At 62.1% G+C, this 55,668-nt stretch carries 53 protein-coding genes (2 of these 53 running past the window's edge); 19 read left to right on the top strand and 34 right to left on the bottom strand.

Annotated elements, in window-relative coordinates; all coding sequences use genetic code 11:
• On the top strand, positions 1-1,899 hold the 3' portion of the coding sequence (locus BUB78_RS01920) for a ComEC/Rec2 family competence protein (RefSeq protein ID WP_073194341.1). The gene continues 135 nt to the left of window position 1, outside the view; only the last 1,899 of its 2,034 coding nucleotides appear in the window; the start codon falls outside the window, past its left edge; its stop codon occupies positions 1,897-1,899.
• On the opposite strand, the gene lexA is transcribed toward BUB78_RS01920, so the two are convergent.
• From lexA to BUB78_RS01890, 6 genes are all read right to left on the bottom strand, one after another.
• Positions 1,893-2,594 carry a transcriptional repressor LexA gene (gene lexA, locus BUB78_RS01915; protein WP_073194338.1) on the bottom strand — a complete coding sequence of 234 codons (702 nt, stop codon included), beginning with the start codon at positions 2,592-2,594 and terminating at the stop codon, positions 1,893-1,895. The genes BUB78_RS01920 and lexA overlap by 7 nt on opposite strands.
• Positions 2,595-2,672: 78 nt before the next feature.
• Entirely contained in the window at positions 2,673-3,845 is a 1,173-nt protein-coding gene (locus tag BUB78_RS01910; protein ID WP_073194336.1) for a molybdopterin molybdotransferase MoeA, read from the bottom strand.
• Positions 3,842-4,333: a cyclic pyranopterin monophosphate synthase MoaC gene (gene moaC, locus BUB78_RS01905; protein ID WP_245813326.1), complete on the bottom strand. Its 492-nt coding sequence runs from the start codon at positions 4,331-4,333 to the stop codon at positions 3,842-3,844. The genes BUB78_RS01910 and moaC overlap by 4 nt, the downstream gene beginning before the upstream one ends.
• Complete coding sequence (trpC, locus tag BUB78_RS01900; RefSeq protein ID WP_073194332.1) at positions 4,333-5,148, bottom strand: indole-3-glycerol phosphate synthase TrpC; 816 nt, start codon at positions 5,146-5,148, stop codon at positions 4,333-4,335. The genes moaC and trpC overlap by 1 nt, the downstream gene beginning before the upstream one ends.
• Entirely contained in the window at positions 5,145-6,167 is a 1,023-nt protein-coding gene (gene trpD / locus BUB78_RS01895; protein ID WP_073194329.1) for an anthranilate phosphoribosyltransferase, read from the bottom strand. Before trpD ends, trpC begins: the two co-directional genes overlap by 4 nt.
• Entirely contained in the window at positions 6,164-6,745 is a 582-nt protein-coding gene (locus BUB78_RS01890; protein WP_073194327.1) for an anthranilate synthase component II, read from the bottom strand. The genes trpD and BUB78_RS01890 overlap by 4 nt, the downstream gene beginning before the upstream one ends.
• Before the next feature lie 150 nt (positions 6,746-6,895).
• Between BUB78_RS01890 and BUB78_RS01885 the strand changes: the two genes are divergently transcribed.
• Positions 6,896-8,428 carry a divergent polysaccharide deacetylase family protein gene (locus BUB78_RS01885; RefSeq protein WP_073194325.1) on the top strand — a complete coding sequence of 511 codons (1,533 nt, stop codon included), beginning with the start codon at positions 6,896-6,898 and terminating at the stop codon, positions 8,426-8,428.
• A gap of 64 nt (positions 8,429-8,492) precedes the next feature.
• Here the strand turns inward: BUB78_RS01885 and BUB78_RS01880 are convergent, their stop codons facing one another.
• The 4 genes from BUB78_RS01880 to BUB78_RS01865 are packed head-to-tail and all read right to left on the bottom strand — an operon-like array spanning position 8,493 to position 11,921.
• Positions 8,493-9,326, bottom strand: a complete 834-nt coding sequence (locus tag BUB78_RS01880; protein ID WP_073194323.1) for a metal ABC transporter permease — start codon at positions 9,324-9,326, stop codon at positions 8,493-8,495.
• The gene (locus BUB78_RS01875; protein WP_073194322.1) at positions 9,323-10,180 is read right to left on the bottom strand and encodes a metal ABC transporter permease; all 858 of its coding nucleotides are present in this window, start codon (positions 10,178-10,180) and stop codon (positions 9,323-9,325) included. Before BUB78_RS01875 ends, BUB78_RS01880 begins: the two co-directional genes overlap by 4 nt.
• Complete coding sequence (locus tag BUB78_RS01870) at positions 10,177-11,031, bottom strand: manganese/iron ABC transporter ATP-binding protein (RefSeq protein ID WP_073194321.1); 855 nt, start codon at positions 11,029-11,031, stop codon at positions 10,177-10,179. Before BUB78_RS01870 ends, BUB78_RS01875 begins: the two co-directional genes overlap by 4 nt.
• On the bottom strand, positions 11,028-11,921 hold the full coding sequence (locus BUB78_RS01865) for a metal ABC transporter substrate-binding protein (protein ID WP_073194320.1): 894 nt from the start codon (positions 11,919-11,921) through the stop codon (positions 11,028-11,030). Before BUB78_RS01865 ends, BUB78_RS01870 begins: the two co-directional genes overlap by 4 nt.
• A gap of 121 nt (positions 11,922-12,042) precedes the next feature.
• Between BUB78_RS01865 and BUB78_RS01860 the strand changes: the two genes are divergently transcribed.
• Positions 12,043-12,477: a Fur family transcriptional regulator gene (locus tag BUB78_RS01860; RefSeq protein WP_073194640.1), complete on the top strand. Its 435-nt coding sequence runs from the start codon at positions 12,043-12,045 to the stop codon at positions 12,475-12,477.
• Positions 12,478-12,526: 49 nt separating this feature from the next.
• On the opposite strand, the gene BUB78_RS01855 is transcribed toward BUB78_RS01860, so the two are convergent.
• Positions 12,527-13,477, bottom strand: a complete 951-nt coding sequence (locus tag BUB78_RS01855; protein ID WP_073194319.1) for a GlxA family transcriptional regulator — start codon at positions 13,475-13,477, stop codon at positions 12,527-12,529.
• 135 nt (positions 13,478-13,612) lie between these two features.
• On the opposite strand from BUB78_RS01855, the gene BUB78_RS01850 reads away from it, so the two are divergent.
• From BUB78_RS01850 to BUB78_RS01835, 4 genes are read left to right on the top strand one after another with little or no spacing between them, the layout of a single operon-like run.
• Positions 13,613-14,317: a GntR family transcriptional regulator gene (locus BUB78_RS01850; protein WP_073194318.1), complete on the top strand. Its 705-nt coding sequence runs from the start codon at positions 13,613-13,615 to the stop codon at positions 14,315-14,317.
• 8 nt (positions 14,318-14,325) lie between these two features.
• Entirely contained in the window at positions 14,326-15,243 is a 918-nt protein-coding gene (locus BUB78_RS01845; RefSeq protein WP_073194316.1) for a dihydrodipicolinate synthase family protein, read from the top strand.
• A gap of 3 nt (positions 15,244-15,246) precedes the next feature.
• Positions 15,247-16,743 carry an aldehyde dehydrogenase gene (locus tag BUB78_RS01840; protein WP_073194314.1) on the top strand — a complete coding sequence of 499 codons (1,497 nt, stop codon included), beginning with the start codon at positions 15,247-15,249 and terminating at the stop codon, positions 16,741-16,743.
• The gene (locus BUB78_RS01835) at positions 16,740-18,080 is read left to right on the top strand and encodes an NAD(P)/FAD-dependent oxidoreductase (protein WP_073194312.1); all 1,341 of its coding nucleotides are present in this window, start codon (positions 16,740-16,742) and stop codon (positions 18,078-18,080) included. Before BUB78_RS01840 ends, BUB78_RS01835 begins: the two co-directional genes overlap by 4 nt.
• A gap of 6 nt (positions 18,081-18,086) precedes the next feature.
• On the opposite strand, the gene BUB78_RS01830 is transcribed toward BUB78_RS01835, so the two are convergent.
• The 3 genes from BUB78_RS01830 to BUB78_RS01820 are packed head-to-tail and all read right to left on the bottom strand — an operon-like array spanning position 18,087 to position 21,121.
• Complete coding sequence (locus BUB78_RS01830; protein ID WP_073194310.1) at positions 18,087-18,821, bottom strand: SDR family NAD(P)-dependent oxidoreductase; 735 nt, start codon at positions 18,819-18,821, stop codon at positions 18,087-18,089.
• A complete protein-coding gene (locus BUB78_RS01825; RefSeq protein WP_073194308.1) occupies positions 18,818-19,549 on the bottom strand; it encodes an SDR family NAD(P)-dependent oxidoreductase in 732 nt (243 codons plus the stop codon). The genes BUB78_RS01830 and BUB78_RS01825 overlap by 4 nt, the downstream gene beginning before the upstream one ends.
• Before the next feature lie 15 nt (positions 19,550-19,564).
• Positions 19,565-21,121 (bottom strand): trimethylamine methyltransferase family protein, encoded by a 1,557-nt coding sequence (locus BUB78_RS01820; protein WP_073194306.1) that lies wholly within the window; start codon positions 21,119-21,121, stop codon positions 19,565-19,567.
• Between the two features lie 141 nt (positions 21,122-21,262).
• On the opposite strand from BUB78_RS01820, the gene BUB78_RS01815 reads away from it, so the two are divergent.
• On the top strand, positions 21,263-21,622 hold the full coding sequence (locus tag BUB78_RS01815) for a cupin domain-containing protein (protein WP_073194304.1): 360 nt from the start codon (positions 21,263-21,265) through the stop codon (positions 21,620-21,622).
• 15 nt (positions 21,623-21,637) lie between these two features.
• Here BUB78_RS01815 and BUB78_RS01810 read toward each other — a convergent pair whose 3' ends face one another.
• On the bottom strand, positions 21,638-23,200 hold the full coding sequence (locus tag BUB78_RS01810; protein WP_073194302.1) for a trimethylamine methyltransferase family protein: 1,563 nt from the start codon (positions 23,198-23,200) through the stop codon (positions 21,638-21,640).
• Between the two features lie 390 nt (positions 23,201-23,590).
• On the opposite strand from BUB78_RS01810, the gene cysS reads away from it, so the two are divergent.
• The 3 genes from cysS to BUB78_RS01790 all read left to right on the top strand — a co-directional run bounded on the left by cysS (position 23,591) and on the right by BUB78_RS01790 (position 27,633).
• Entirely contained in the window at positions 23,591-25,039 is a 1,449-nt protein-coding gene (gene cysS / locus BUB78_RS01800; protein ID WP_084732723.1) for a cysteine--tRNA ligase, read from the top strand.
• Positions 25,040-25,259: 220 nt separating this feature from the next.
• Positions 25,260-26,870, top strand: coding sequence for a citramalate synthase (cimA, locus tag BUB78_RS01795; protein WP_073194637.1), 1,611 nt, complete (start codon positions 25,260-25,262; stop codon positions 26,868-26,870).
• The gene (locus tag BUB78_RS01790; RefSeq protein ID WP_084732722.1) at positions 26,860-27,633 is read left to right on the top strand and encodes a squalene/phytoene synthase family protein; all 774 of its coding nucleotides are present in this window, start codon (positions 26,860-26,862) and stop codon (positions 27,631-27,633) included. The genes cimA and BUB78_RS01790 overlap by 11 nt, the downstream gene beginning before the upstream one ends.
• Positions 27,634-27,650: 17 nt before the next feature.
• Here the strand turns inward: BUB78_RS01790 and BUB78_RS01785 are convergent, their stop codons facing one another.
• The 4 genes from BUB78_RS01785 to BUB78_RS01770 all read right to left on the bottom strand — a co-directional run bounded on the left by BUB78_RS01785 (position 27,651) and on the right by BUB78_RS01770 (position 30,808).
• Positions 27,651-28,226: a TetR/AcrR family transcriptional regulator gene (locus BUB78_RS01785; protein WP_073194296.1), complete on the bottom strand. Its 576-nt coding sequence runs from the start codon at positions 28,224-28,226 to the stop codon at positions 27,651-27,653.
• Positions 28,227-28,514: 288 nt separating this feature from the next.
• A complete protein-coding gene (locus BUB78_RS01780; protein ID WP_073194294.1) occupies positions 28,515-29,462 on the bottom strand; it encodes a sterol desaturase family protein in 948 nt (315 codons plus the stop codon).
• Positions 29,459-29,851: a hypothetical protein gene (locus BUB78_RS01775; RefSeq protein ID WP_073194292.1), complete on the bottom strand. Its 393-nt coding sequence runs from the start codon at positions 29,849-29,851 to the stop codon at positions 29,459-29,461. Before BUB78_RS01775 ends, BUB78_RS01780 begins: the two co-directional genes overlap by 4 nt.
• 57 nt (positions 29,852-29,908) lie before the next feature.
• Positions 29,909-30,808 (bottom strand): DMT family transporter, encoded by a 900-nt coding sequence (locus BUB78_RS01770; protein ID WP_073194290.1) that lies wholly within the window; start codon positions 30,806-30,808, stop codon positions 29,909-29,911.
• A gap of 167 nt (positions 30,809-30,975) precedes the next feature.
• Here BUB78_RS01770 and BUB78_RS01765 point away from each other — a divergent pair, with 167 nt between their 5' ends.
• From BUB78_RS01765 to gndA, 4 genes are all read left to right on the top strand, one after another.
• The gene (locus tag BUB78_RS01765; RefSeq protein WP_073194635.1) at positions 30,976-32,229 is read left to right on the top strand and encodes an MFS transporter; all 1,254 of its coding nucleotides are present in this window, start codon (positions 30,976-30,978) and stop codon (positions 32,227-32,229) included.
• A 231-nt stretch (positions 32,230-32,460) separates the two neighbouring features.
• On the top strand, positions 32,461-33,636 hold the full coding sequence (locus tag BUB78_RS01760; RefSeq protein WP_073194288.1) for an aspartate aminotransferase family protein: 1,176 nt from the start codon (positions 32,461-32,463) through the stop codon (positions 33,634-33,636).
• A 79-nt stretch (positions 33,637-33,715) separates the two neighbouring features.
• The gene (gene argF, locus BUB78_RS01755; RefSeq protein WP_073194633.1) at positions 33,716-34,642 is read left to right on the top strand and encodes an ornithine carbamoyltransferase; all 927 of its coding nucleotides are present in this window, start codon (positions 33,716-33,718) and stop codon (positions 34,640-34,642) included.
• Between the two features lie 117 nt (positions 34,643-34,759).
• Positions 34,760-36,205 (top strand): NADP-dependent phosphogluconate dehydrogenase, encoded by a 1,446-nt coding sequence (gene gndA / locus BUB78_RS01750; protein WP_073194286.1) that lies wholly within the window; start codon positions 34,760-34,762, stop codon positions 36,203-36,205.
• On the opposite strand, the gene BUB78_RS01745 is transcribed toward gndA, so the two are convergent.
• The 3 genes from BUB78_RS01745 to BUB78_RS01735 are packed head-to-tail and all read right to left on the bottom strand — an operon-like array spanning position 36,192 to position 38,832.
• Complete coding sequence (locus BUB78_RS01745; protein WP_084732721.1) at positions 36,192-36,740, bottom strand: hypothetical protein; 549 nt, start codon at positions 36,738-36,740, stop codon at positions 36,192-36,194. The two genes, gndA and BUB78_RS01745, sit on opposite strands and share 14 nt — an antisense overlap.
• A gap of 4 nt (positions 36,741-36,744) precedes the next feature.
• The gene (locus BUB78_RS01740; protein WP_073194284.1) at positions 36,745-37,494 is read right to left on the bottom strand and encodes a DsbA family protein; all 750 of its coding nucleotides are present in this window, start codon (positions 37,492-37,494) and stop codon (positions 36,745-36,747) included.
• 12 nt (positions 37,495-37,506) lie between these two features.
• Complete coding sequence (locus BUB78_RS01735; protein WP_084732720.1) at positions 37,507-38,832, bottom strand: M48 family metalloprotease; 1,326 nt, start codon at positions 38,830-38,832, stop codon at positions 37,507-37,509.
• Positions 38,833-38,895: 63 nt separating this feature from the next.
• On the opposite strand from BUB78_RS01735, the gene BUB78_RS01730 reads away from it, so the two are divergent.
• Complete coding sequence (locus BUB78_RS01730; protein WP_073194281.1) at positions 38,896-40,047, top strand: pyridoxal phosphate-dependent aminotransferase; 1,152 nt, start codon at positions 38,896-38,898, stop codon at positions 40,045-40,047.
• A gap of 35 nt (positions 40,048-40,082) precedes the next feature.
• Here BUB78_RS01730 and gluQRS read toward each other — a convergent pair whose 3' ends face one another.
• Genes gluQRS through trmFO form a run of 3 tightly spaced genes read right to left on the bottom strand, consistent with a single transcriptional unit; the run spans position 40,083 to position 42,928 of the window.
• On the bottom strand, positions 40,083-40,940 hold the full coding sequence (gluQRS, locus tag BUB78_RS01725) for a tRNA glutamyl-Q(34) synthetase GluQRS (protein ID WP_073194280.1): 858 nt from the start codon (positions 40,938-40,940) through the stop codon (positions 40,083-40,085).
• Complete coding sequence (locus tag BUB78_RS01720; RefSeq protein WP_073194278.1) at positions 40,937-41,551, bottom strand: class I SAM-dependent DNA methyltransferase; 615 nt, start codon at positions 41,549-41,551, stop codon at positions 40,937-40,939. The genes gluQRS and BUB78_RS01720 overlap by 4 nt, the downstream gene beginning before the upstream one ends.
• A gap of 21 nt (positions 41,552-41,572) precedes the next feature.
• Positions 41,573-42,928 (bottom strand): methylenetetrahydrofolate--tRNA-(uracil(54)-C(5))-methyltransferase (FADH(2)-oxidizing) TrmFO, encoded by a 1,356-nt coding sequence (gene trmFO, locus BUB78_RS01715; protein ID WP_073194276.1) that lies wholly within the window; start codon positions 42,926-42,928, stop codon positions 41,573-41,575.
• A 222-nt stretch (positions 42,929-43,150) separates the two neighbouring features.
• Between trmFO and BUB78_RS01710 the strand changes: the two genes are divergently transcribed.
• The 3 genes from BUB78_RS01710 (at position 43,151) to rpsI (ending at position 44,800) form a co-directional block, all read left to right on the top strand.
• Entirely contained in the window at positions 43,151-43,570 is a 420-nt protein-coding gene (locus tag BUB78_RS01710) for a PaaI family thioesterase (protein WP_073194274.1), read from the top strand.
• A gap of 277 nt (positions 43,571-43,847) precedes the next feature.
• Positions 43,848-44,312, top strand: coding sequence for a 50S ribosomal protein L13 (rplM, locus tag BUB78_RS01705; protein ID WP_073194272.1), 465 nt, complete (start codon positions 43,848-43,850; stop codon positions 44,310-44,312).
• Entirely contained in the window at positions 44,312-44,800 is a 489-nt protein-coding gene (gene rpsI, locus BUB78_RS01700) for a 30S ribosomal protein S9 (RefSeq protein ID WP_073194270.1), read from the top strand. The genes rplM and rpsI overlap by 1 nt, the downstream gene beginning before the upstream one ends.
• A gap of 98 nt (positions 44,801-44,898) precedes the next feature.
• Here the strand turns inward: rpsI and BUB78_RS01695 are convergent, their stop codons facing one another.
• The 9 genes from BUB78_RS01695 to BUB78_RS01655 form a co-directional block, all read right to left on the bottom strand.
• Entirely contained in the window at positions 44,899-45,510 is a 612-nt protein-coding gene (locus BUB78_RS01695; protein ID WP_073194269.1) for a TetR/AcrR family transcriptional regulator, read from the bottom strand.
• Positions 45,503-46,372, bottom strand: coding sequence for a polyphosphate kinase 2 (gene ppk2 / locus BUB78_RS01690; RefSeq protein WP_073194267.1), 870 nt, complete (start codon positions 46,370-46,372; stop codon positions 45,503-45,505). The genes BUB78_RS01695 and ppk2 overlap by 8 nt, the downstream gene beginning before the upstream one ends.
• Positions 46,373-46,410: 38 nt before the next feature.
• Positions 46,411-47,385: an alpha/beta fold hydrolase gene (locus BUB78_RS01685; protein ID WP_073194266.1), complete on the bottom strand. Its 975-nt coding sequence runs from the start codon at positions 47,383-47,385 to the stop codon at positions 46,411-46,413.
• Positions 47,369-48,292: a homoserine O-acetyltransferase MetA gene (metA, locus tag BUB78_RS01680; protein WP_073194264.1), complete on the bottom strand. Its 924-nt coding sequence runs from the start codon at positions 48,290-48,292 to the stop codon at positions 47,369-47,371. Before metA ends, BUB78_RS01685 begins: the two co-directional genes overlap by 17 nt.
• Before the next feature lie 28 nt (positions 48,293-48,320).
• Positions 48,321-49,193 (bottom strand): ATPase, encoded by an 873-nt coding sequence (locus BUB78_RS01675; protein WP_073194263.1) that lies wholly within the window; start codon positions 49,191-49,193, stop codon positions 48,321-48,323.
• A 123-nt stretch (positions 49,194-49,316) separates the two neighbouring features.
• Positions 49,317-50,411, bottom strand: a complete 1,095-nt coding sequence (locus BUB78_RS01670) for an OmpP1/FadL family transporter (RefSeq protein ID WP_073194262.1) — start codon at positions 50,409-50,411, stop codon at positions 49,317-49,319.
• A gap of 135 nt (positions 50,412-50,546) precedes the next feature.
• Positions 50,547-51,380 (bottom strand): DMT family transporter, encoded by an 834-nt coding sequence (locus tag BUB78_RS01665; RefSeq protein ID WP_139279225.1) that lies wholly within the window; start codon positions 51,378-51,380, stop codon positions 50,547-50,549.
• 341 nt (positions 51,381-51,721) lie between these two features.
• Entirely contained in the window at positions 51,722-55,459 is a 3,738-nt protein-coding gene (locus BUB78_RS01660) for a translocation/assembly module TamB domain-containing protein (protein WP_073194260.1), read from the bottom strand.
• On the bottom strand, positions 55,459-55,668 hold the end of the coding sequence (locus BUB78_RS01655; RefSeq protein ID WP_073194626.1) for an autotransporter assembly complex protein TamA. Its footprint extends 1,599 nt past the window's final position; the window shows 210 of its 1,809 coding nt (coding positions 1,600-1,809); the start codon falls outside the window, past its right edge; the stop codon is at positions 55,459-55,461. The genes BUB78_RS01660 and BUB78_RS01655 overlap by 1 nt, the downstream gene beginning before the upstream one ends.

Below are 55,668 nucleotides of genomic sequence, written 5' to 3'. Positions count from 1 at the left end.
CTCTTCGGGCTTACCGGTGTTGCCGTTTGCCTTGCGATCCTCGGCTGGCGCGGCACGGCCTGGAGTGGCCCGCTTGCCATTGCCGCCGCGCTCGTGCTGGCGGGCTTCTGCCTTGCCGGGCTGCGCGCGCATCTTGTGGCCGGGCCAGTGCTTGGCTGGCGGTACTACGGACCAGTCGAGGGGCGGGTCGTGGCGATTGACCGCTCTGCCTCGGATGCGCTGCGCCTCACGCTGGATCAGGTCGTGCTGTCAAGAACCGCGCCGGATCGCGTGCCAAACCGTGTGCGCGTGTCGCTCCATGGGGATCAGGAGCATTTAAGCGTCAAACCGGGGCAGAGGGTGATGACGACGGCACATCTTTCTCCGCCGGGCGGCCCGGTCGAACCCGGCGGTTTCGATTTTCAGCGCCACGCCTGGTTCAAACAGATCGGCGCGGTTGGCTATACCCGCGCGCCGGTCCTTGCCATTGCCCCCGCGACGGGCGCGCAATGGTTGTTTCGCGCGCGCATGGCTCTTTCGACCCATGTGCAGGCGCGCCTTGCAGGGCAGGTAGGAGCCTTTGCCGCCGCCATCATGACCGGCGACCGCTCTGGCCTTGATCAAGACACGCTGGTGGCGATGCGGGTGTCGAACCTGGCGCATCTTCTGGCGATTTCAGGGCTCCATATGGGGTTGCTGGCGGGCTTTGTCTTTGCGGCGTTCCGGCTTGGGTTCGCCGCGATACCAGCCCTGGGTCTGCGCTTGCCAGGCAAGAAGATATCCGCGGTCATGGCGCTTGTGGCGGCGGCGGCCTACCTCGGGCTGTCCGGCGGAAATGTCGCCACCGAGCGCGCCTTTGTCATGGTCGCGGTCATGCTGATCGCGGTGATGCTCGATCGGCGCGCGCTGAGTTTGCGGGCGGTAGCGGTGGCGGCAATCATCGTGCTCTGCCTGCGCCCCGAGGCCTTGATGGGGCCGGGATTTCAGATGTCGTTTGCCGCCACCGTCGCGCTTGTCGCGGTGTTCGGATGGCTGCGCGATGCGCAGATCTCGCTTGGCCCAAGATGGCTGCGGCCCATTCTGACGGTGGTGATTTCCTCGGCCGTGGCGGGGGCGGCAACCGCGCCGGTCGGGGTCGCGCATTTCAACCAGTTCGCGCAATACGGATTGATCGCCAACCTTGCCAGCGTGCCCTTGATGGGAATTCTGGTGATGCCTGCTGCGGTGCTGGCGGCCTGCTTGCTGCCGCTTGGGCTAGATTGGATTGCGCTTTGGGTAATGGGGCTTGGCCTGCGCTGGATCCTGGCGGTCTCGGAGTGGGTGGCGTCGCTTAACGGCGCGCGCGTTCCGGTCCCGGCGCCGGGGCCAGAGGTCTTGCCGGTGCTGGCGGTCGGCGCGCTCCTGATTGTGCTATGGCAGGGGCGATTGCGGTTTGCCGGCCTTCTCCCGATGGGCCTGGCGACCTGGCTCTGGATCGGGGCCGAACGCCCGGTGATGCTGATTTCAGATAGCGGGTCGCTGGTGGGGGTGATGACCGATCAGGGCCGCGCTTTGAACAAGGGGCGCGGGGGCGGGTTCGTGGCGCAAAACTGGCTTGAGAACGATGGCGACCCCGCCGAACAGCAGGCTGCATTTGCCCGCTGGGCGGGGGCTTTGCCGGATCAACTGGCGGTCAAACTGATTCAGGGTAAGGCGGCGGCGCGGCGTCCGCTTGACTGCGGCGGCGCAAAGATCCTGGTGATGACCGCCGATCCCGAGAGCGCCGCACCTGCGGGTCTTGGCTGTGATATCATCAGCCCCGCGACCCTGCGTTCAACCGGTTCTCTGGCGCTTTACGAAAGCGAAAAAGGCCTTCGCATCGTCGGGGCCCGCGACATCACCGGCGTAAGGCTCTGGAATAACCCGCCACGGCGTCAATAGCTGCGGATCAGCCCGACAAGGCGGCCCTGCACCTTGACCCGGTCATCGGGCAGAACACGGGTTTCATAGGCCGGGTTTGCCGCCTCAAGTGCGATCGCGTTGCCCTTTCGGAAAAACCGCTTGAGCGTCGCTTCCTGATCTTCGATCAGCGCCACGACGATATCGCCATTATCGGCCACCGATGTCTCGCGGATGATCACCACATCGCCGTCATTGATCCCGGCGTCGATCATCGAATCGCCTTTGACTTCAAGCGCATAATGCTCTCCTGCACCGGAAATCATCGCGCCGGGCACGGCCACGCTATGGCTGGCATGGGCAATGGCCTCGATCGGAACACCGGCGGCGATCTGGCCCATCACCGGTATCTCGATCGCATGGACCGCTTCGACCGGTTGGGAATTGGCAGGTTGCGGGGCGCTTGGGCGGTCACCGTCGATCACGCGGGGGGTGAAACCATGGGTCGCCTCACCGCCGAGACTTTCCGGCAGCTTGACGATTTCAAGCGCGCGGGCCCGGTGCGCAAGGCGGCGGATAAATCCGCGCTCTTCCAGAGCGGTAATAAGGCGGTGAATGCCGGATTTCGACCTGAGATCAAGCGCTTCCTTCATTTCATCAAAGCTGGGCGGCACGCCGTCGCGCTGTACCCGTTTGTGGATGAATTGCAAAAGATCGAGCTGTTTCTTGGTCAGCATAGGACGCCCCTCGGGTTGCCACGTTTCCTTTTGTTCTATGCATGTTCCCGTTTTGTGTCAAGCGCCTTGGCGTCGGCCTCAGAAATCGAGGTACTCGACTGTCTCACCCGTCGTGCGGGCGGGATCGTTCACGGGGCGCACCAAAAGCGCGTCGGCCTCGGCCAGAACGCTAAGTAACGAACTGTCCTGTCGGCCTTCGGCGACAAGGCCCTCTGGGGTGAGGCGCGCGCGCATGTAATGCTCGCGCGGCCCGTTTGGCGGCAGAGGGGCGGCGAGGCGCGCTGTGAGGCGCGAAGTGCGGCGCGCCCCAAGCCCGAGCATCGCGCGGATCATCGGCGCCAGAAACACCTGCCCGCAGACCATGGCCGAGACCGGATTGCCCGGCAAGCCGACCATCGCGGCGGCGCCCATACGCCCCGCCATAAGCGGTTTGCCGGGGCGCATCGCCACCTTGTAGAACGCGCGATCCATGCCCATCTGGCCCGCCACCTGACCGACCAGATCATGATCGCCCACCGACGCCCCGCCAATCGTCACGACAAGATCGGCCCCCGCCGCAAGCCCGAAGGCCGTTTCAAGCGAGGGAATCCTGTCGCGCGCAATCGGCAAAATCCGCGCTTTCGCGCCATGGCTCTCAAGCAGCGCCTTGAGCCCAAAGGTATTCGAGGCGATGATCTGATCCGGGCCGGGGCTGTCGCCCGGCATCACAAGCTCATCCCCGGTCGAGATAAGTGCCACCACCGGCCGCCGTGTCACCGACACCGTGGCACAGTTCATCGAGGCCAGAAGCGCGATATCGGCCGGTCGCAGGATACGCGGCGCGCTCATCACCTCGCCAATCCTGAAATCACAGCCCTTGGGGCGGATGTGGGGTTTGGGATCCAGATCCTCGTTCAGGGTGATCCCATCGCCCTTGCGGGTCACATCCTCCTGGATGATCACGCGGCTGGCGCCCTTGGGCAGGGGGGCGCCGGTAAAGATGCGCACCGCCTGACCGGCGCCAACCGCGCCGTCAAAGCCATGTCCCGCCGCCGCCTCGGCAATCACTTCAAAGCGCGCGCCGTGCCGCACCTCGTCATTGCGCAGGGCATAGCCATCCATCGCCGAGGCAGCAAAGGGCGGCTGATCGCGCCGCGCGGCCACATCGCTCGCCAGAACCCGGCCCAAGGCCTCGGCCAGCGGCACCTCTTCAGATGGCAAAGCGGTCACAAGCGCGAAAAGGGCCTCAAGGGCCTCGTCAACCGTGATCATTGCGCCTCGTACCGCCCTGATTTTCCACCATCTTTCAGCATAACACGGATGCCGCCGATTTCCATCGCCTTATCCACCGCCTTGGCCATGTCATAGACGGTCAGGGCGGCGATGCTGACGGCGCTCAGCGCCTCCATCTCGACTCCGGTCTGGCCGGTGGTTTTCACCGTGCCTTCGATCCGCACGCCGGGAAGGTCAGGATCAAGTGTCAGGTCAACCGCGACCTTGGTGATCGGCAAAGGATGACAAAGCGGGATAAGATCGGGCGTCTTCTTGGCGCCCATGATCCCGGCAAGCCGCGCCACGGCCAGAACATCGCCTTTCTTGGCACGACCTTCGGCAATGATATCAAAGGTTTCGCGGGCCATTTTAATGTAGCCTTCGGCGACGGCCACGCGCGATGTCACGGCTTTGTCCGAGACATCCACCATATGGGCATCGCCCTTGCCGTCAAAATGCGTCAGGCCCGACGTCATGGCATCCGACATCACATGCCACCGGCGGTTAGCGGATTGGCAAGGATCGTCCGGGTCGCCGCCGCCACGTCATCGGCGCGCATCAGGGTCTCGCCAATCAGGAAGCTGCGCGCGCCATAGCGCGCCATATCGGCCAGGTCTTCGGGCGTCGCCAGACCGCTTTCACAAACGATCATACGGTCGGCTGGCACCAGCTTGGAGAGTTTACGTGTCGTATCAAGAGTGGTCTCGAAGGTATTGAGATCACGGTTATTTATGCCAATCATCTGGGATTTGAGCGCGCTTGCCCGCTCAAGCTCGGCGGCGTCATGCACCTCGATCAAGGCGTCCATGCCCCAGTCCATCGCCGCCTCTTCAAGCTCGGCGGCCTGTGCGTCGCTGACGCTGGCCATGATGATCAAGATGCAATCGGCCCCCCAGGCGCGGGCTTCGGCGACCTGATAGGTGTCATACATGAAATCCTTGCGCAGCACCGGCAAATCACAGGCCGCGCGCGCCGCTTTCAAGAACTCCGGCGCGCCCTGAAAGCTGGGCGTGTCGGTCAGTACCGAAAGACAGGTGGCACCGCCCGTCGCATAGGCCTCGGCCAGGGCGGGCGGATCGAAATCGGCGCGAATAAGGCCCTTGGACGGGCTCGCCTTCTTGATTTCCGCAATCAGCCCGTAGCCCTGCTTGCTGGCCTGCAAAAGCGCCTTGGCAAAGGGGCGCACTTCGGGGGCCTCATGGGCCATAGCGCTGACCTCGTCAAACGAACGCTTCGCCTTGGCGGCGGCGATTTCGTCAAGCTTGTAGGCTTTGATCTTTTCAAGAATCGTTGGGGTGCTCATTTGGCCTCCGATGTCAGGTTTGCCAGCGCGGTGATTTTGGCGAGCGCGGCGCCGCTGTCGATGCTTTCTGCGGCCTGCGCCACGCCAGTCCTTAGGTCCGGCGCATGGTCCGCCACCACAAGCGCGGCGGCGGCGTTCAGCAGGACGGCGTCGCGGTAAGCGCCCGGTGCGCCATCCAGAAGCGCGCGCAGGGCGGTTGCGTTTTCGGCGGGGGTGCCGCCGATGATGTCCTCGAAGGGATGCACCGGAAGGCCGAAATCCTCGGGGTGAAGCTCGGCCTCGCGGATGCTGCCATCGGCCTCAAGCGCGGCGACCCAGCTTATGCCGGTGATCGTCAACTCATCGGTGCCGTCGCTGCCATGCACCAGCCAGGCGCGGGTCGAGCCCAATTGCCCAAGCGTCTCGGCCATCGGACGGATAAGATCGCGTGAAAACGCGCCGGTCAGCTGGCGTTTGACGCCCGCCGGATTGGTCAGCGGCCCGAGAATGTTAAAGATCGTGCGCGTGCCAAGCTCGGCGCGAACCGGGCCGACATGGGCCATCGCCGGGTGGTGCATCGGCGCCATCATGAAGGCGATGCCGACCTCGCGCAACGCGCGCTCGACCACCGGCACGCCGACCATCACGTCGATGCCCATCTGGCCAAGCGCATCCGCGGCGCCGGACTTCGACGAGAGGTTGCGATTGCCGTGCTTGGCCACGGTCACACCGGCGCCGGCCACCACAAAGGCGGTCGCGGTCGAGATATTGAGCGTGCCCTTGCCATCGCCGCCGGTGCCGACGATATCCATCGCGCCCTCGGGGGCGGTGACGGCATTGCATTTGGCGCGCATCACGGCGGCGGCGGCGGCATATTCATCCACCGTCTCGCCGCGCGTGCGCAGCGCCATGAGCAACCCGCCGATCTGGCTTGGCGTGGCTTCGCCCTCGAACAGGATCTGAAATGCGGTCTGCGCCTCGTCGCGGGTCAGGGCGCGGTCGGCGGCGGTTCCGATCAGAGGTTTCAGGCGGTCGCTCATGCGGGCACCTTCATCATGTCGATGAAATTCTTGATCAGCGCATGACCGTGCTGCGAGGCAATTGATTCCGGGTGAAACTGAACGCCCTGAATCGGCAGGTCGCGGTGCTGAAGCCCCATGATCGTGCCATCCTCAAGCTCTGCGGTGACCTCAAGGCAATCGGGCAGGCTGGCGCGCTCCACCACCAGCGAGTGATAGCGCGTCGCCTCGAAGGGCGAGGGAAGGCCCGCGAAGACGCCTTTGCCGCTGTGATGGATATGGCCCATCTTGCCGTGCACGATCTCGGAATGGCGCACCACCTTGCCGCCAAAGGCCTGGCCAATGGTCTGATGGCCAAGGCAGACACCAAACAGCGGAATCCCCGCCTCGGCGGCGGCCAGCGTGAGCGCGAGGCAAATTCCCGCCTGATCGGGATCACAGGGGCCGGGCGAGAGCAGAATCCCCGACGGGCGCATCGCCATCGCCTCTTGCACATTGAGGGCATCGTTGCGTTTTACAACGGTCTGCGCCCCCAATTCGCCCACGTAATGGACCAGATTATAGGTGAAACTGTCGTAGTTATCGATCAATAGCAGCATTGTGCCGTTCCTCGTGCGAAGGGGGCTGGAGGCCGGGGCCTCGGTCGCGGTATACTTGTTCAGGCTTGCGCGGCACCGTCAAGAGGCGGTAGGCCGGGAAAAAGGCAAATACGGGGGGCAATCGCAGTGGCACGCGGAATTTTGGCAGGTATGATCGCAGGAACCATGGTTTCAACCCTGGTGTTGGGCACGGCGTCGGTCTTGATCGATGTGCCGGGCGCAAGCGCGCCCGAGGCGGCAAGCGTCGATGTGCCGGCCGGGTCGGAATTCGATCTGAACCGGGACGACACCAAGGCAGATATTCCCGAGCCTGAGGCAAGCCCCGAGGCGGGCAATGCACCGCAGGTTGCGGCGCCCGTTCCCGATGATCTGTCCTCGCTCAGCGGGGTGGATACCACGCCCGCAAGCCCGCCGGTCACCGGCGGAGCCGAGGGTCTGGGGCAGGCGCCGACCACAGGCGACAGTGGCGCAGGCGTCAGCGTCGACACCGACAGCCCGGTCTTGCCGACGCCGCTGGCCGCCGCCCCCGAGGCGCCGTTTGACGAACAGAACCTGTCGATTTCCACCGACCCGGCCCAGCCCGCGCCGCCCGATCCCGGCGAAGACAGCGCAGGCCTTGGCGCCGCGATCGAGGATGTACCGGGGGATGCCGCGCCAGAGGTGGCCACGCCCGATCCGGCAGAGCAAATGCCAAAGACACAGACACAGACACAGACAGCGTCCGAAACCGCCGATGCAGCGGCCCCCGAAGAGCCCGCGCAAGATGTGACACCCATGGCAGAGGCCACGCCCGAACCGATTGTGGATGCGGCCCCGCAGGCGGCTGATCAGGTCCCTGAAGAGCCTGCCAAGACCCTGTCGGCAGCCGGCACGATCACCAATCGGGCCGAAGGCGTTACCACCAACCGTTTGCCGACCATCGCGGATGCGCCAGAGGCTGACGCGTCCGCAGAGGATGCAGAGGCCGAAGAGCCCGCCACCGCCGAGGCAGAGCCGTCGCAAGCTGCGCCCGGCGCGCTTGTGGCCAATGCGGTTGCCTTTGAAAACCCCGAGGCCAAGCCGCTTATGGCGATTGTCCTCCTGGATGACGGCACCAGCCCGATCGGTCTTGAGGCGCTGCAAAGTTTTCCCTATCCGCTGAGTTTTGCGGTCGATGCCAATTGGTCCGGCGCGGCGGAGGCGGCGGCGCGCTACAAGGCGGCCGGCTTCGAGGTTCTGGCGCTGGCTGACCTGCCCGAGGGGGCAAGTGCCGTTGATGCCGAGGTGGCCATGCAGGCCTATCTTGAGGCCGTTCCACAGGCGGTTGCTGTGATGGAGGGCACGGGCACGGGCCTGCAATCGGATCGCGCCGCCACCGAACAGCTCGCGCCGATCCTGCTTGAGAGCGGGCATGGGCTTGTGATGCATCCCAAGGGGCTGAACACGGCGCAAAAGCTTATGGCGCGCGAAGGCGTGCCCTCGGCCAGCGTGTTTCGTGACTTCGATGCCAATGGGCAAAACGCCAACGTGATCCGCCGCTTTCTGGATCAGGCCGCCTTCAAGGCCGGGCAGCAGGACGAGGGCGTGATCATGCTTGGCCGTCTGCGCGCCGACACGATCAGCGCGCTGTTGCTCTGGGGCTTGCAGGACCGCGCCACAAGCGTCGCTCTTGCGCCGGTCTCGGCCGTTTTACTGGCCAGATAGGGCGCTTGCCCTGGTTGACAGGCGGCCAACCGCCCAGCCATCCCTCACGGCGATGCGAGGGCGTTCAACCTGCGGCCCCGGAGCCTGCGGTCTGGATGTTGCGCCGCGCGAGGGCGCCCAGAAACATTGCCGTCAGCAGCAGCACGATTGTCGGGGCAGGGGCGCTGTCGAGCCAGAAGCTGGCATAAATGCCCACCAGCCCAGCCACCAGGGCGACGACGACAGAGACCATCAGCATGGTCGAGAAGCTCCGCGACAAAAGGAAGGCCACGGCGCCGGGGGCGATCAGAAAGGCCACTGCAAGGATAATCCCGACCGACGACAACATGGCGACAACGGTGGCCGAGAGGATCGCCAAAAGCCCGTAATGCAGCAACCCGACATTCAGCCCGATCATCTGCGCCTGAACAGGGTCAAACGCATGCGCAAGGACATCGCGCCATTTCAGCGCCAAAATCAGGGCGACGCCGCCGGCGATCAGCCCTGCCGTCCAAAGATCGCCCTCACCGACGCCAAGCATATTGCCAAACAGGATGTGATCGAGATGCACTTCGGCGTCGATCTGGGTGTACAGAACCACCCCGAGGCCGAACATGCCCGAAAACACCACCCCCATCACGGTATCCTGCTTGACGCGCGAGTGATCCTTGATGAACCCGGTGGCAAGCGCGCAGAACAGCCCGGCGAGGAACGCCCCGATAATCAACGGGATCCCGGCGATATAGGCCAGTACCACACCCGGCAGCACCGCATGGCTTGTGGCATCCCCCATAAGCGACCAGCCCTTGAGCACCAGAAAGCTTGACAGCATCGCCGCTGCCGGTGCGATCAGCAGCGTGATCAGCATGGCATTCTGCATAAACGGGAATTGCAGCGGCAAAAGCAGGGTCTCGATCATGCGACTTCCTCCAGCGCGGCTTTGGTCCGGCGGCGGGCGGCCAAAGTGCCATGTGTGGGGGCAAAGACGAAGGCAAGCAGGAACAGCGCGGTTTGCAGGCAGACGATGACCCCGCCGGTCGCCCCGTCGAGAAAATAGCTGATATAGGCACCAAGCGCCGAGGTCGTGGCGCCAATTGCAACAGAGAGCGCGATCAGCCGGGGAAAGCGGTCGGTCAGAAGATAGGCCGTGGCGCCCGGTGTGACGACAAGCGCAATCACCAGAAACGCGCCCACTGTCTGCATCGCGGCGACGGTTGAGGCCGCCAGAAGCGTAAAGAACATAATCCGCAACCTGTTCGGATTAAGCCCGATGCTGCGGGCATGCGCCTCATCAAAGAACACCGCCAGCAGGTCGCGCCACTTGGCCAGCAAGACCACCAGCGACACGCCGCCAATGATCGCCAGTTGCAGGGTGTCCTCCGGCGTGATCGCAAGAATATTGCCCATGATGATGGTCTGGATCGACACCGCCATCGGGTTGAGCGAAATCATGAACAGTCCCAACCCGAAGAACGAGGTAAAGATCAGCCCGATCACCGCGTCCTCCTTCAGGCCGGACCGTTCTCGCAGGAACAGCATGGCCATCGCCGCAAGGCCGCCTGAAAAGAACGCCCCGAACGCAAAGGGCAGGCCCAGCATATAGGCCCCCGCCACCCCCGGCACGATGGAATGGCTCAGGGCATCGCCGATCAGCGACCAGCCCTTGAGCATGAGATAGGCCGAGAGGAACGCACAGACCGCCCCGACCAGTGCCGAGACCCAGATCGCGTTGGTCATGTAGCCGTAGGAAAACGGTTCAAGCAGCACGTTCATTTTTTGCGCCCATCAAGCGTTCGGGTGCGATCATCATAAAACACCAGGGGGCGTTCATCATCGGTAAACACCTCAACCCGGCGCGGGTCAGCATCATTGTGAAGCCGCTCACCGGCCAGCATGAAGTGGCGCAGCACGCCGCCGAAGGCATCCCGGAGGTTCTCCGGGGTAAAGACCTCTTCGGTGGGGCCATGCGCCAGAACCGTGCCCTTGACCAGCACGACGCGGTCACAAAACTCGGGCACCGAGCCAAGATTGTGGGTCGCCACAAGCATCACCCGGCCCTCGCGGCGCAGGTCGCGCAGCAGCGAGATGATCTGTTCCTCTGTTGTCACATCTACCCCGGTGAAAGGCTCGTCAAGCAAGATCACCCGCGCATTCTGCGCAAGTGCGCGCGCCAGGAAAACGCGCTTTTTCTGCCCGCCTGACAACTCGCCAATCTGGCGATTGCGAAAGTCTGACATCCGCACCCGGTCAAGCGCCGATTGCACGGCTTTGTGGTCCGCCGCGCGGGGGCGACGCAAGAACCCCATATGCCCATAGCGCCCCATCATCACCACATCTTCAACCAGAACGGGAAACGACCAATCGACCTCTTCGGCCTGCGGGACATAGGCAACGGCCTGGGCCTTGATGGCTGTGCGCACTGGCTGCCCGAGGATCTTGACGGTGCCTCTGGCCGTGGGCACGAATCCCATCAGCGCCTTGAAGAGCGTCGATTTGCCCGCCCCGTTGACGCCCACAAGCCCGGTTATCGTGCCCTCCGGAATGACGAAAGAGGCATCGCGCAGCGCAGTGTGCCCGTTGCGATAGGTAACTGTCAGCCCCTCTGCGCGGATTCCTTCGCTCATTGAGACAATCCCTTGACGATGGTCTCCGAGGTCAGGCGCAGCAAATCGAGATAGGTTGGCACCGGGCCATCCGGGTCGCTGAGACTATCGACATAGAGCACTCCGCCATACTTTGCGCCGGTCTCGCGAGCGACCTGCCGGGCCGGTTTGTCCGATACGGTCGACTCTGAAAAGACGGTCGAGATCTGGTGCGCGCGGATTGTGTCAATGACCTTGCGGACCTGTTGCGGCGTCCCCTGTGCATCGGCGTTGATCGACCACAAATAGACCTCTTTCAGCCCGAAATCACGCGCCAGATAAGAGAACGCCCCCTCCGAGGTGACAAGCCAGCGGCGCTCTTCGGGCAGGGCGCGGGCGGCGGCCCGCAGAGGGCCGATGATCTCGGCGATCTGTTGTTTGTAGGTCTCTGCATTGGCGTGGTAAATCGCGGCATTCTCAGGGTCCAGGGCGCTCAGGGCATCGCGGATGTTGTCGACATAGATCACCGCAGAGCTCAGCGCCATCCAGCCGTGGGGATTGGGCTTGCCGTCATATTCCCCGCCCGAGATCGGCATCGGGACCAGCCCCTCGGAAACGACTGCTGCGGGGACCTCGCTCAGATTGGATAGAAACTGCTCGAACCAGCGTTCCAGATTGAGCCCGTTCCACAGGATCAGATCGGCACCCTGCGCACGTACCAGATCGCGGGGCGTCGGCTGATAGCCATGGATTTCCGCGCCGGGCTTGGTGATCGATACGACCTCGACCTGGTCTCCCGCGACGTTCTGCGCGATATCTGCAATCACGGTGAAGGTTGTCACGACTTTCAGCCTGTCAGCCTTGGCCGCCGCAGGGGACAGCGCCAGTATCAGGGCCGTGGCAAGACTGAAAATGAGAGGTTGAAAAAGCATGAGAATCTCCTTTGGTCACCATCACATGCAAATGCGAATGAGTTGCAACTGTCAAGCTGCTTGCAACGCAATCGCAGAAAAACACCTTGAACCGCGCGCCATGCCCGCGCAAAATGACGCCATGAGTGAGACACATGCAGGCATTGAGAATCTGACCGAGGCGCTACGCGAGGCCGGTATCCGCGTCACACGACAGCGGGCGGCGCTCCTGAGCGTGCTCGCGGCGGCCGACGATCATCCCGACGCGCCCGAATTGCATCGCCGCGCAGAGAACGAAGTGCCGGGGATTTCACTTTCGACCGTCTATCGTACGCTGTCCACGCTTGAATCTCAGGGTGTCATACAGCGCCACCAATTCGAAGGCGCCCCGGCCCGATTTGAGCCTGTAGAGGCCGGGCACCATGACCACATGATCGACGTTGAAACCGGAAACGTTCTCGAATTCTGCTCGGACCGGATCGAAAAGCTGCAGGCCGAGATTGCCGCCGAGCTCGGGTATGAGATCGTCCATCACCGGATGGAGCTTTATGTCCGCAAGGTAACCGGACCGGCGTGATCCATTTGAGCGGCCTGTTGTCGGCGGGGCAGTGTTGATCTGGAGCAGGTCAGGACATCCTGTTGCGCTGACGGTTGGGCGGCACGCCAAAGGCCGCGCGATAGACCCGCGCGAAATGGCTCGGGCTTTCAAAGCCGGTGGCCATGGCCACGTCGATCACCGACATTTCGGTCTGAAGCAACAGATAGCGCGCGCGTTCAAGGCGCAGATCAAGCATGTATTTCTTGGGCGAGGTATTGAGATGCTTGCCGAAGATCCGCTCAAGCTGACGGGCGGAGACGCCAACCTGCTCGGCGATCACGCTGATCGAGAGGGGGTGTTCGACAGCGTCGCGCATGATCTGAATGGCATGGGCCAATTTCGGGCTGCGCTGTCCGCTGCGCGCCTGAAGCGAGACGCGTTGCGCGGCGCTGCCTTCGCGCACGGCGTTATAGACCATCTGGTCGGCCACCGCGATCGAGAGCTCCTCGCCGTGACGCGCGGCAATCAGGTTGAGCATGAGATCGGCGGTGGCCGAGCCGCCCGAGGCGCTGACAATCGGGGCATCATCGACAAAGACGCTGCGCACCAGGGAAATATCGGGGAATTCTTCGGCGAAACCGTCGTGAAATTCCCAATGAATGGCGGCGCGCTGCCCCTCCAAAAGACCGGCAAGCGCAAGCGCATAGCTGCCCGAACAGAGCGCCCCAAGGGCTGTGCCGTGGCTGCGCGCATGGCGCAGCGCGGCAAGGTGCTGGCGGGTGATATGGGCGCGCGCGTTGGTGCCCGCGATCACGAAAAGGCGGTCACAGGCCGGGATATCGTCAAGCCCGTGATGCACCCGGATGGTCACCTCGTTTGACGCGGTTACCTCGGTTCCGCCAGCGGCGCTGAACGACCAGCGATAAAGCGGCTGATCGCTGACCAGATTGGCGATGCGCAGCGGCTCCACCGCATTGGCAAAGGCCAGATGGGTGAATTCCTCGATCAGCAAAAAGCAGAAATGTTGGGTCGTGCTCATATCCGGGTCCGCAAAGGGGCATGCCTTGACTACTTTGTCGATACTCATATGAAACACAATAAAAATGTGTTGTGTATACACAGTGTATTTTGTAGGGGTGAGTCGAAGCAACCAAATGAAGAGGGGTCGTGAATCATGCCTGCAAAGGATCGCAAAGCGGCGCTTCTCGCCGATCTGAAGCGTGCCATTCTCACGACCGAACTTCGCCCCGGCGAGGACCTTGACGAGGTGGCGATCTGTGCCAGGTTTGGCCTGTCGCGGACCCCGGTGCGCGAGGTGTTTCGCGATCTTGACGGGCTTGGCTTTCTGGATCTGCGCGAAAATCGCGGGCCGCGCGTGGCAGAGCTTTCTCACACGACATTGCGCGACTTTTTCCTAGCAGCACCAATGATTTATGGCGCGGTCCTAAGGCTTGCGGCGCGCAATGCGACCACGCCCCAGATTGCCGCACTCAAACTGGCGCAAGAGGATTTTCGCGCGGCACTTCGCGAGGGCAATCCGGTCGAGCGGACGCTGGCGAACAACCGGTTTCACGAGATCACCGGCGAGATGGCGTGCAACACATATTTGTTGCCCTCGTTTCAACGTCTGCTGATAGATCATGCGCGCATCGGCATGACCTTTTTCCGCCCTCAAACCAACGATATGGCCGCGAATCTGTCCGAGGCCTCGGCGCAGCACGATGAGATCATCGCCGCCATCGAGGCCGGTGACGAGGCGCGCGCCGCACAGTTGGCCGAAGACCACTGGAACTTGTCTCGCCACCAGATCGAACTTTTCGTCATGCCCACGGCGCTTGATGTGCCGATGGGTTCTTTTTCGCGCTCCAGCCCTGCATGAGGCCCGCAATGACCCCAATCTTCAAGTTCGAGGGCATTTATACCCCCGTCATCACGCCCTATTTCGAGGATTTCAGCCCCAATCTCGACGCGCTCGCCGAGACCATCGAGTTCCTGATCGCCAGCGGTGTGAATGGCATAATCACCGGCGGCTCGACCGGTGAGAATTATGCCCAGACCGTGCCCGAACGTGTTGATCTTGCACGCTTTACCCATGATCAGATCAAGGGCCGGGTGCCGCTTGTGGTGGGCACGGGCGCAATGCTGACGCAGGATTCGATTGCTCTGGCAGAGGCCGCGCGCGAGATTGGCGCCGATGCGATCCTTCTGGCAAGCCCGCCCTATTCGGTGCCGACCGATCGCGAAAATGCGCTGAATGCGCTTGCCATCGACAAGGCGGCGAACCTGCCGGTGATGCTCTATAATTATCCGCATCGCACCGGCACGATGATGGGCCCCGAGTTTCTCGATCGGGTCGGGCGGTCGCGCAATTTCTGCGGCATCAAGGAAAGCTCGGGCGATATCAACCGGGTGCATCTTCTGGCGCGCGATTATCCGCATATCCAGCTTGGCTGTGGCATGGACGATCAGGCGCTTGAGTTTTTCGCCTGGGGCGCGCCGTTCTGGGTTTGCGGCGGCTCGAATTTCCTGCCGGTCGAGCATGTCGCGCTTTATCGGGCCTGCGTGCTCAAAGGCGATTTTGCCAAGGGGCGGCGGATCATGTCGGCGCTTATGCCGCTGATGCGGGTGCTTGAGCAGGGGGGCAAGTTTATCCAGACCATCAAGCATGGCGTCACCATGACCGGGATTGATGCCGGCGTCATGCGCGCCCCGCTCAAGGGTCTGAACAAAGACGACAAACGCGCGCTCGAACAGGTCACGCGCGTGTTGAAATCCACAATTGCCAGTATCACGGCGGAGGGCTAAGCGATGGACTTGCTGACACAGGATGAATATGGCGCGATGGCGCAAACCCTCGATTTTCCAAGCGGGGCCTTTATCGACGGCGGCTATCGCCCGGCGATTTCCGGCGAAACCTTTACAAGCGTGAACCCCGCCACCGGCACGCCGCTCGCCGAAATTGCGGCCTGTGACGGGCGGGACGTTGACCTTGCTGTGACAAAGGCGCGCGAGGCGTTTGATGATGGGCGCTGGTCGCGTATCCATCCCGGCGCGCGCAAGGATGTGTTGATCCGGCTGTGCAAGCTGATGACGCGCAATGCCCGCGAATTGGCGGTGATGGAAAGCCTTGATAGCGGCAAGACGATCTTTGATTGCGAAACCGTGGATATCCCCGAGGCGATCAATTGCATCAAGTGGCACGCCGAGCTGACCGACAAGATCTATGATCAGGTCGCGCCTGCCTCGGACGATCACATTGCCATGGTGCTGCGCGAACCGATTGGCGTGGTGGGCCTTGTTTTGCCGTGGAACTTCCCGTTGTTGATGCTGGCCTGGAAGATCGGACCGGCGCTTGCGGCGGGCTGTTCGGTTGTGGTGAAACCGGCGATGGAGACCTCGCTCACCGCGCTGCGGCTGGCGGAACTGGCAAGCGAGGCGGGCCTGCCGCGCGGGGTGTTCAACGTGCTGCCGGGGGGCGGCGCAGAGGTCGGCGAACCCATCGGGCGGCATATGGATATCGATATGGTGTCCTTCACCGGCTCGACCACGACGGGCAAGCGGTTCCTGGGCTATTCGGGTGAAAGCAACGCCAAGGAGGTGGTGCTTGAAATGGGCGGCAAGAACCCGGCCATAGTGATGGAGGACGCCGAGAACCTTGATCGCGTGGCCCAGCATGTGGTCAATGGTGCGTTCTGGAACATGGGCGAAAACTGTTCCGCCACCTCGCGGCTGATCGTGCACCGCGACGTCAAGGCGGACCTTTTGGCGCGGATCGAGGCGCATGCGCGGGCCTGGAATGTCGGTGACCCGCTTGACCCTGAGACCCGCGTCGGCGCGCTTGTGTCAAAGGCGCATTACGACAAGGTCTGTGGCTATCTCGACAAGGCCGAAAATATTCTGTTCGGCGGCACGGCCGAGGGTGGTTTCATCAGCCCGACGGTGGTTGAGCTTGCGGGCAACGATCACCCCCTGGCGCGCGAAGAGATTTTCGGCCCCGTCCTGAGCGTGATCGAAGTCGCCTCTTTTGACGAGGCAATCGCTGTGGCAAATGACACCGATTACGGGCTCTGTGCCTCGCTCTTTACCGCCAATGCCAAACGCGCCATTCGCGGCGCGCGGGTCTTGCGGGCGGGCACGGTCACCGTCAACAGCTTTGGCGAGGGTGATATGTCGACGCCGTTCGGTGGCTACAAGCAATCGGGCTTTGGCGGGCGTGACAACGGCGTGCATGCCCATGATCAGTATACCCAGCTCAAGACCCTCTGGATTGACCTTGCCGATGACGCGGATGAGGCGGTGAGTTGAGCCGATACACCGCCCGCCGCCTTCCCGCCCATCTGGGGCCAGCCGCTTGGAACGCGATTTTACCCGCGCAAGGGCCGCTGGCGCGCCTTGAAGGCGATGAAACCGCCGATTTCGCGATCATCGGCGGCGGGTTTGCCGGGCTGTCGGCGGCGCGGCGTCTGACCCAAATTGCGCCGGGGGCGCGCATCGCGGTGCTTGAGGCCGGGCGTCTGGCGTCGGGCGCGGCCGGGCGCAACTCGGGCTTCATGATTGATTTGCCGCACGAGTTGAATTCGCAGGATTATGCCGGGGCGGGGGATGACCGCGCGCTGATCGCACTTAACCGTCACGCCATCGGCTTTGCCCGTAGCGCGGTCGAGGACTACGGCATTACGCCGGATTATTTTGATCCCGTGGGCAAGGTCAACGGCGCGGCAAGCCCTGCCGCGCAGGCTCATAATGCAAGCTACGCGCGCCATCTGGCCAGCCTTGATGAGGCGAGCGAGATGCTTGATGCGCAAGCCATGCAGGAGCTTACGGGCAGCGCGCATTACCTCTCGGGGCTTTACACGCCCGGCACGGTGATGCTGCAACCGGCGGGTTATATTCGCGGCCTTGGCGCGGGGCTTTTGCGCGACGGGGTGGCGATCTTCGAGGATAGCCCGGTGTCGGGCTTTGAGAAACAGGGTGAGGCCTGGCAGATCACCACGCCCAAGGGCCGGATCAGCGCCGGGCGGGTGATCCTGACGGTGAATGGCCATCTTGAGAGTTTCGGGATTGAGCGTGGCCGCCTGATGCAGCTGTTCCTGTTTGCCACCATGACACCAGAGCTTGACGCAGAGGCGCTTGGCCGGCTTGGCGGTGCGCCGCGTTGGGGCATCACGCCGTCAAACCCGATGGGCACCACCATGCGCCGGATTGACACCGGCCAGGGCGGCAACCGGATCGTGACCCGCACCTGTGCCAAGCTGCGCCCCGACATGACGCCGACGCCGCGCGATGTTGCCCGCGCCGCCCAAGTGATGCGGCGTAAGTTTGACGCGCGGTTCCCGCAGCTTGCGGGCCTCAGAATGGAGCATAGTTGGGCCGGGCATCTATGCCTGAGCCTCAACAGCGTGTCGGTGATGCGCGAGATCGAGACGGGGCTTTATGCGGGCTGTGTGCAAAACGGCCTTGGCACCGCGCGCGGCACGCTGACCGGCATTGGCGCGGCGGAACTCGCTTGCGGGCAAGCCTCGGATATTACGTCAAGTTTCACCGCGCAGGCGCGCCCCAAACGCCTCCCGCCGTGGCCCTTTCAACAGATTGGCGGCAATGCCATGCTGCGCCTCAAGGAATGGCAGGCGCGCGCTGAATAGGGCGGCTCAGGGCAGGCTAAGCTTGGCCATGCGCCCGCCATCGACCGTATAGATCTGGCCCGTAACAAAGCCACTTTCGGGCGCGGCGAGAAAAGCGACAAGCGCGGCCACCTCTTCGGGTTTGCCGCTGCGCCCGACGGGGTGGATGGTGCCGATCTTGGCGGCAAAGGCCTCTGGATCGCCAAGGCTGGCGATGTAATCAAGGTTAAGATCGGTGTCGATCCACCCCGGCGCCACCGCGTTACAGCGAATGCCCTCGCCGCCGTGATCGACCGCCACCGCACGGGTCAGCGCATGCAACCCGGCCTTCGAGGCGCAATAGGCGGCGTGGCCGGGGTTTGATCCCAGCCCCTCGATAGAGCCAACATTGACAATCGCGCCTTGGCTGGCGCGCAGATGAGGCAGGGCGGTTTTGATCATCAGGAAGGGCGCGGTGAGGTTCACGGTCAGGTTTTTCTGCCAATCCTCAAGGCTCATGTCCTCGACCCGCGCCTCTTGCATCATGCCGGCATTGTTGATCAGAACGTCAAGGCGACCGGCGCGTGCGGTGACCTCTTGCACAACCTGCGCGGGGCTGGCGGGGTCGGTGAAATCGGCGGTGATGCCCTCGAATTCCGGCTCGGGGCCGCGCTGTGCGGTAAAAACCCGCGCGCCCTCGCTTGCCAGACGGGTTGCAATGGCGCGCCCGATGCCGCTGCGCCCGCCGGTGACAAGCGCGATTTTCCCCGCAAAACGCGTCATAGCACCGGTTTCCCGCCGTTGATTTCCACCAATGCGCCGCACATATAGCGTGCCGCGTCAGAGGCCAGAAACAGCGCAACATCGGCGATATCCTCGGCCTCGGCAATCCGGCCAAGGGGTACGGTCTTACCCAGCTCGGCAATCGCCGTATCGGGATCAAACCCGCGCTTGGCAAAGCCGGAGCGCAGCATCGGCGTGTTCACCTCATTGGGGCAAATGGCGTTGATGCGAATGCCCTGATGGGCGTGATCCATCCCCATGCATTGGGTGAGCGAGGCAATCGCGGCCTTGGTCATGCAATAAAGTGCGTGGTTGCCCCCCGGCCTGAGCCCCCAACACGAGGCGGTGTTGACGATGGCACCGCCCCCGGCGGCGGCCATGATCGGGATTGCGGCGCGGCAAATCCGGAACGGTGCCTCGACATTCACCCCAAGCGACAGCGCCCAGTCGTCATCCGTGGTTTCGGTGACCGGGCCACGGGTGATCACGCCGGCGTTGTTGAAGATGATGTCAAGCCCGCCAAGCGCATCCTTTGCGGCGCCGGGCAGGGCGTCGGCGTAGGTCGGATCGCAAAGATCGCCGGGCAGGTGGGCCGTAGCGTCAATCCCGCTGACATCGCGATCCGCTATGGCGACCTGCGCGCCCTTGGCCTTTAACGCGCGCGCGATGGCCGATCCGATGCCGCCAGCGGCCCCGGTCACAAGCGCCTTTTTGCCTTTGAAGTCCATCACGGGTTTCCCATCCTAGTGCTCTTGGTTCAACGCATCGGCCGCCGGAATTTCACGCTCTCGGCGGGCGATATACTCCAGCAGGGCGTCGTTGATCCCGGCATCGAGTTTGGGTTCTTCATAGGCCTCCAAAAGCTTGCGGGCATAGGTCAGCGCGCGTTCGGTGATCTCGGTGCTGCCTTCGGCCTGCCATTGGCCGATGGCGCTGTTGTCAAGCAGTTCGGGCATGAAGAACGCGGTCTGGAAATTGTCCTGCGTGTGCGGATGGCCAAGGTAATGCCCGCCGGGGCCGACATCGGGCACGGCGGCAAGGGCGGTGTCGAAATCGCCCCATTTCGGGCCCTCGGCCATGCGATAGGCCATCGCGCATTGCTCGGCATCGACGACAAATTTGGCCACCGAACAATGCATCCCGGCCTCGTTCCAGCCCGCCGAATGCCAGATGTAATTGGCCCCTGCATGCATCACCGCCGAGAGGGTCGTGGCACTTTCATACCCCGCCTGCGCGTCAAAGGTCTTGGCCCCGCCAAGGGTGTTCGAGGTGCGCCACGGCACGCCGTAAAACCGCGCCATCTGGCCGATCATGAAGTTCATCAGGCTGATTTCCGGTGTGCCCGCCATCGGCGCGCCGGATTTCATGCTGACGGTCGAAAGGTAATGCCCGTAGATCGCCGGACAGCCCTTGCGGATCACCTGCGTATAGGCAAGCGCCGAGAGCGCCTCGGCGTTAAGCTGCGCCACCGTTGCGGGCACGCTGGCGGGCGTATTGGCCCCACCCAGAACGAAGGGCGAGCAGAGCACTGGCTGATTGCGGCGGCAAAACGCGCGCATTGAGCCGAGCATGGTTTCATCCCAGACCAGCGGCGAGTTGCCGTTGCAGTTGCCGGTTGTCACGGGATGGGTTTCCATGAACTCGGCGCCAAACAGGATGGCGCACATATCAAGCACATCCTCGGCGTTCTTCGGGCTTGTGGTCATGCCCATGAAGGTCTTGTCGGAGTGCTTCATCGACGAATAGGTGATGCGCAAGTGACGCTGGCTGATCGGGTGATCATAGGGCTCGACGATATGATGCGCCGAGGAATGCAGCGCCGGCATCATATGCGAGAGCTTGTGGAACATCGCCAGGTCGTCAAGCGTCGGGTTGCGGCGCACGTCGTCAAGATCGCGCAGATAGGGCGCGCCGGTCATCGGCACAAAGATCGAATGCGGACCGCCCAGACGGACGTTCTTTTGCGGATCACGGGCGTGATAGGTAAAATCCGAGGGGATACTCGCGATCAGCTCGCGCACAAGGCCGCGATCAAGGAAAACCAGCTCGCCTTCAACCCGCGCACCGGCGCGTTTCCAATCTTCCAGCGCGATCGGATCACGAAACTGCACCCCGACGGTTTCAAGGATATCCATCGAGGCGGCGTCGATCTGTTCGATCTGCGCACCGGTCATGATCTCGCAGAGCGGCAGCTTGCGGTTCAGGCCGGGCAGCATGGTGATGTCATGGACACTGCGCAGGGCACGGCGGGTCGTGCGCCCACCGGATCGCCCGCGAGGGCGCTTGAGTTCAATGGTCATAGTGTTAGGCTCCTTCGCAGTCACCGTGACCTGTCTTGCACGCGGATATCTGACGGTTTGCGGTATGAGCGGATAAAAATCCGACCTGCCGTTCGCCGCAAACGCGAGGTATCATGGGGCAGGAGTTAAGGACTCGGCAAAATGGGCATCATCAACACCTCCCGCGCGGCGCAGTATCACTGGCAGGAGACATGCGATGGCTGGCCTCTGGTGGCGCAGCCGGGGTTGTCGGTCAAACAAGAACGGATGCCGCCCGGCACCTCTGAGGAGCGTCATTTTCATGCGCGCGCCCGACAGTTCTTTTACGTGCTCAGCGGCGTGCTCTGCATAGAGGTCGGCGGAGAGATGTTTCACCTCAGCGCGCAGGACGGCATAGAGATCGCGCCGAATACGCCCCATCAGGCCCGCAACGACAGTGAGAGCGACCTGGAGTTTCTGGTGATCTCTGCGCCCGGCACCCAAGACGACAGGGTGGCGGCGGATGCGGCGCCTCAGAGGTGACGCCGCATCGCGCGCTTAGCTTGGCAGGTGGATATTGAAGCGCTCGCGAATGGCCGCATCGGTGATCGGGTCAAACCGGGCCCGGGCGCGTTCCGACAGGATTTTTTCCTTCTTGGCGCGCGCCTTGGCGATCAGATCGGGCTTGTCCATTTCCACCCATTCCTTGGGCGACGAGCGATCCGCAAGCGCGGGATAGATGTAATCGGTCTGCATCCGGCTCAGGGTCTGTTCGGCGCCAAGGTAATGCCCCGGCCCGCCGATGCAGGTGGCGCGGATCACCTCAAGGCTGACGGTGTCCTCATCCACCTCGATCCCGCGAGTACAGCGCAGCGCCTGACCGATAAGATCATCGCCGAGAATGAGCGATTCAAGGCAGAAGCCAAGCAAAGAGGCATGCATGCCGGCGGCCTCATAGACCATGTTGAGGCCCGAAAGCCCCGCCATCACGTTCGAGGTTGCCTGTTCCCAGCCGGCCTGCATATCGGGCAGCTTGGCATCGGCAATGCCTGCCGCCGCCCCGCCTGGAAGGCCGTAATACTTGTGCATCTGCGCGCAGCCTGCGGTCAAAAGCGCCTGCTCGCCAGAGCCCCCCGACATCGCCCCGGTGCGTAGATCGCTCACGAAGGGCCAGGTGCCGAAAATCGCCGGATGCCCCGGCTTGACCGCGTTGACATAGACCAGACCGGCGAGGCATTCGGCGGTGGCCTGAACGATGGCGCCTGCAATCGGGGCAGGGGCGGTGGCCCCGGCCTGACCGGCACTCAGCAACAAAACCGGCATGCCGCCGGCGATGCAGGCCTCCATCACCAGACAGGATTCGGTGGCGAATTTCATCGGCGGGACGACGAAACAGTTGGAATTGCTGACAAACGGGCGCTCGCGCCATTTGTCTTCGCCGCCCGCGATCAGGTGCAGCATCTCAAGCGCATCGGCGACATACCCCGGCTCGGTGAACGAGGTGCCGACATGCTTGGTGGTGCCCGCACAACAGCCATAGACGGTGTTGAGGTCCATTTCGCGGTTGTCGGTGATATCGCGGCACACCATCGGGCGCTGCACGAAGTGGATGTTGTCAAGCTGATCGGCGATGCGCGCGGCATCATGCAAATCCTGCATGGTGCATTCGCGGTAATGCTTGGTCTCGATGTCGATCAGATGCACGGCGGCGCCGGCGGTGCCATAATGCACGCGGTTGCCGTGAAGCTGCATGTCATTGGCGGGGTCACGACCAAAAAGCGTGATCTCCTTGCGGGCCCGCGCAATCGTGTCCTCGATCAAAGCGCGCGGAAAGCGGATGCGCCCGTCAGACCCAAGGATCGCGCCCGCGCCGGTGAGGTATTCAACCCCGCTTGGCGGGGCATCGGCAAGGCCGATCTGTTCAAGCGCGTCGAGCACCGCCTGATGGATGCGGTCCATCGCGGCGTTCGAGAGCGGGCGATAGGTGCCGCCCTCCAGTCCGGGGCGCACCGGGCGCAGATTGTCGGCCAGCGGGTTCGAGCGGGCCTCGCGGCGGGCGGCACGGCCACCGGCGCGGCCACTGGTGCGACCCGAAGCAGGGCGCGTTGTCGTCTCGGTCATGGTAGGGAAATCCTATGAAGGTGTCAGGGAAAGGGATGGGCGCAAATGGCCCCCGGTCGGCCCCGCGCCGCACGGCCCCGTTCCGCCCCGATGGTGCGGATCACAAGCGCAATCTTGCTGCGTGCGTGCATGGCGTCTCTCCTCTGGACTGGTTCAGCCCAACCGATTCTGCGTCCCCTGTCTGTCCCGATTCCGACCGATGTCGTTTTTGGACCAGTCACGTCGCGCTTGACCGGGGCGGCGCGCGCGGCTAGGTCTGGGCGTATGAACACCGCACCCTGCATTATCTGCTGCATTATCCGCTGAGTTTTCTCTGGCGGGCCGGTCTTCTGTTTCCAAGTTGCGATGAAGTTGCTAAGCCCGCCGCGAAGGCCCGCGCGCGAGGACATTATGACCAACCATCCGATCAAGCTTAGAAACTCGTTAACGAGGACCAAGGAACCCGAACCATTTGTTCCCCTCGATTGGCTCAATGATGACATTCCGCCGGAACAAAAGATGGTGCGGATGTATGTCTGTGGGCCGACGGTCTATGACCGCGCCCATCTTGGCAATGCGCGCCCGGTGGTGGTGTTTGACGTGCTCTACCGCTTGCTGCGCCACGTGTATGGGCCCGATCACGTGACCTATGCGCGCAATTTCACCGATGTGGACGACAAGATCAACGCGCGGGCCGCCGAGAGCGGCCGCTCGATTGGAGAGATCACCGCCGAGACAACCCAATGGTTCCTCGACGACATGGGCGCCTTGGGCGCTCTGGAGCCGAATTTCATGCCGCGCGCCACGCAGTACATCCCGCAGATGGTGGCTATGATCGAAGACCTGATCGCCAAGGGCCACGCCTATGCCGCCGAGGGGCATGTTCTTTTTGCGGTGGATAGCTATAAAAAATATGGCGCGCTGTCGGGGCGCACGGTTGACGATATGATCGCCGGCGCGCGGGTCGAGGTCGCGCCCTACAAGCGCAACCCGATGGATTTCGTGCTGTGGAAGCCGTCGAGTGAAGATCAGCCCGGTTGGGACAGCCCGTGGGGCAGGGGCCGCCCCGGCTGGCATATCGAATGCTCGGCCATGGCCTATGAATTGCTTGGCGAAAGTTTCGATATCCATGGCGGCGGTAACGATTTGATGTTCCCGCACCACGAAAACGAGATCGCGCAAAGCTGCTGTGCCCACCCCGAAGGCGGCTTTGCACAGGTCTGGATGCACAACGAGATGCTTCAGGTCGAGGGTAAGAAGATGTCCAAGTCGCTTGGCAATTTCTTCACGGTGCATGATTTGCTTGAGCAGGGCGTACCGGGCGAGGTGATCCGGTTCGTGTTTTTGAGCACGCATTACCGCAAGCCGATGGATTGGACGGCGGAGAAGGCGCGGGAGGCTGAAAGAACATTGAGGAAATGGCGACTGCAAACAAAAGGCGTAGCTTATGATCCTTCTGACGAATGTGTCTCTGATGCAATCGCGGATGATTTGAATCTGCCAGAGGCAATTATGCGAATGCATAGTTTGTCGAAACAGGACGAGGTTGCGGCGCTTAAAGCTTCCGCTGAGTTCTTGGGGCTTCTTGGTGATGATCTTGGAAAATGGGCGGAAGAAACAGGCATTCAATTGAAGGGCGTTAAAATAATAAAGGATATTCGCGTTGAACAGGGCGTAGATTGTGTAGAGCCAGTCCTTTCTAAATGGCAAACGCTCCGAAAAGAAAAGAGGTTTGATGAAGCAGACCTATTAAAAGCACAATTGAATGAACTTGGGATTCAAGTGCGGATAACTCCCGATGGGCCGGAAGCAGACGTTACCGTTCCTTTTGACCCCGCCAAACTGGAGGCATTGAAGTGACGCGGTTCTTGCCACAACGTTTGCCTGCCGTGCAGGGCCCGACCGCGGGGGGGCGCTCTGACGGCTTTGTGGGCCGCTTTATGGTGCCTAATACTGTCACGACTGTATGTTTCTGCGCCGTTGCAAAAGCGCCCGCCCGGGGGGCAGTCGGGCGCTGCACGGCGGCGCGCAGGCGCGCCTTGATTCCGCGCAAGGGTGTTACTGAGGCGAGGGTAGCATGATGGCGAAAGAGCGCCTCTATCTCTACGACACCACCCTGCGGGATGGGCAGCAGACGCAGGGCGTCAGCTTTTCCACCGCCGAAAAACACCGCATTGCCGAGGCGCTTGACCGGCTTGGCGTCGATTACATCGAGGGCGGCTGGCCCGGAGCCAACCCCACCGACAGCGCGTTTTTTGACAATGCTCCGAAAACCCGCGCCAGGATGACCGCATTTGGCATGACCAAGCGCAGCGGGCGGTCGGCCGGGAATGACGAGGTCTTGGCGGCGGTGATGAATGCGGGCACCGGCGCGGTTTGTCTTGTCGGCAAGACCCATGATTTTCACGTCGAAACCGCGCTTGGCATCCCGCTTGACGAAAATGTCGAGAATATCGCGCGCTCGCTTGCGCATATCGTGGCGCAGGGGCGCGAAGCGCTGTTTGACGCCGAGCATTTCTTTGACGGCTACAAGGCCAATCCCGCCTATGCGATTGAGTGCCTGCGCGCCGCGCTTGACGCCGGAGCCCGCTGGATCGTGCTCTGTGATACCAACGGCGGCACCCTTCCGGTCGAGGTCGGCGAAATCACCGCAAAGGTGATTGCGGCGGGCATTCCCGGCGATCGCCTTGGTATCCACACCCATAACGACACCGAAAGCGCGGTTGCCGCCAGCCTTGCGGCGGTCGATGCGGGCGCGCGCCAGATTCAAGGCACGCTCAACGGTTTGGGCGAGCGCTGTGGCAATGCCAACCTCACCACCCTGATCCCGACGCTTTTGCTGAAAGAGCCCTATGCAAGCCGCTATGAGATCGGGGTAAGCCGCGACGCCCTGCGCTCGCTCAGCGCCATAAGCCGCCAGCTTGACGAGATCCTCAACCGCGTGCCGATGCGGCAGGCGGCCTATGTCGGGGCCTCGGCCTTTGCCCATAAGGCGGGGCTGCATGCCAGTGCGATCCTCAAGGACCCGAGCACCTACGAGCATATCGACCCCGAAACCGTGGGAAACGCGCGCGTCATTCCGATGTCCAATCAGGCCGGGCAATCAAACCTGCGCCGTCGTCTGGCCGAGGCCGGGATCACGGTCGCGCCCGGCGATCCGGCATTGGCGCGCCTGCTTGATACCATCAAGGAGCGCGAGGAACAGGGCTATAGCTATGACAGCGCGCAGGCGAGTTTTGAAATTCTCGCGCGCAAGGAACTTGGCCAGATGCCAAGCTTCTTCGAGGTCAAACGCTACAAGGTGACGATCGAGCGGCGCAAGAACAAGTACGACCAGATGGTCAGCCTCTCCGAAGCGGTGGTCGTGGTTAAGGTCGATGGCGAGAAAAAGCTGTCGGTGTCAGAATCCATGGACTCTGCGGGCTGTGATCGTGGCCCGGTCAACGCGCTTGCCAAGGCGCTCGCCAAGGATCTCGGCCCCTATCAGGATCAGATCGCCGATATGCGGCTGGTCGATTTCAAGGTCCGCATCACCCAGGGCGGCACCGAGGCCGCGACGCGGGTCATCATCGACAGCGAGGACGCGCAAGGGCGGCGCTGGTCCACGCTTGGGGTCAGCCCGAACATAGTCGATGCCTCCTTCGAGGCGCTTCTGGATGCGATAAACTGGAAGCTGTTGCGTGCTGAGTGATGACCTGAATTCCTGCGCCGATCTGTTGCGCCGGGGGGATCCCGACAGGTTCATGGCGGCGATGGCGGCGCCGGTGGCGGCGCGCCATGTGCTGTTCCCGCTTTATGCCTTCAACGTTGAGGTGGCGCGCGCGCCATGGGTCACGCAAGAGCCGATGATCGCCGAGATGCGCCTGCAATGGTGGCGCGACGCCTTGGGCGAAATCCGCGATGGCGGTACGGTGCGCCGACACGAGGTGGTCACGCCGCTGGCCCATGCGCTGGACAGCGCGGGCGCGGCGCGGCTAGAGACCCTGATCGAGGCGCGGCGGTGGGATATCTACCGCGAGCCGTTCGAGGATCAGGCCGCGTTCGAGCGCTATATCAGCGCCACATCGGGAAGTTTGCTTGCGGTCACTGCGCAGGCTCTGGGGCCAGCGGATAAGGCGGTGCTGGCGGATGCGGGCTATGCGCTTGGGTTGGCGAACTGGTTTCGCGCGATCCCTGCGCTTGAGGCGGCAGGGCGCATTCCGCTTGTGGATGGGCGGCCAGAGGCGCTGCGCGAACTGGCATCGGACGGGCTTGCGCGGCTGAAACGGGCGCGGGGTGCGCGCCATAAGGTGTCGCGGGCGGCGCGCGCTGCGCTTTTGCCGCTCTGGCAGGCCGGCCCGGTTCTGGCCCGTGTGCAGCGCGCGCCAAATGCCGTGGCCGAGGGCGCGCTTGATACCGCCCCGGCGCGCAGCCGCCTGACGCTCTTGCTGCGCGCAACCAGCGGGCTTTGGTAGGGCACCCAGGCCAGACGTCAAGCGAGGATTTCACGCACTTGTCGCAGGATTGGCGCCACGGCCGGGCTTTGCGGGCTGGCCCGCGTGATCACCAAAAGCCCGACCATCATGCCCATCAGAACCTTGGCGGTATCGGCCGGGCGCAGACCTTTGGCAAGGCTGCCTTGTGCCTCGGCCATTTGCAGGCATTCGAGAAAAAAGTGTTCGACCTGGCCCATGCTCGCCTCGACCAGTTCGGCGATCTCGGGGTCATGGGGGGCCACCTCAAGCGTTGAGTTTATCATCAAACAGCCGCCCGGAAGATCGTCACTGCCGGTCTCGACGGCGCTGAACGCCGCCATGATCGCGGCATTTGGATCGCCCAATTCACGCAGTTGGTTCAAAAAAACGACGCGATAGACGGAATCGTAATGGTCAAGCGCTGCGATGAAGAGGCTACGTTTGTCCTTGAACCCGGCATAAAGGCTGCCGCGATTGAGGCCGGTCGCCTTGACCAGATCGGCCATCGAAGTGCCCTGATAGCCATGCTCCCAAAAGGCCCGCATGGCCGCATCCAGAACGTCGGCCTCTTTATATGTTTTTTCCCAGGGCATTCAGGGCGTCCGCATCGTGATGAGGTCAGGCAACCGATACGCGGGCCGCAGGCGTGCGGTGGTTGCGGGTGAACTTCCCCGGCACCCTGCAAAAGGGTGAGTAATGGGCCCTTCCACAAGGCGCCGGGTGTTCGTGGCTCGGCAGCGCTTGGAACTGGCGAACGCGTGGTGGTCTTTCGTGAGTGGCAGCATAATATGCGCCTTTTCATATTGGTTCATTTAGAACGATTGGTCAAATAACATATCTGTGCACGCCCTGTGAGAGGAAGGGCAACTTTAGGGGGGCCGTTACTTTCGTTTCGCGCTAAGGGTGAGGCCGGGACTGCCTGCCGATTCGGGGTGATCAGAGATATAGCGCGCTTTTATGTCAAATGAAGTGCCCTTGCTTCCATCATGGCTCCAGCCGGGGGGCATGACGCAATAGGCGAGGCGCTCGCGCCAGGTCAGGCCCGGCTGCGTGGCATCATGAAAAATGCTGACCCATTCGTGAAAGGCGACCCGCAGCGGGTTGAAGGTGCCGAGGTTATGGACAAGGCCGTAATCGACCTTTTCGCTGTCAAGCTCGGGCACAAAGGTGCCGAACAACTTGTCCCAGATGATGAACACCCCGGCATAGTTGCAATCCAGATAGCGCGGATTGCGGCCATGGTGCACGCGATGGTGGCTTGGCGTGTTCATCACCGCCTCGAACCAGCGGGGCAGGCGGGTGATCGCCTCGGTGTGAATCCAGAACTGATAGATCAGGTTCAAGCCACCGACGAACACCACCATGCCCGGATGAAACCCCAAAAGGATAAGCGGCGCGCGCATCACCATCATGAAGGTGAACGTTCCGGTCCATGTCTGGCGCAATGCGGTGGTGAGGTTGTAGTGCTGGCTTGAGTGGTGGTTCACATGGCTGGCCCAGACCCAGCGGATGCGGTGGCCAAAGCGATGCACCCAGTAATAACGCAGATCATCGAGCACGAAGCATAGCGCAATCACCCACGCCGAGGTGCCAAGATCAAGCGGCGTGATCGCCCAGAGCGCCATGAAAAACCCATAGGCGACAAAGCCAAGCACGATCCCGCTGGCGACATTGCCCGCCCCCATCAAAAGCGAGGTCAGCGCATCGCGGGTCTCATAGCGCCCGCCGCGCCGCTTGATCACGATCCACAAAAGCTCTGCCAGAATGGCGGCGATGAAAAACGGCACCGCCCAATTCACGACATCGGGGAACGTGATTATATCGCTCATGCGCTGTCCTTCATGTGGGTGGGCCATTGCGCGGCCTCGTCCGGGTCAAGCCGCAGGCGGATATGCGGCGCGGTGAAATCGGGCAGGTCGATGCGCAGGCCCTTGGCCGTGCGCCGGATGCGGGCCCCGCCGAGATAGCGCGCGGTGGTATCGGCGCCCATGGCCCAGACCACGCCCGGCCCGGATTTGGTTTCGATCAGGGCGGCGTGGTGGTCCTGGCTCAGGATCACGCGGGAGGGAGGCGCGTCAGGAAACTCGCGCAGCCATGCGGCCTCGGCCACGCCAGCATCACCCAGGCGCGCGGCCCGCGACAGCCCAAGCAGATGCAGGATCACGGCAATGCCGATGATGCCGCAGGCAACCAATGGCAGCAGAATACTGAGAGGCATAAGCCGTTTTTCCCATCTCTTTCTGGTTTCAATGTAGACAAAGCCGCGCGCGATTTGTCAAAGGTCGCGTTGCGTCACTGGCCGCAATCGGCCCTCGCGCCAGGCCAAAAGACCGGCCCCGGACAGGATCACACCCGCCCCGATGATTGATATCGCATCAGGCCAGACACCAAAGATCAAACCGTCATAGAGACCCGCAAAAACCAGGGCGGTATAGAAAAAAGGCGCCACAAAGCTTGCATCGGCGCGTGCCATGGCATTGACGAAACAGGTCTGGGCCAGGGCCATCAGCACGCCGATCCCCGCAAGGGCGGCCCATTGCGGCGCGCTTGGCGCGCTCCAGACCCAGATCACCGCAAGCGTCGCGATGCCAAGCCCGATGGCGTTGTTGATCAGCAAGATCTGATAGGGCCCCTCGCGCCCCGACAGGCGTTTGATAAAGATAAGCTCGCCACCAAGGCAAACCGCCGATCCAAGCGCCAGAAGGACGCCGACCTCGATGGCGCCCGTGCCGGGCCGGGTCAGGATAACCACCCCCAAAAGCGCGATTGCAGCCGCCGTCCAACGGGTCGGGCCAACCCGCTCACCCAAAAGCGGGATTGCCAGCATCATGCCAAAGACCGGGTTGAGAAAGCTTATCGCGGTGGCATCCGAGAGCGGGATAAAGGCGGCAGCGGCAAACATGAGTGTCACCCCGCCCCAGCCAAGCCCCGAGCGCTTGGCATGCAATCCCAGATCGGGCCGTGTCCAGCGGGGGCGCATTATGGCCGTGACCGCAGAAATCGCCAGAAGTGCGAATAAAAACCGCCCATGACTGATCTGAAGCGCATGCATCGGTGCCCCAAGCACCCCGGTGCCAAGCGCCTTGGCCAAAAGCGTCGTGCCCGCCGCAAATGCCGCCGCCATAAGCGTGAGCAGGGCGGCGAGGGCCGGATTTTGAGCGCGCGGAGTGAACATTGACAGTGTTTGGCCCGCCCTGCGCGCCCTTGCAAGGACAAAAACCGGGGCTGGTCCATCACCTTTGCATGCTGCGACAGGTCAAAAACGACGCCATGTCGGTGCGGGCAAAACATCGCCCCCAGATTTGTGCAAAGCCAAAAGGCAAGTCCCCTGAAAGACCGCTCATGCATCAACGCCGTATCCCCGAATGGCTCCGCCATGCGCCCGCGCCCTCGGTGCGCGGTTTTGCTGTGCTGGCAGGGGCCGAGGCGGTGGCGCGCGGCATCCTGATTTCGGTCTTTCCGCTTGAGATGTACACCGCCCTGCAGGACGCGGCACTTGTGTCAGAGGTCTATTTCATGGTCGGCCTTCTGTCGCTTGGCGTCGGACTCATGGTGCCTTTCATCGGCCGCTATGTCGCGCGGCGCTGGATTTATGTGACCGGCGCGCTGATGTTTGGAACAGGGGCGCTTTTGGCAATCATCGGCAGTGGCGCGGCGATGATCGGGGCGCTTGCGCTGATCACCTCGGCAACGGTGACCACCTTTGTCTGTTTCAACGCCTATGTGCTTGATTACATCGTCAAGGCCGATCTGGGGCGCTGCGAAACCTCGCGCATGTTCTATAGCGCGCTTGGCTGGACCATCGGCCCGTTTCTGGGCGTCGTCCTGTTGGGCTGGTGGCGGCCCTTGCCGTTTGTGATTGCCGCCCTGGCCTCGGGGGTGATGCTTGGCGTGTTTCTCTACATGCGCCTTGGCAACGGACGGCTGATCACCAAAAGCCGACGCCCGCCGACCAATCCGCTGGCGTTCCTGCCGCGCTTTTTTGCACAACGTCGCCTTGTCGCCGGATGGCTGTTCGCGGTGATCCGGTCAAGCGGCTGGTGGATCTACATTGTCTATCTGCCGATCTTTGCCGTTGAGCGCGGCCTTGGCGAGCAATTGGGCGGGATGATGCTGTCGTTCTCCAACGGGATGCTGTTTCTGACGCCCTTCATGCTGGCCTGGATGCAGCGGCGCACCATTCGCCATGCGGTGCGTGCCGGGTTCCTGCTTGCGGGGGGGCTGTTTTTCCTCGGGGCGGCCCTGTCGGGCGTGCCATGGGTGACCGTCTGTGCGCTTGCCTCGGCCTCGTTCTTCCTGATCCTGCTCGATGTCTCGGGCGGATTGCCGTTTCTGCTTGCGGTCAAGCCCTCGGAGCGCACCGAGATGTCGGCGATCTATGCCAGTTACCGCGATGTGTCGGGGATACTCACGCCGGGGATATCCTGGCTGGTGCTCTTGGTGGCGCCGATGCCGGGGATTTTCGCGGCGGGCGGTCTTGCGCTTTTGGGGGCCTGGGGGCTGGCGCGCAATCTGCATCCGCGTCTGGGGCGGGCGCGCGTGACAATCGAGCCGCCAAGCAGCGCAGAGGCGCAAATCACAGGTCTCGCGCACTGAGATTTTGCTTTTCACAGCCCCCGAAACCCGCTAAGTGATCCGCCATGATCAAACGCGCCACATATAGCCCGACCCGACGCCGACGCCTTTGCGCCTGACGGTTCCGCACGTTTGATCCCTCAGCACTCTTGCTGTGCCTGACCTTACCTAACATTCCCAGGTTATCTCAAATCATTGACTTGGCCCCGGTGTTCCGGCACTCAAAGGGCTTCTTATACAAGGAAAGCTGACATGATCCCGTCCGTTCTGCCCACCTATAACCGTGCGCCTCTGACTTTTGTCAAAGGCGAAGGCAGCTGGCTTATCGAAGCCGACGGGCGACGTTTTCTCGATCTCGGGGCCGGGATCGCGGTCAATGCCCTCGGGCATGCCCATCCGGCGTTGGTGGCGGCCCTGACCGAACAGGCTGGCGCGCTCTGGCACACCTCGAACCTTTACCATATCCCCAAGCAACAGGAGCTGGCCGATAAACTCGTGGCCAATACTTTTGCCGACACGGTGTTTTTCACCAATTCGGGCACTGAGTCCTGTGAACTTGCGATCAAGATGGCGCGCAAGCATTTTTATGACGCGGGCCAGCCCGAGCGCACCGATATCATCGCCTTTGAGGGCTCGTTCCATGGCCGCTCGTCGGCGGGCATTGCGGCGGCCGGCTCTGAAAAGATGACCAAGGGCTTTGGCCCGCTTCTGCCTGGCTTCAAACATCTGGGCTGGGGGGACCATGATGCGCTCAATGCGGCGATTGATGACAAAACAGCGGCCATCCTGATTGAGCCGGTCCAGGGCGAAGGCGGCATTCGTCCGCTGCCCGATCAATGCCTCAAGGGGCTGCGGGCGCTTTGCGCCGAAAAAGGCATCCTCCTGATCCTCGACGAGGTGCAATGCGGCGTCGGGCGCACCGGGCGTCTGTTTGCCCATGAATGGGCGGGGGTAACCCCGGATATCATGATGGTCGCCAAGGGCATCGGCGGCGGCTTTCCCCTCGGGGCGGTTCTCGCAACCGAGGCTGCGGCCTCTGGCATGACGGCGGGCACCCATGGCTCGACCTATGGCGGCAATCCGCTTGGCTGCGCCGTGGGCTGCGCCGTGATGGATATCGTGACCGACCCCGGTTTCCTTGCTGAAGTAAACCGCAAGGCGGGCCTCATGCGCCAAAAACTCGAAGGTCTTGTGGCCGCCCATCCCGAAGTGTTCGAGTCGGTGCGCGGAACCGGCCTGATGCTTGGCCTGAAATGCAAGGCCTCCAATCTTGACGTGGTCAATGCGGGCTACGCAGCGCTTGTTGTCACCGTGCCCGCCGCCGATAACGTTGTGCGCCTGTTGCCCGCCCTCACCCTCACCGACGATGACATCGCCGAGGCGATGACCCGTCTCGACAGGGCCGCCAGCGCCGTTGAAGCCGCCTGATCTTTCATCTTTCCCGAAATACTCCGGGGGTGTGGGGGCTGGCCCCCACATGCCTCACCTGACAAAAAGCGATACCACCATGCAGCATTTCCTCGACATCCACAAAACCCCCGCCGACCATTTGCGCGCCATCATTGATCAGGCGCGCGAGATGAAGACCGCACGCGCCGGGCGTCCGCGCGGCATGCCCGATGATGATCAACCGCTTGCCGGGCGTATGGTCGCGCTGATCTTCGAGAAACCCTCGACCCGCACCCGTGTCAGCTTCGATGTGGGCGTGCGCCAGATGGGCGGACAGACCATGGTGCTTTCGGGTGCGGACATGCAACTTGGCCACGGCGAAACCATCGCCGATACGGCCCGCGTTCTGTCGCGCTATGTGGATCTGATCATGATCCGCACCTTTGACGAAAGCGTTCTTCTGGAAATGGCCGAATACGCCGATGTTCCGGTGATCAACGGCCTCACGGATCGCACCCATCCTTGCCAGATCATGGCCGATATCCTCACCTACGAAGAACATCGCGGGCCGATCAAAGGCAAGAAAGTGGTCTGGTCGGGGGACGGCAACAATGTCTGCGCCTCGCTCTTGCATGCGGCGGGTCAGTTCGGCTTTGACCTGACCTTCACTGGCCCGATGCAGCTCGACCCCGAGGGTGAATTCATCGGCCTTGCGCGCAAGGCCGGCAGCACCATCACCATCGAGCGTGACCCCCACAAGGCCGCCGAGGGTGCCGACCTTGTGGTGACCGACACCTGGGTGAGCATGCATGACAGCCAATCCACCAAGGAACGCCGCCACAACATGCTGCGCTCCTATCAGGTGAACGACAAACTTATGGAGGTCGCCAAGCCCGATGCGCTTTTCATGCACTGCCTGCCCGCGCATCGTGAAGAAGAAGTCACATCGGCAGTGATGGACGGCCCGCATTCCGTGGTCTTTGACGAGGCCGAGAACCGTCTTCATGCGCAAAAGGCGGTCATGCGCTGGTGTCTTGGCGTCTGAGACACTGCCCCTCTCGGTGACCAGAATTTTTGGAAAATTCTCGGTCCGGCCGCGCTTGCAATTCTTGCATCAGGGCGTAGCGTAAAGCTCTAAAGATAGCGCGGCGGGGGGCGAGGCATGTCACAAGCACAGATCGGGGTTTACGGTCTTGGGACGATGGGCAGCGCCCTGGCGCTCAACATGGCCCAGCATGGGTTTGACGTCGCTGTCACCAACCGCGAAACCGATTGGATTGCGGCCTTTTTGGCCGAGGCGGGGGATTTGGCCGAGCGGCTGCACCCGCATGACAGTCTTGAAAGCTTCGTCAGCGGGCTCAAGACCCCGCGTGTGATCCTGTTCATGATCCCCTCCGGCGCCCCGATGGATGCGATGATCGCGGCGGTCACTCCGCTTTTATCGCCGGGCGACACGGTGATAGACGGCGGCAATGCCAATTTCCACGATACCCGGCGACGCGCCGCCGAGCTTGGCGCGCGGGACCTGCATTTTGTCGGTCTCGGGGTGTCGGGCGGCGAACTTGGCGCGCGGACCGGTCCGTCGATGATGATGGGGGGATCAGATCACAGCTGGCAACAGCTTGGACCGATCCTGCGGGTGATTGCTGCGCACCACGAGGGCGCGCCCTGCGTGGCGCATCTGGGGCCTGACGGGGCCGGGCATTTCGTCAAGACTGTCCACAACGGCATTGAATATGCCGATATGCAGGTCATCGCCGAGATTTACAGCCTGTTGCGCAATGGCGCCGCGATGCCGCCCGGCGAGATCGGCGCGCTGTTCACCGTCTGGGACAGGGGACCGTTAAAATCCTATCTGGTGGAAATCACCGGCAGGTTGCTTGGCTACACCGACCCTGAAACCGGGCACCCGATGGTCGATGTGATCAAGGATGCCGCCGGGCAAAAGGGCACCGGGCGCTGGACGGTGATCGAGGCGCTGCGCATGGGGCAATCGGCCAGCATGATTGAGGCTGCCGTCGGCGCGCGCGGCTGGTCCTCGGAAAAGGCCACTCGCCAAACGGCTGAGAGTATCCTAGGCGGTTCCCTGGGCGCGTTTGATGGCACGCCCGAGGTGCTTGCCGAGGCTTTCATGGCCGCGCGTATCCTGTGTTACGCGCAGGGATTTCGCATTCTGGCGGCCGCCTCCGAGGAGTATGACTGGGCCCTCGATTTTGCCGAGATCGCCCGGATCTGGCGGGCGGGCTGTATCATACGCTCGGCTTTGCTGGATGATATTGCAGGCGCCTTTGGCGCAGATCCGCCGCATGGCCAGTTGATCCTTGCACCAGAGTTCGCCGAGACCCTTGCGCGCACCCTTCCGGCCCTGCGGCAGGTGGTGTGCAGCGCGGTGCACGGCGGGCATGCGGTGCCGACGCTTTCGGCAGGGCTTGGCTGGTATGACAGCATGCGACAGGGCCATGGCAGCGCCAATATCATTCAGGCACAGCGCGATGTCTTTGGGCATCACGGCTTTGAGAGGCTGGGCCAGGCGGGCAAGCATCACGGACCATGGCGGGATCAGGCGCTGGAGCACGCGCTCCGCGCGGGAGTATTTATGGAACGGTGAAAGCCTGGTCCCGGCTCAGGTACCGTTCCAGCACGATGGAGGGCATGGCCCCGCGCAGCATCATGTCGCCGAAGACATAAGACGGGGCAAGGTCAAGCCCGAGATCGCGCGCCAGATCGGCGTGTATGTCCATATCAAGCAGGGTTACGCGCAGATCATAGGTTTCGCTCAGGGTCCGAAGCCCGACCTCTGCATCGACACATTCGGCGCAGTCCTTTCGGGTGAAAAGCGCGATTTTCTGCTTTGCCTCGCTTGGGCCAAAACCGGGCAGAGCCGCGTCATACAGCCTCGGCGCGGCGCGGGCGAGGGCGCTTAGATCGGCGGCCATGTCATCGGCGTAGATGTTGAGGGCGGCTGGTTGGTTCAGCCCACTGGTGCGCGCCATCAGAGGTGCCAGAAGATCGGGGGTCTCGATCAGGGTCGCGCGGATCGCCTCGCCAAGCACAGAGCGAGATTGAGTTGGCGCCTCGGCCAGAGCCGCGAAAGGTGACAGCAGCCCCAGTGACAGGGCTGCTGCTGCATTGAAAAGCGACATCGGCTTAGTTCGCGCGGATCTCGTTGGCGATCTCTTGCATCGCATCTTGCGGCAGATAGCCGCGCAACATCTGATCGCCCATCACGAAGGAGGGTGTGCCGCTGATGGCGAGGCGCTGACCCAGGGCGTGATTGTCGGCGATCACCTTGTCGACGGCGTCGCCGTTCATTTCGGAAATGATCTTGTTGGCATCAAGCCCGAGCGTGTCGGCGATCCGGCTAAAGCCGGTTTCGTTCATCGCGCCGCTATAGGTCATCAGAGCGTCATGCACCGATTTATAGGCGTCATCGCCCGCAACCTGAAGCGTGGCGATGGCAAAGCGAGAGGCGAGAACGGATTCGTCGCCCAAAATCGGGAACTCCTTGACGATAAACCGGATATTGCCGTCTTTTTCCAAGAGACCGGTGACCTCGTCATGGGCACGCCGGCAATAGCTGCAGCGGTAATCCATGAATTCGACCAGCGTGATATCGCCCTCGGGATTGCCCCCGACCCAAGAGGCGGGATCGTTGAACAGGGCCTCGGCATTCACCTTGACCAGATCGATATCGGCCTGGCTCTGTTCTTGGGACTGGCGCTGTTCGAGAACGGCGACGGCCTCCATGATGATCTCCGGATTGTCGAGGATATAGGCGCGGATCTCGTTGCGCAGCAGGGCGCGGTCGCCCTCTGACATCGATTCAAGGTCGAGCGCCTGCACGGGCAGGCTCAGAGACAGGCAAAGACCTGCGGCACTCAGAAGGGGGCGTATCATGGGCATTCTCACTTATCTCCGTTTTTCAGCGTCTTGCGCGGCAGAGAGCACATCCTGTGCCCGTTGCCAAGCGGCGGACCCGCGCGGCAAAAGGTCTGTTGCGCGTTTGGCATGTATCTTAGCATCTTTGAGACGGCCGACCATGGCATAACGTTCCGCCGTCAAAACCGAGGCCATGCCGTTATTGCCCTGTTTGGCATAGGTCACCGCCAGATCGCGCATCACGCGCGGATCACGGCCATCGCGGGCGCGGGATTTTTCAAGGAACTGCTGCGCCTTGGCAAGCTGTCCATCGGCCAGAAGGGCGCGCCCGTAGGACCCGAGGATAAGCGGGTTGTTCGAAGCAAGGTTGGTGGCGCGGGCATAGGCGGCGACCGCCGGCTTGATCTGGCGGCTTTCTATCAGGATCTGACCGCGCAGTTCATGCAGGTAGGGGTCTTTGGGGCGCAGCGCCAACGCGCCGTCGATTGCGCCCATGGCGCGGCGCAGATCGGCCTGACGGTGATAGGCCACCGCCTGGCGCATCAGTTTGACATCCTGAAAGCCGCTTTCTCCGGCGCGCGTCAGGGTCCATTTCGGCGAGCGCTGAAAGGCCGAAAGCTTGCCCTTGGCGCGGGCAAACCAGTAATTGGCCTGAGGGTCCGGCGCGGGGGCGGCGCCCTGTGCGCCGGCAAGCTGGCGCACCAGACGATAGCGATCGCGCGAGAGGGGATGAGTGCGCGCGTAAGCATCCTGTCGCGTGACCGAAAGGGCCTCTTGCCCGCGAAAGATTTCCATCACCTCGACCGAGCCATTGAGATCGACGCCCGCGCCCTTCATGAAGCGCATGCCGCTTTGGTCGGCGGCGTTTTCCTCGGCGCGGGTATGCGAGAAAAAGCTGCGCATGGCGGCGCCCTGAAGCCCGGCGGCAGCCCCGGCGGCGAATTCGCCGCTTCCGGCAGCGGCCCCGGCGGCGATGGCCAGAGCGGTGCCAAGCCCGGCGGCGGTGCGGGCGTTGCGCGCATTAATCGGACGGCGCATCAGATGGCCATTGGCGATATGGGCCGCCTCATGGGCGATCACGGATTGCAGCATCGCCGGTGTCTTCATCCGCAGGATCAGCCCGGAATGAATGAACATGCTATCGGAATCGACCACGAAGGCGTTGAGGTTCGGATCGTCGATCACCAGAATATCCACCCGGTTCGCGCTTAGCCCGGCGGCGCGCAGGATCGGCGTTGCCAGCTCGCGCAGGGCATATTCGATATCGGGGTCGCGCAACAGGGTAATGGCGCGCGCCGGCGCGGCGATACCAAGCATCAGGATCAGGGAAATCGCGAAAAATCGGAGAAGTTGCATTGACGGCACGGGCCTTTCCCAGTGAAACGAGGGATCAAACATGCACAGTCTAGGAGTAAAGCGATGCGGAACTCAACCCGGTCCCAGGTCGATGCCTTCATCGTGATGGATGTGATGGAGGCCGCGCGCCGCGCCGAGGCAAGCGGGCGCCATATCATCCATATGGAAGTCGGCCAGCCGGGCACCGCCGCGCCCGCAGGGGCACGCAGCGCGCTTGCCCGCGCGATGGACGAGGACGCGATGGGATATACGGTGGCGCTTGGCCTGCCGGCGTTGCGGGCGCGCATCGCGCGACTTTATGGAGAGTGGTATAATGTTGACCTTTCGCCCGGGCGGGTGATTGTCACGCCGGGCTCGTCCGGCGCGTTCATCCTTGCGTTTACGGCGCTGTTTGATGCCGGGGATCGGGTTGGCATCGGCAGCCCGGGCTACCCCAGCTACCGCCAGATCCTGCGCGCGCTTGATCTTGTGCCGGTCGAGATCGAGACCGCAGCGGAAAACCGCCTGCAACCGGTTGCGGGCGACCTCGGCGGGCAGGACCTGAGCGGGCTTTTGGTGGCCAGTCCGGCGAATCCTACAGGGACGATGCTCAATCGCGGGGCGATGACCGATCTCATCGAGGCGGCGGGCGCGCAGGGCGCGAGTTTTATCAGCGACGAGATTTACCACGGCATCGAATATGAGGCCAAGGCGGTCAGCGCGCTTGAGATCACCGATGAGTGTTATGTGATCAATTCGTTTTCCAAGTATTTCAGCATGACCGGCTGGCGCGTCGGCTGGATGGTGGTGCCCGAAGATCATGTGCGCGTGATCGAGCGTCTGGCGCAGAACCTGTTCATCTGTCCGTCCCATGCCAGCCAGGTGGCAGCTTTGGCGGCAATGGACTGTGGCGCAGAGCTTGAGGCGAATATGGCGGTCTATCGGAGCAACCGCGCGCTGATGCTTGAGGGATTGCCAAAGGCCGGGTTTGAGCGGATCGCGCCGCCCGATGGCGCGTTCTATGTTTATGCCGATGTCAGCCACCTGACCGATGACAGCCGCGCCTTTGCCGCCGAAATACTGGAAAAAGCGGGGGTTGCGGTGACACCGGGGCTTGATTTCGATCCGCGGCGCGGGGGCGGCACGATCCGGTTTTCCTATGCCCGTGCGACCGCGGATATCGAAGAGGGGCTGGTGCGGCTGGGGCGTTTCATGGCGGAGCGTGGCGCGCGCTGAGGCGCAGGATTTGAGTATTTATTCCAAGAAGAAGCTCAGAGCCCGATCATCTGGCGAATTTTTGCGGGGGAGGCGCCCTCGGCACGGTAGGTCTTGATCGCGCGGGCGTCATCGCGTTTGGCGAGGCGTTTGCCCTGAGCGTCGCGGATCAGCCCGTGGTGATGATAGAGCGGGGTTGGCAGGTCGAGCAGGCGTTGCAGGAGGACGTGGATTTGCGTAGCCGCAAAGAGATCCTGGCCGCGGATCACGTGGGTGATGCTCTGATCCGCGTCGTCGATCACCACCGACAGATGATAGGAGGCGCCCATGGCGCGGCGGGCGAGCACGACGTCGCCGACGGTTTGGACCATGTTGTGCGGGGTGATCGAACCGGTTTCGCCGTTTGGCCCTTCGCCTGATTCGCTAAAGGCGAGCGGGCTTGAGACACTGGCGAGCGCGCGCGCCATGTCGAGGCGCAGGGCGCTGTCGATTGGCATCACACCCTTGGGCGGCGTGGCGGGGCGGCAGGTGCCGGAGTAAATCAGCCCGTCGGGGCCGTGCAGCGGCGCGCCTTCTTGCGGGGCAGAGGCGGCGGCGCGGATATCGGCGCGGGTACAGGAGCAGGAGTAGAGCAGGCCCATGTCCCAAAGCCGCAAGAGGGCGTCGCAATAGCGCGGCAAGCGTTCGGATTGGCGCAGAACAGGCATCGGCCAGCTTAGGCCAAGCCAGTGCAGATCGTCGAAAATCTGCGCCTCCCATGCGGGGCGGCTTCGGCTTTGGTCGATATCGTCGATGCGCAGGTGGAATATGCCGCCAGCGGCGGTGGCCATGTCATAGGCCGTGATCGCCGAAAAGGCGTGGCCCAGATGCAAGGGGCCCGTCGGAGACGGGGCAAAGCGCGTTCTAAAAGTCACGTCTTTTGAAGAACATATACGTTGGAGTTCAACCCCTGACCAGGCAGGTGGGGGCCGTAATCCTTGCTCAAAAGACGGGCCGCGCCGCAATCGAGCCAGCCGTTGAGGGCGCCTTCATAAATAGGGTCTGCAAGGGCGTGATCGTTATAGCTGAAGACCAGATAACCGCCGCGATCCAGCGCCTTCATCAGGATATCGAAGGTCGAGAGCGGGGCCGCGCCGGGGCCGATCACGCCAATGGCTGCGATCGCCTTATAGGCGCCTTTCGGGATCGGGGTTTTGGCGGTCACGTCAAGCGATGACAGGCTGCGATAGACGCCTTTGGCAGTGGCCTGCGCCAGCATTTCGGGGCTTGGGTCGATCCCGTCGATTACCTTGAATCCGGCCAGTTTGAGCGCCAGACCAGAGAGGCCGGTGCCACAGCCGAAATCGAGCACAGGGGTGTCAGGCTCAGGCAGCTTGGCGAAAAGCGCCTTGGCACAGCGGCCCGGTGTGGCATAGCCGTTCTCGGCGATTTCCGCGTCGTAAGTGCTTGCCCAGTCGTTATAAAACTGGCTTGCGTCTTCTGATGTGTCCAGCCCATAGGCCTTATCCAGAAATTTTTCAGTCATGTTCCAAGAGTGACCGAAGAGTTACGCCACGTCCAGTAAAGACTTTGCCAGCCAGTCACCCCAGGCGGCTTTGGCGCGGTCGGTATAGGCCTTGTAGCGGTCTTTGCGGCCACGCCGCCCGCCTTTGAGGCCGTCAACGGGCCGGAACAGGCCAAAATTGACGTTCATCGGCTGAAAGGTCTTGGCCTCGGCGCCGCCGGTGATGTGGTGGATCAGGGCGCCCATAGCGCTATCCTGGGGCGGATCGGCAAGCGGTGCGCCGAGGATTTCGGCGGCGGCCATGCGCCCGGCCAAAAGCCCCATGGCGGCGGATTCGACATAGCCTTCGACGCCGGTGATCTGACCGGCAAAGCGGATATGGGGGCGCGAACGAAGGCGCATCTGATTGTCCAGAAGGGTGGGCGAATTGATGAAGGTATTGCGGTGAATGCCGCCTAGGCGGGCAAAGCTGGCGTTTTCCAGACCCGGGATCATACGGAGCACGTCTTTTTGTGCGCCGTATTTCATTTTTGTCTGAAATCCCACAATGTTATAGAGCGTTCCTAAGGCATTGTCCCGGCGCAATTGCACCACAGCCCAGGGTTTAACATCCGGCTGATGCGGGTTGGTCAGGCCGACCGGCTTCATCGGGCCGTGGCGCAGGGTTTCGCGGCCACGTTCGGCCATGACCTCGATCGGCAGGCAGCCGTCGAAATACCCGGCGGTTTCGCCCTCGTGGAACTCGGTTTTCTCGGCGGCAAGCAAGGCGTCGATAAAGGCCTCGTATTGCGCCTTGTCCATCGGGCAGTTGAGATAGGCGGTGCGCTCTGCCTCGGTTTCGCCCTTGTCATAGCGCGATTGCATCCAGGCGCGCGACATGTCGATGCTGTCGTAATAGAGGATCGGCGCGATGGCGTCGAAAAAGGCCAGCGACTCGGCGCCGGTCTCACTGGCAATCGCCTTGCCAAGCCCTTCAGAGGTGAGCGGGCCGGTGGCGATGATCCAGTGGCCTTCGGTGGGCAGGGTATCGATTGCGCCGTATTCAACCGTGATATTGGGATGCGCCAGAAGCGCCGCCGTCACCGATTGCGCGAAGGGATCGCGATCCACCGCGAGCGCGCCACCGGCGGGAATGCGATGCTTTTCGGCGGTCTGCATGATAAGGCCGTTGGCGGCACGCATTTCCCAATGCAACAGCCCGACGGCGTTTTGTTCGTCATCATCCGAGCGAAACGAGTTGGAACAGACCATTTCGGCCAGATCGCCGGTACGATGGGCAAAGGTTTTCACCTCCGGGCGCATTTCATGGATGACGACCGGCACGCCCATATGGGCGGCCTGCCATGCGGCCTCGGAGCCGGCCATGCCGCCGCCGATAATATGAAGTGTTTTGCTCATGCAGTGGGATGTAGGCGATTGCAGGGGTTTTGAAAAGAGGCGCTCACTGTTCCCGATCCGGGTTGCTCTTTTCGATCAAGGCCGTGATCCATCTCGGCGGTGTCGGAGCCGGGCTTGTTTTTTACCATGGTTGGGCCGCTGTCCCGGCCGTCGCGAATTGGCGGCTTGTATCCCGTTATGGCTTGTGGCCATTCTGACGCGCGAAGGGGCAGGGAGGAATGCATGAGCCTTAAAATGACGCGTGACGAGCTGACGAGGTTTCTGGAACAGGAATTTCCCCAGGTTGCAGGTGATTTTGCCATTGAGGAGGTGGGTGACATGCGCGTCCGCGTGCGCCTGCTTGTGGGCGTGCGGCATCTGCGCCCCGGTGGCACGGTCTCTGGACCGTCGATCTTTGCCCTGGCCGATGTGACGGTCTATCTGGCGACGCTTGCGATGATCGGCCCCGAGGCCTTGGCGGTGACCACCAATTGCAGCATTGATTTCATGCGCAAGCCGACCGCGGGCGTTGACCTTATCGCAGAATGCCGATTGCTCAAGCTGGGCAGGGTTTTATCCGTCGGGGAAGTGCTGATCTTTTCCGAGGGTCTTGAGGCGCCTGTGGCGCGCGCCAGCCTTACCTATGCGATTCCGCCCAAGTAGGTAAGGCCGGGGGCTGTATGCCCCCGGACCCCCCGAGAGTATTGATGCCAAGAAGAAGATCGCAGGGCAGGCAGGGCCTATTTGCAGCCGAAAGCGCCGGGATGAATGGGGTAATATATTACCTATTTTATAAGGCGTTGATTTTGCGTGATTTAATCGGATAAACCGTGGTTGACCTGACAATCTAAGCGTCTATAACCCGCCCATCGTATCAGCGCGGCCAAATCGCGGTCGAGGCGGATCAAGACGAAAGATCAAGCACAAGGTTTTGCCTGAAATGAAAACATTCTCTGCTACCCCGGCAGATATCGACAAGAAATGGATCCTGATCGACGCTGAAGGCGTTGTTCTTGGTCGTCTTGCCTCGATCATCGCCGTTCGCCTGCGCGGCAAGCACAAGGCCAGCTTTACCCCTCACATGGACATGGGTGACAACGTGATCGTCATCAATGCCGACAAGGTACAGCTGACCGGCAACAAGCGCGAAAAGCCGAACTATTGGCACACCGGCCACCCCGGTGGCATCAAGTCGCGCACCACGGGCGAAATCCTGGAAGGGAAATACCCCGAGCGCGTCGTGATGCAGGCCGTCAAGCGCATGCTTCCGGGCAACCGCCTGTCGCGCACTCTGATGACCAACCTGCGCGTCTATGCGGGCGCAGAGCACCCCCACGAGGCCCAGAGCCCCGCGGTGCTGGACGTCAAATCCATGAACTCCAAGAATACGCGGGTGGCATACTGATGGCTGACGAAATCAAATCCCTCGAAGGTCTGGAATCGATCGCAGAAGGCGTCGTTGCCGAGACCGAAACCATGGTGCGCCACGAACAGGTTCGTGACGAGCTTGGCCGTTCCTATGCCACTGGCAAGCGCAAGGACGCGGTTGCCCGCGTCTGGATCAAGCCGGGCTCCGGCAAGGTCGTTGTCAATGGCCGTGAAATGAACGCCTATTTTGCACGCCCCGTGTTGCAGATGATCCTGCGCCAGCCCTTTACGGTGGCCGGCGTTGAAGATCAGTTCGACGTGATGGCAACCGTCAAGGGCGGTGGTCTTTCGGGTCAGGCCGGTGCGGTCAAGCACGGCATCTCGAAAGCGCTTCAGCTTTATGATCCCGCCCTGCGCGGTGCTCTGAAGGCTGCGGGCTTCCTGACACGCGACAGCCGCGTTGTGGAACGTAAGAAATACGGCAAGGCCAAAGCGCGTAAGAGCTTTCAGTTCTCCAAGCGTTAAGCGACCGGGCCACGTTTCGTGGTTACAGATTTGGAAAGGCGCGGCTTTGGCTGCGCCTTTTTGCTTTTGGATGTCGGGAAAAAGGCGCCTGAGCCTGCTCAGACCTTATCGGACAGGCCAAGCCCGCGCAGATAGGTGGTAAGTCCCGCCTCAAGCATCTCTTCGGGGGCGGCGTGATCCGAGAGGCCGGCAGAATTGCGCAGGAACAGCTCGACGACACCATGGCTCATCGCCCAGATATGCGCGCTCAGAAGGCTTGCCTCGGGGCAACGCTCGGCGGCAATCAGAGGGCAGAGCGCGTCGCAGGCGCCATGCATCAGCGCGCGGGCGCGCCCGGCGGCATCGGCAAGACCCGGCAGGCGGTTGATGTCGATGCTGCTTTCGAACATCGCGATGTAATGGCCCGGATTGCTTCTCGCAAAGGCCAGGTAGGCGCGGGCAAGCGCGTGGATTTGCCCGGCCCCGTCCGGCGCCCTGGCGCGCGCTGCCTCAAGCCGGTCGGCAAAGACAAGATAGCCCTGGCGCGCCGCCTCTGAAATAAGATCGTCGCGCCCGGCAAAGTGGCGGTAAACGGCGGCCGGCGTCACCCCGGCGCTTTTGGCGGCCTGCGACAGGGTGAAACCGGCCGGGCCCCTGGTCTCGATCAGGTTCAGCGCACCATCGACGAGCGACTGGCGCAGATTGCCGTGATGATAGCCCTGTTTAGCCATTCCATATCTCTGGCCCGGCGGCGATGGCCGGATCAAGTGCCCCGATCGCGCGCGCGTCCTTGCGGGCGTAACCGATCGACGAAAGCACGGTGCGGATCGCCGCCAAGCGGGCGCGGCGCTTGTCATCGGATCGGATCACCGTCCAGGGCGCGTGATCGGTATGGCACCGGGTCAGGGTCTCGGAGATGGCGGCGCTATAGTCCTCCCATTTCTTAAGGCCCTCGACGTCGATCCAGCTCAGCTTCCATTGCTTGAGAGGGTCACTCTCGCGCCCGAGAAACCGGCGCAACTGTTCGGCGCGCCCGACGTTGAGCCAGAATTTGAACAGGTAAATCCCTTCCTCAACGAGCATGCGTTCCACATCAGGCACCTGGGCAAAGAAATGCTCGCGCTGCGCATCAGAACAAAAGCCGAAAACCTTTTCGACCACGCCCCGGTTGTACCAGCTTCGGTCAAAGAACACGATTTCACCGGCGCCGGGAAGGTGGTCGATATAGCGCTGGAAATACCACTGCGTCGCCTCGGTGTCCGAGGGTTTGGGAAGCGCCACGACGCGCGCACCGCGCGGATTCAGGTTCTCGCGAAACCGCTTGATCGTGCCGCCCTTGCCAGCCGCATCGCGCCCCTCGAAGATACAGATTACGCGCGCGCCGCTTTCGCGCGCCCAGGCCTGAAGCTTGACCAGCTCGATCTGAAGTTTGCCCAGCTCTTTTTCATAGGCCTTGCGCGGCATACGTTCGGAATAGGGAAACTCATGCCCGAGAATATCGCCCTTATCCGCGCGGCGGATTTCATTGCGGATATCGTCGGGAATGTCTTTTTCGAAAAAAGCGCTGATCGCGCCGTCAAAGGGCAGATCCATGTTCGGGCCTCACAAGGGGTTTCGCCCAGTATGGCGGCTCAGGGGACAGGGCGCAATCGCGCGCGCGCAGCAACCCGGTGGATGGCGGAAATCACCTGACCGGGCACCGCATGCTGGGGCATATGGCCGATGCCGGGCAGGGGCGTCAGGACCGCATCCTTGATTTGGCGCGACAGGGGGTCAGCATGGATATGCAGGCCCACGGTGGTATCGACGGTGCCATGCAGGATTTCGACCGGCAGGTCGATCTCAGCGTAGCGCATATGGATCGCCTCGACCTCGGCCAGAAGGTTGGCGCGTTGCAAGGCATTGGCGCGCAAAGACTGGCGGCGCAGGGTTAGGCCCGCTCCGATGTGATGCAGATAGCCTTCGGGGGCGGTTTGCGGCTCGAATATCTCACCGACCGCGGCCTCGACGCGGCTATCGTCAACAAAGGCGGTCAGAAAGGGGATCACCAGCGGCCCGAGAACGGGATGCGACAGCACCTTGTAGTAGGTCGAAAGCCCGGTCTCCCAGGGCTTGGCCGCCCCGGCGAGCATCACCAGACCCGAGATGGCCTCTGGGTGGTTGAGCGCCCAGGCAAGGGCCACCGCGCCACCATAGCTATGGCCAAGCACGATGGGGTGATCCGCGCCAAGCTGCCCTGCGGCCTGTTGCAGCAAAGCGGCCTGCTGGCTGATGGTGGCGCCGCTGTGGTTGATGCGCGCGGTATAACCAAGACCGGGGCGGTCAAACACGATCACGCGGTAATCGCTGGCAAGTTGCGGCGCCAGATCAAAGGTCATGTCGCGGGTGTTGCCCGAGGCGCCGTGGATCAGCACCAGGTCGGGCGCACCCTCTGGGCCCATGACCACCGCATGAACGGGGTGGCCGTCGACCTCGATGATCTCACCCTCGGGGGGAAAGGCCGCTTCGGCGCGGGCCTCGTGCGCGCGGGCGCGGTGGTTGGCATAGGCCCAGAGGCCGGCCAACAGGACCGCGAGGATGACAAGGGATTTAACGGCCAATGTCATTCATATCAAACGGCGTCGATTGATAGATCGCGTTGATCCAGTTGCCGTAAAGCTGATGGGCGTGGCTGCGCCAGCGGTTTTGCGGCGGCTTGCTGGGATCGTCATTCGGGTAATAGTTGCAAGGCACGTTGATCGGCGTGCCAGCCTCGATATCGCGGTCATATTCCTGCTTGAGGGTGTCGCTGTCATATTCAAAATGGTTGAAGATATAGAGCGCGCGATGGGCCGGGTCCTCGACCAGGGCGGGGCCAACCTCGTCACTGTACAAAAGCGTGGTCAGGCCACCGGCGGCCTCAATCTCATCCTGGCGCATTTCGGTCCAGCGGCTGACCGGGATCACGCATTCATCCGAAAACCCGCGCAGATAGGGCGACGAGGGCACAAGGTTGCGATGCCGGAAACAGCCGAAGGCCTTATGCTCCAGCATATGCTTTTTGACGCCGTGGAAATGGTTGATCATCGCCATGCCGCCCCAGCACACGCCGAAGGTCGATTGCACATGGGTCTGGGTCCACTCGAACACCCGTTCAAGTTCGCCCCAATAGGTGACGGCGTCGAACTCCAGATGCTCGATCGGTGCGCCGGTGATGATCAGACCGTCGTATTTGTCGCCCGAAGCCTCGACCTCTTCAAAGGTGCGGTAAAAGCTTTCCATATGCTCGGCGGCGGTGTTCTTTGCCTGATGCTCGCTCATCCGGATCAGATGCAGGTCAATCTGAAGCGGCGTCGCGCCGATCAGGCGGGCGAACTGGTTTTCGGTCTGGATTTTCTTCGGCATGAGGTTGAGCAAACCGATCCGCAGCGGACGAATGTCCTGACGGGTGGCCTGATCCTCGTCCATGACCATGACGCCTTCGCGCGTGAGCACGTCATAGGCGGGCAGGTTGGCGGGGATCTTGATCGGCATTGGCGTGCGACTCCTCAGGGTGTCGGGATTAGATAGGCGTATCGGCGCGCCGCTCAAGGGCGGTCGCGATCAGGTGATCGAAATCGGCCGGGGTTTTGACCGTTGCGACCTCATCGGCGCTGACTGTGACCCCCCATGGGGCCATGGCCTCGTATCGTGGCTGGCGGTGCGCAAGCGCGCGCGCATAGGTCCAGCGGATAAAGCTATCTGGATCAACTTCGTCGGCTTCCAGATTGTTTTCGCTTAGATATTCCTTCCACGCGTGATCCAGAAAATCGGGCTGATAGGCCATCGGCTTGGGCGCACGATCAAACCGGCGGATCAATTCCTGGGTATGGGCCTCGCTGCCCTCAATGTAAATCAAAAGGCAATGCTGCGACAGCTCGGTCAGGAGCGGATCGCTTGGGTCATCCCCATCCACCCATTCGCAGATCGACCCGCCGGTATCGCAGATGAAATGCGGATAGCCATAAAGCGCCTCGGCCCGCGAAATGAAATGCCCGGTATCCATCAGCGCGGCGATTTCGGCCTGGCGAAACTGTTCCTGACGGTGACGGTATTCCTCAATCGGCAGGCCGCCCTTGGCCGGATCGCCCGGTTTGCCAAGATAGGTCGAGACCGGCGCCAGATTGTCAAAGGTGATGTTCGAGCCGATATAGATCGAATCCGTGAGCAGCAATTCGCGCAGGAACGGCACCTGCATGGCATGAGCCTTGGCGTTATCGGCAATCAGCTCGCCCATGTAACGGGTGCCGATACGATAATCTATCGAGTAGTGAAACCAGTCGCCACCCTCGCGCAGCATGTTCGAGAGGTACGTCTTGCCCAGACCTGACATGCCGTAAAACAGCACCCGTTTATGGGTGGCCTCCTGCCAGTCTTGTGCCGATTTATAGATCATCGTCGGTCCCCTTTGGGATCGTGCTACAAACTGCGGTTGCCGGGGTCAATCCAAAGCAGTCGTGCGACGAAAAAACCCCGCCCGGATAAGAGGGCGGGGCCTGATCCTGCTTGCGATGGGCGTTTAGAATTTAAACCCGACCTTGGTGCCGAACGCAATCGCATCACTGCCCGAAAAGCTTGATACCGACGTGTCCGCGCTGCCAACATCAAAATAGCGAACACCGGCGGTGACTTTTATGGCTTCGTTTTCATAAGTTGCCGCCAGCCCGTAGCTGATATAGCCGTCCTTGCCCGAAAGGTTGCCAACAACATCGCCCTGGTCCTTTTCGTATCCCAGGATGGCTGCGCCACTCCAGTTTTTACTCAACTTGCGACCGATACCAAGCTCATATGTCCAGATATCGCTGGGGCCGCTTGCAATCGGCACGTTTGCGGGGGCCGGGGAAAACTGGAAGAAGTCGGCCGGTTGCACCTTGAATTTTGTCCATTCCCGCCATTTGACAGAGCCGAAAAGCAGCGTGTCGGTGGCTATGCCGGATTGTGCATGAAGCGTGACAGCCTGAGGAATTTCAACTTTGAACGGAGACCCGTTGTTATCGCGGAAATCATGCTCGGTTTTGGATTCATAGGTCAGCGCGACGCGCATTGCGATGCTGGGGATTTCATAGGCCGCGCCCACAAGATACCCGAACTGATAATCCTTATCCACGTTGAGAGAATAAGGCCCGGGGGGCGCCAGGGCGCTACCACCTGTAGCCGGCGAGATAACCTGAATGTTTCCGCTAAGGCCCATATAGCGCAGGCCGCCATAGACGCTCATCCGGTCATTGAACTTATACTTTGCCATCCCGGTCACGGCGATAGAATTTACCTCTGCATTCGATCCGGCGAAGAACGCACCGGCCCTGTTGTAATCTACAGAAGCCCCAATAGGTTCGTCGATGACCAGGGCCAGAGCAACCTTTTCATTCAACTGATGTTTGTAGCCACCCGCGAATGACTGATAACTTTTCTGAATATTGCCAGTCGGGCCGGTTGGCACCCCTCGCGGCGCACCGGAAACGTTGGGGTGAACAGTTGCCGCAGACAGCTCGACATAGTTTTTACTCTTCTCGAACAAAATCATCGATGGGTCGCCTCGGCGCTCAATCTCGCCTGCCTGAGCGGTGCCTGCGACAGCAACCAGGGTGGTTGCTGCAAGTGTGAGTCTTTTCATTGGGCCTCTCCTCCAGAAGTTGACCTGATCTTTATCGGCAGTAATCTGCCGGTCAATGTTTGACGCGGCGTCACTGATCCTACGGAAGCAACCGGTGGCCTGCTGGTCACACTTTAAGCGAGAACATTGGGACGATTAGCGTCTTTTGGAGGTTTCTGACCATAAGTTCAGGTAATTTGCCCCGAAAATTATTGCCGCGCCAAGGATGACCATCGCATCTATCGGCTCGTTATAGACCAAAAGCCCGATAATCGCGATGAGCGGGAGGCGGGTGAAATCAACCGGGGCCACAAGGGTGGCCGGGGCAATTGACAGGGCTGAGGTCAGGCAAAAATGCGCCGTCAGACCGGCGCATGCAATCACCAAAAGCCACGGTGCCGAGGCCAGCGAGGGCAGGGCGATATCGCCGTCAATCCCGGCACAAAGCAGACCAAAAATGCTTTGGCTCAGGGTCATCCAGAACAGGATGCAGGTCAACGTCTCGCTGCGCGTCAGCCGCTTGGTGAACAGGATCGAGCCGGCAAAACCGATTGCCGCCGCCGCCGCCGCGATGGTGCCAAGGCTAAGCGTCTCGGGGCTTGGGCGCGCGACGATCAGGATGCCGATAAAGCCGATGATCGCGGCCAGGACGCGCATTTTCGTAAGACGTTCGCCAAGCACCAGAGGCGACAGGATCAGCACCCAGAGCGGCGCGGTGAACTCAAGCGCGAACACCTGGGCCAGGGGAATCACCGTGATCGCGTAAAACCACAGGTTTTGCCCGGAAAAGTGAAAGATATTCCGAATCAGTTGGGTGGCGGGGCTTCGGGTGGTGATCTGGCGATAATGGCCGGTTATGCCGGCGACACTGACCACAAGGCAAAGGCCGATCATGCTGCGATACATCATGATCTCGAATGTATCGAGCTCAAAGCTCACCGCGCGGCCCGCCACCGCCATCGACGAAAACGCCAGGACTGCGCCCAGCATCCACATGGCGGCACGCAAAACCGCGCCCGGATTTTGACGCGGAGGGGGCAAAGCCGTTGTCATTCAGCTATGCCAAAAGGTACCAGGCAATGTCGGCGCTGATTGGGGGCTGCAAGCACGGGCGGCGCCTTTGTTTTGTGGCCTTCGGTCAAGAGACAGCACGTGTTAGCATGTCGGCACACAAACGCAAACTGACTATGATGTCAGCGGACCATGTTTCGACAAAGGGCTGACCTCGTCGCAATCATCGGGCATCCGGTTGCGGCGCTCACTACAGGCCCCGGTTAAGGCGGATTTGACGCCGCCTTGATCGACCAAAGCACCCTGCTGTGCCACAGGTCCTAGTAATCTTTTTCGAAAAATACACCGATGCCGCTGTTGCCTTCGTTTGATGCGCCGCCCTTGAGGGTGATCGAGTTGGTGAGGTCATAGTTGAGGTTGATCTGTTGCTTGCCGGTGCTGTCGGCGATCACCTCTGAGTAGAATTTATCCGAGATATAGGCGCCGGCGCTGACCTCGGTATCGCCGTCTTCGGTCTGGGTCACATCAAGGTCGCTCAGGCCGACGGCGCCGCGCAATGTGCCGACCACATCAAGGCTGCTTCGCCCCGAAAGCGTGGCAATGGCCGAGGCCATTTGCGCCGCCTGAAACGGCGATATCGTATCAAGCCCGCGCCCGAACAGCAGCCGCGCAACCACCTCTTCTTCAGGCAGGTCGGGCTCTGATGTAAAGCTGATCTCGGGGGCGCTGGCCAGGCCTTCGACCACGATCATGACGGTCACATCCTCGGCGGTGGTTTCGGCTACGAAGCGAATATAGGGATCAAGCGCGCCCTGCATGTTCACCAAACCATCGGTCAGATCCAGCCGCTTGCCAAGGATATCCAGACGCCCGCGAATGAGCTGAAACACACCCTCTGGTTCAACCGCATTGGTGGTCCCCGCCAGTCGCAAACGCCCGCCAAGTTCCGCATCAAGCCCGCGCCCGCGCACGAAAATCCGCGAGGGCGCGTTGATTTGCAAATTCAGGCCAAAGGGCCGAACGCCACCCGAGGTTTTGACCGCAATCAAGCCTGCGCGCCGCCGGGTGGCGCGCACCTCTGCCGGTTCGCTGATATGGCGCAGACCGGGCAGGGTAACCGAATTGGCGCCAAGCCCGGAAGGAATGCGAATGTTGGTTTCCTCAAGGTTCAGCGTGCCGCCAATCATCGCGCCGCCGGTCATCGGGCCGACGACTGTTACACTGCCGTTGACGGTGGCTCTGTAAATCTCCTGATCGCTGACCACGAGACCCGCGAGGGCAATCGCCAGATCGCCATTGAACCCGCCGGTCAGGCCAACCGGCCCGTTGATCCTGATCTGACCACCATCGCGCATCGCCGCGGTGAAATCGGTCTCGGCGCGCTGATTGGCAAGCGTGACCGTGCCGCTCAGGTTATCGACGCCAAGGCCGGTGCCGGGCAGGGCGATGCGGGTGTCATCGGTGGTCACCGTGCCCGACACCGCCGCAAGCCCCGGAGCGCCGTTGACCCGCAGATCATAGCGCGCAGTGCCAAGCAGGGCATTTGGTTTGATCATCCCGTTGATCAGCGCCAGCGGAAGCGCCCCGCGCGCCGCGAGGTCAAGGCGCTGACCATGCTCGTGAATATCGCCATCAACCTGCGCCGTGGTGCCACCGGGGCCTTGCGCGTTCATGGCGAGCGCGATCTGGCGCGCATCGGGGCCAATCAGGCGCGCGTTCCCTTCGGCGGCGACAGGGCCGCTGAAGTCAGGGGCAAAGAGGCCCAGATTGGCCAGCCGCGCGGAAAAATTCACCGGGCTGTCGCCGCCCTCACCCTCGGCCTTGAGCGAGAGTTGCGGGGTTTCGACACTCAGGTTTTCGATCTCGATGCGCTCGGGGGTGCGCGCGGCCTTGGCCGTAAGGGCGATCTGGCCTGCAATCAGGCGATCAAGCTCGGCAATGCCGGTGCCGATGTTTTCACCGTCAAGTGAGGTGGTGATGTCGAAGGATTGATCCTGCACCGTGGCATTGCCCACCAGCGTCAGGGTCGCGGTGCCGCGCAAACGCTGGCCAGAGATCGCATTAAAGCGCGACAGGTCGGATATCTCGGCCGCCAGATTGCCTCTGGCGGGCAGGCCGGGTGCGTCGGGCGTCAGGCTTGCGGTGGTGTTGATCGTTGCCCCCATAAGCTCGGCCTCAAGCCCGGTCAGGGTGACATCGCCGCCGGTCTGCCAGGCGACGTTGACACTGGTCTCGGCAGGGCCGCTCAGCCGGCGGTCCGCAAGCGCCAAATCGCCGAGGCGCGCGGCAAGGGTCAGAGCGCCGCTTTTCGAGTTCAGCCGCCCGGTAGCGGTGGCACGCAGCGCGTCATTCTTGATCACGAGGCTGCGCAAATCGGTGCCCGTCGTGTCGCGTTTGGCCGATAGGGTAAGCGTGCCGGGACTTGTCAAAAGCGGGTCAAGCTGGGTGACACCAAGTGCCAGATCGCGGGTCTCAGCACCGATCTCAATATCGAAATCACCGCCCAGAAGGCTGCCGGAACCGGAAATCTCGGCACTGGCCTGGCCGGCGATATCCTGACCTGCGAGGGCAGCAAAGCGCGCCAGATCGGGGGCCTCAAGACGGGCCTCGCCACTTACGGGAAAGCCATCGGCAAGGTTGTCGATGCTGGCCCGCCCCGACAGGCGCGCGCCACCGCTGAGCACGCGCAGCCCCAGAATGCGCAGCGGTTTGCCCTCGGCCCAGTCAATCATGGCATGGCCCGACAAGGCATCACCGGCGGCTTCGGCCAGGGCCGGATCGCTCAGGGCAAGGCCGCTAATGCTGAATTCGCTCAGCGCCGACACCCCGCGCGGGGCCACTCGCCGGATCGCGCCGCGCCCCGAAAGGCTGGCGCTTGCGATGCTCAGGTCCGGTTGCGCAAGCTCTGACAGGGTGACATTGGCGCGCCAGCGATCACCGCGCGCCGCATCGAACCGGGCGTCAATAACCGCCGACATAAGCTGCGTCGCAGGGCCCGATATCGGCAGGCGCACCGGCGTTGTGCCATCCCCAAGTTGCCCCGCAAGTGCAAAGGTCGTGGGCCAACCCTCCGCATCCAGCGAGAGAGAGCCGCCAAGTTGCAATTGAGCGGCGCTCAGGTTGACGTCGGATATATCGAGCGCGCCACTCGCCTCGCGCACGCCTTGCAGCACCAATTGGCTGTCGGGGCCAAAGAACGGGCGATACTCAGCGGGCAGAAGGGGAGTGAGATCACCGGCAAGCACCGCACTGAACTCGCGCTTCATGGCATCGGGCGGACCGTCGGCGCGGATGTTCACCGTGCCCTCAAGGCGCGGTTCGCCAGATGATGACAGGTTGATCTCGGCGGTGTAATCCGACAGCGGCGCCTCACCGGAAATCGACAGCGCGATAGAGGGGCTGTCGGGCAGGTTGAGAAGGGTCGAGGCAATGCCGCCCTCGTCTTCGCGCAGCTTGAGATCAAGTGCAAGAACCTGCGTTTCATTCGCATATCCCGCAATCAGGGTCAGCGCGCCGCGCTCATCAAGGCGTGTCACGTCAAGCTGGGCCTCGCCTTCGCCCGAGCCAAGCGACAAGGCACCGGTCAGGCGCAAGGTCACCTTCTGGCCAAGAATGGGCGCGCCAAGGGTCACGGTCTCGGCGCTGATCTCGCCGATATTCACCGACACCGGCAGCTCGGGCAGGGCAAACGGCTTCGCCTCGGCCATCTCCGGGCTCAAATCTTCCTGGGTGTTGGGCAGGCGCGGCAGGTCGATTTCACCCGCAGAGAGGCGGTTTACCTCGATCCGACCGGCCAAAAGCGCGCTTCGGGTCCAGTCAAGCGTGACGTCACGCAGCGTCAGCCAGACCCCGGCGTCATCCGCGATGCTCAGCTCTTCAACTGTGGCCTGAGACGACAACGCGCCCTTGAAACCGGTGATACGCACAACTCGTCCGGCCCCCGACAGGCTGTCCTCGATCAGTCCCTGAAGATAGCCGCGATCCTCGTCCTCGCTCTGGGCAAGAAGCGGGGTGGCGAGGGAGCTGAGCAAGACGGTGATGATAAGCAGAAAGCGCATCAAAAGGCCTGTCCAATCCCGATATAAAGTTCAAATTTCCGACCTGCGTCATTACCCAGAGGCGTCGCAAGATCGACACGGATCGGGCCGACACCGGTCATGTAGCGCGCCCCGACCCCGGCGCCACTATGCCATTCGCCTTTGCCGGACCCAAAGGAATCCTGGCCGACAAAGCCGGTATCGGCAAAGGTTACCGCCTGAATGGATGT

The organism is Roseovarius marisflavi (assembly GCF_900142625.1).
Classification (GTDB): Bacteria; Pseudomonadota; Alphaproteobacteria; order Rhodobacterales; family Rhodobacteraceae; genus Roseovarius; species Roseovarius marisflavi.
Note: the sequence above shows the minus strand (reverse complement) of the source record. Positions and strands in the feature narration are given on the sequence as shown.

Excerpts from the sequence above, each read along its gene's own strand:
- lexA (WP_073194338.1), bottom strand. The coding sequence starts at position 2,594 with ATGCTGACCAAGAAACAGCTCGATCTTTTGCAATTCATCCACAAACGG.
- BUB78_RS01910 (WP_073194336.1), bottom strand. The coding sequence starts at position 3,845 with ATGATCACGGTTGACGAGGCCCTTGAGGCCCTTTTCGCGCTTGTGACC.
- moaC (WP_245813326.1), bottom strand. The coding sequence starts at position 4,333 with ATGTCGGATGCCATGACGTCGGGCCTGACGCATTTTGACGGCAAGGGC.
- trpC (WP_073194332.1), bottom strand. The coding sequence starts at position 5,148 with ATGAGCACCCCAACGATTCTTGAAAAGATCAAAGCCTACAAGCTTGAC.
- trpD (WP_073194329.1), bottom strand. The coding sequence starts at position 6,167 with ATGAGCGACCGCCTGAAACCTCTGATCGGAACCGCCGCCGACCGCGCC.
- BUB78_RS01890 (WP_073194327.1), bottom strand. The coding sequence starts at position 6,745 with ATGCTGCTATTGATCGATAACTACGACAGTTTCACCTATAATCTGGTC.
- BUB78_RS01885 (WP_073194325.1), top strand. The coding sequence starts at position 6,896 with ATGATCGCAGGAACCATGGTTTCAACCCTGGTGTTGGGCACGGCGTCG.
- BUB78_RS01880 (WP_073194323.1), bottom strand. The coding sequence starts at position 9,326 with ATGATCGAGACCCTGCTTTTGCCGCTGCAATTCCCGTTTATGCAGAAT.
- BUB78_RS01875 (WP_073194322.1), bottom strand. The coding sequence starts at position 10,180 with ATGAACGTGCTGCTTGAACCGTTTTCCTACGGCTACATGACCAACGCG.
- BUB78_RS01870 (WP_073194321.1), bottom strand. The coding sequence starts at position 11,031 with ATGAGCGAAGGAATCCGCGCAGAGGGGCTGACAGTTACCTATCGCAAC.
- BUB78_RS01865 (WP_073194320.1), bottom strand. The coding sequence starts at position 11,921 with ATGCTTTTTCAACCTCTCATTTTCAGTCTTGCCACGGCCCTGATACTG.
- BUB78_RS01860 (WP_073194640.1), top strand. The coding sequence starts at position 12,043 with ATGAGTGAGACACATGCAGGCATTGAGAATCTGACCGAGGCGCTACGC.
- BUB78_RS01855 (WP_073194319.1), bottom strand. The coding sequence starts at position 13,477 with ATGAGCACGACCCAACATTTCTGCTTTTTGCTGATCGAGGAATTCACC.
- BUB78_RS01850 (WP_073194318.1), top strand. The coding sequence starts at position 13,613 with ATGCCTGCAAAGGATCGCAAAGCGGCGCTTCTCGCCGATCTGAAGCGT.
- BUB78_RS01845 (WP_073194316.1), top strand. The coding sequence starts at position 14,326 with ATGACCCCAATCTTCAAGTTCGAGGGCATTTATACCCCCGTCATCACG.
- BUB78_RS01840 (WP_073194314.1), top strand. The coding sequence starts at position 15,247 with ATGGACTTGCTGACACAGGATGAATATGGCGCGATGGCGCAAACCCTC.
- BUB78_RS01830 (WP_073194310.1), bottom strand. The coding sequence starts at position 18,821 with ATGACGCGTTTTGCGGGGAAAATCGCGCTTGTCACCGGCGGGCGCAGC.
- BUB78_RS01825 (WP_073194308.1), bottom strand. The coding sequence starts at position 19,549 with ATGGACTTCAAAGGCAAAAAGGCGCTTGTGACCGGGGCCGCTGGCGGC.
- BUB78_RS01820 (WP_073194306.1), bottom strand. The coding sequence starts at position 21,121 with ATGACCATTGAACTCAAGCGCCCTCGCGGGCGATCCGGTGGGCGCACG.
- BUB78_RS01815 (WP_073194304.1), top strand. The coding sequence starts at position 21,263 with ATGGGCATCATCAACACCTCCCGCGCGGCGCAGTATCACTGGCAGGAG.
- BUB78_RS01810 (WP_073194302.1), bottom strand. The coding sequence starts at position 23,200 with ATGACCGAGACGACAACGCGCCCTGCTTCGGGTCGCACCAGTGGCCGC.
- cysS (WP_084732723.1), top strand. The coding sequence starts at position 23,591 with ATGACCAACCATCCGATCAAGCTTAGAAACTCGTTAACGAGGACCAAG.
- cimA (WP_073194637.1), top strand. The coding sequence starts at position 25,260 with ATGGCGAAAGAGCGCCTCTATCTCTACGACACCACCCTGCGGGATGGG.
- BUB78_RS01785 (WP_073194296.1), bottom strand. The coding sequence starts at position 28,226 with ATGCCCTGGGAAAAAACATATAAAGAGGCCGACGTTCTGGATGCGGCC.
- BUB78_RS01780 (WP_073194294.1), bottom strand. The coding sequence starts at position 29,462 with ATGAGCGATATAATCACGTTCCCCGATGTCGTGAATTGGGCGGTGCCG.
- BUB78_RS01775 (WP_073194292.1), bottom strand. The coding sequence starts at position 29,851 with ATGCCTCTCAGTATTCTGCTGCCATTGGTTGCCTGCGGCATCATCGGC.
- BUB78_RS01770 (WP_073194290.1), bottom strand. The coding sequence starts at position 30,808 with ATGTTCACTCCGCGCGCTCAAAATCCGGCCCTCGCCGCCCTGCTCACG.
- BUB78_RS01765 (WP_073194635.1), top strand. The coding sequence starts at position 30,976 with ATGCATCAACGCCGTATCCCCGAATGGCTCCGCCATGCGCCCGCGCCC.
- BUB78_RS01760 (WP_073194288.1), top strand. The coding sequence starts at position 32,461 with ATGATCCCGTCCGTTCTGCCCACCTATAACCGTGCGCCTCTGACTTTT.
- argF (WP_073194633.1), top strand. The coding sequence starts at position 33,716 with ATGCAGCATTTCCTCGACATCCACAAAACCCCCGCCGACCATTTGCGC.
- gndA (WP_073194286.1), top strand. The coding sequence starts at position 34,760 with ATGTCACAAGCACAGATCGGGGTTTACGGTCTTGGGACGATGGGCAGC.
- BUB78_RS01745 (WP_084732721.1), bottom strand. The coding sequence starts at position 36,740 with ATGTCGCTTTTCAATGCAGCAGCAGCCCTGTCACTGGGGCTGCTGTCA.
- BUB78_RS01740 (WP_073194284.1), bottom strand. The coding sequence starts at position 37,494 with ATGATACGCCCCCTTCTGAGTGCCGCAGGTCTTTGCCTGTCTCTGAGC.
- BUB78_RS01735 (WP_084732720.1), bottom strand. The coding sequence starts at position 38,832 with ATGCAACTTCTCCGATTTTTCGCGATTTCCCTGATCCTGATGCTTGGT.
- BUB78_RS01730 (WP_073194281.1), top strand. The coding sequence starts at position 38,896 with ATGCGGAACTCAACCCGGTCCCAGGTCGATGCCTTCATCGTGATGGAT.
- BUB78_RS01720 (WP_073194278.1), bottom strand. The coding sequence starts at position 41,551 with ATGACTGAAAAATTTCTGGATAAGGCCTATGGGCTGGACACATCAGAA.
- trmFO (WP_073194276.1), bottom strand. The coding sequence starts at position 42,928 with ATGAGCAAAACACTTCATATTATCGGCGGCGGCATGGCCGGCTCCGAG.
- BUB78_RS01710 (WP_073194274.1), top strand. The coding sequence starts at position 43,151 with ATGAGCCTTAAAATGACGCGTGACGAGCTGACGAGGTTTCTGGAACAG.
- rplM (WP_073194272.1), top strand. The coding sequence starts at position 43,848 with ATGAAAACATTCTCTGCTACCCCGGCAGATATCGACAAGAAATGGATC.
- rpsI (WP_073194270.1), top strand. The coding sequence starts at position 44,312 with ATGGCTGACGAAATCAAATCCCTCGAAGGTCTGGAATCGATCGCAGAA.
- BUB78_RS01695 (WP_073194269.1), bottom strand. The coding sequence starts at position 45,510 with ATGGCTAAACAGGGCTATCATCACGGCAATCTGCGCCAGTCGCTCGTC.
- ppk2 (WP_073194267.1), bottom strand. The coding sequence starts at position 46,372 with ATGGATCTGCCCTTTGACGGCGCGATCAGCGCTTTTTTCGAAAAAGAC.
- BUB78_RS01685 (WP_073194266.1), bottom strand. The coding sequence starts at position 47,385 with ATGACATTGGCCGTTAAATCCCTTGTCATCCTCGCGGTCCTGTTGGCC.
- metA (WP_073194264.1), bottom strand. The coding sequence starts at position 48,292 with ATGCCGATCAAGATCCCCGCCAACCTGCCCGCCTATGACGTGCTCACG.
- BUB78_RS01675 (WP_073194263.1), bottom strand. The coding sequence starts at position 49,193 with ATGATCTATAAATCGGCACAAGACTGGCAGGAGGCCACCCATAAACGG.
- BUB78_RS01670 (WP_073194262.1), bottom strand. The coding sequence starts at position 50,411 with ATGAAAAGACTCACACTTGCAGCAACCACCCTGGTTGCTGTCGCAGGC.
- BUB78_RS01665 (WP_139279225.1), bottom strand. The coding sequence starts at position 51,380 with ATGCTGGGCGCAGTCCTGGCGTTTTCGTCGATGGCGGTGGCGGGCCGC.
- BUB78_RS01660 (WP_073194260.1), bottom strand. The coding sequence starts at position 55,459 with ATGCGCTTTCTGCTTATCATCACCGTCTTGCTCAGCTCCCTCGCCACC.